The following is a 55,010-nucleotide window of genomic DNA, read 5'->3' as shown; positions in this document are numbered from 1 at the left end:
GCGGAACAGCCGCCGGGCCAGCCGGACGACGATGTTCTGCGCCGAGTGCGACTCCTCGGTCTCGGGTTTGAGCATGTTGCCGGCGGTCAGCAGCAGCGCGAGGCCGAACAGGTAGAAGACCCAGGAGAACGAGTTCAGCAGCGCGGAGCCGAGGAAGATGAAACCGGCCCGGGCGATCAGCGAGACCACGATGCCGACCAGCAGCACCTTCTGCTGGTTCTCCCGCGGCACCCGGAAGCTGGTCATGATGATCAGGAAGACGAACAGGTTGTCGACCGACAGTGCCTTCTCGGTGACATAGCCGGCGAAGTACTCCGAGCCCATCGCGGCGCCGCCGAAGATGAACGTCCCGACGCCGAAGAGCAGCGCGATCCCGACGTACAGGGCCGACCAGACGGCGGCCTCGCGGACGGTCGGCACATGTGCGGACCGGACGTGGAAGAAGTAGTCGAACAGCAGCAACCCGAGGATCCCGAGCAGGGTCAGTATCCAGACCAGCGTCATAGGGCTCAGCCAACCACGGCCGCGGCGCCGAAACCAGCAACTCCGGTTTCAGCGCAGTTTGACCAGCGCGACCAGATAGCGGCAGGGCTCCGCGCCCGGGTTGTGGAAGGTGGTCGGCGTCGGCCGGCTGAGCTGGAGGCAATCGCCGACGTGCAGATCGTGGACGGTCGGCCCCTCGTGGAACCGCAGATGGCCGGCCAGGATCCACAGCTGCTGACTCTTGAACACGTAGGCGTCGGCCGGATATGACACCGAGGCCCTCGCCGGCAGCTCGACCTCGACCAGCTCCAAAGGGGTGTCGGACACTGGAGAGACCGCCCGGCGCGAGTAGCCGGTGGCCGGGTCGACCCAGACCGGCTGATCGGCCTGCCGCCGCAAGAGGTCACCCGTGTTCTCGGCGCGGGCGATCAGCTCGGACAAGGTCATCCCGAGCGCACCCGAGAGCCGGCCGAGCAGCGCCGCGGTCGGCTGCGCCTCGCCGCGCTCGATCTTGGCGATCATCGCCCGGGAGACCTCGGAGCGCTCGGCGAGCGCGTTCACCGACAGATCCTGGGCGATCCGGGCAGCCTGGACGGTCGCGGCGAGGGAGAGATCGTCGAGCATGCTTGCCACTATAGCGGCAGTTATGTCTACTATCATGACATGATCAGAGATGCCGGCCCGGCGGACGCCGCAGCCTGCGCGGCCATCTACGCGCCCTACGTCACCGACACGGCGATCACCTTCGAGATCGACCCGCCGACCGCCGACGAGATGGCGGTCCGGATCAAACAGGCCCTGGAGACCCACGCCTGGGTAGTCATCGAGGACGCCGGCCAGGTCACCGGTTACGCGTACGCCGGCCCGATGAAGCCGCGAGCGGCGTACCGATGGTCGTGTGAGGTGAGCGTCTACCTCGAGCTCGGGCGCCGCCGGACGGGCGCCGGTCGCGCGCTCTACGAAGCCCTGTTCGAGCGGCTGATCGCCCGCGGCTACCGGACGGCGATCGCCGGGATGACGCTGCCCAACGACGCGAGCGTCGGCCTGCACACCGCGCTCGGCTTCGAGCCGATCGGCACCTACCGCGCCATCGGCTGGAAACTCGGCGCCTGGCGCGACGTCGCCTGGGCGCAACGCCCACTCGCCGTCCTCAGCGACCCACCAGCCGAACCCCGTTAGGACGGCGTGGTCATCGGCGGGCACTCGCCGCCCGGTGTGGTGACCAGCTCGAAGTGCCAGATCTCGTTGGAGTAGGTCTGGCACAGGCCGAACCGGTTGCCCTTGCGGATCAGCCAGTCGTCGGCGTCCGTCGGCCCGATGTCGACGGCGTTCCCGGTGACGTGGTGCGACTCGTCCGGATCGGCGACGAACTTCTTCGCCTTCTCCCGGCTGCCGTACTTCTTGATCGCCTTGTCCATCAGCTCGACCTGGTACTTCTTGCTCCGCCACCCGGTCGTCACCTGCATCTTGATGCCGTCCTTCTGCATGGCCCGCTCGGCTTTCTGGACGGCGGCCCGCAGCTTCGGGTCGAGGTTGGCGACCCCGGGCAGGTCGGTGTCGAAGGCGCTGGTCCCGGTCGGCAACTTCCCGTCGGCCGCGCCTGGGTATCGGTGCGCGGTCGGCTTGCCGGACGACGGTGCCCCGGACGCCGAGCCGGCGTCGTCGGGCTCGTCGGCGGAGACCGCGGAGCACGCGGCCATGCCGAAGCTGGTGACCAGGGCGACGATCGCCAGCCCGGCCAGAACGGTGGTTCTGCGAGGAGTGGTTTCGATCATGCCGTTCAGTTCATCCGGAGCGATGTTGCCGGAGCGTCTGCGTTTCGGCATACGTTTTCGATACGTCGATACTGCTTCAATGGATTCATGCGGGTTCTGGTCGTCGAGGACGAGGTCTATCTCGCCGAGGCGATCCGGGCCGGGCTGCGGCTGGAGGCGATCGCGGCCGATCTCGCCTTCGACGGGCACGCCGCACTCGAGGCGGTCGCCGTCAACGACTACGACGTGGTCGTCCTGGATCGGGACATCCCCGGCCCGAACGGTGACGAGGTCTGCCGGCGGATCGTTGCGCAAGGCATCGGCTGCCGGGTGCTGATGCTGACCGCGGCCGGTGATCTGGACGACAAGGTGACCGGGTTCGAGCTCGGGGCCGACGACTACCTGACCAAACCGTTCGAGCTGCGCGAGCTGATCGTCCGGCTGCGCGCGCTGGTTCGGCGTCCGGCCGTCGCGGCGCCGACCGTGATCGAGTACGCCGGCGTCCGGCTGGACCCGTTCCGGCGCGAGGTCTACCGCGGCGGCCGCTACGTGAAGCTGACCCGCAAACAGTTCGCCGTCCTGGAGGTGCTGATGACCGCTCGCGGCGGGGTGATCAGCGCGGAAACGCTGCTGGAGAAGGCCTGGGACGAGAACGCCGACCCGTTCAGCAACGCCGTCCGGATCACCATCTCGGCGGTCCGCAAGCGGCTCGGCGACCCCTGGGTGATCCACACCGTGCCCGGTGTCGGCTACCGGATGGGGGAGTCGTGAGCGAGCCGGGGCTGATCACCTGGCGGCCGCGGCTGACCGTCCGGCTGCGGCTGACGCTGAGCTACGCGGGCCTGCTGGTCGTGGCCGGCGCCGTGATGGCCTGCATCCTGTGGCTGGTCTTCCGGATCGTGCCGAACTATCCGTTCATCGCGGCCAACCCGCGCGACGAGCGGCCCGCCCCGACCCGCGGCGAGATCCTCGACCTGACGGTCAAGCTCTCGGCGTACGCGATCGGGCTGCTGGCGATCATCGGGCTGGTCGGCGGCTGGTTCCTGGCCGGGCGGATGCTGAAACCGCTGCAGGAGATCACCGCGGCGGCGCAGCGGGCGGCGACCGGCGCGCTCGACCACCGGATCGGCCTGACCGGCATCCGGGACGAGTTCACCGACCTGTCCGACACCTTCGACGCGATGCTCGACCGGTTGCAGGCGTCGTTCGACCAGTACCGGCGGTTCGCCGCGAACGCCTCCCACGAGTTACGGACGCCGCACGCGGTGATGAAGACCATGCTCGACGTCGCCCAGGCCGACCCCGACCATCAGGACGTGCCCGAGCTGGTGAAACGGCTGGCCGAGACCAATCAGCGCGGGATCGACATCGTCGAGGCGCTGCTCAGCCTGGCCGCGCTGAACAACCGCGAGGTCGAGCTCGACCCGGTCGACCTCGCGACCACCGTCCGGACGGCTCTCCCCGTGCTGACCGCCGAGGCCGCCGCCGCGGGCATCACCCTGCGAACGGCGCTCACCGAGTCGGTTGTCGAGGGCAATGACGTGCTCCTGCACCAGCTCGTCACGAACCTGGTCCAGAACGCCATCCGGCACAACACCGGCCCCGGCGGCTCGGTCGACGTCGAGCTGACGCCGGGCCGGCTCGTCGTCCGCAACACCGGTCCCGTCCTCGATCTCGACCAGGTCCGCACGTTCGTCGAGCCGTTCGCCAAGGACCGGTACGGCGCCGGCCACGGCCTCGGCCTCGCGCTCGTCACCCGGATCGTCGAGACCCACCAGGGCACGCTCGCCCTGACCCCGAACCCGACCGGCGGCCTGACCGCGATCGTCGTCCTCCCGGTGGCTGACCTCGTCGGCGGGTGAAGATGGGCGCGTGAGCGCGGACCGTGAGGTAGTGATCCGGTGGGGTATCGAGGACGACGACGCGGCGCTGCTGCGGATCGAGCGGACGTCGTGGAGCCCGGAGTCCGGCTTCCCGTCGTACCTCGAAGGTCTGGGTGACCGCTTCTTCGAACGCACCGGCCCCGAGTCGCATCTGATCGCGGAGTGCGCGGGCGTCGTCGTCGGGTACCTGCGGCTGCAGGACAAGTACCAGTTTCGCGAGGGCAACGGCGTCCTGGCCGTCAACGGCTTGGCCGTCGCCCCGGAGGCCCGCGGCCGCGGCGTCGCCGCCGCCCTGCTGGCCGCGGCGGCGTACGAGGGCCGCCGGCGGGACGCGCGCAAGATCAGCCTGAACGTCCACAGCACCAACCTCGTCGCCCGCCGACTCTACGAACGCCACGGCTACGTCGTCGAAGGCACCCTCGCCGACGAGTTCGTCATCGACGGCCGCCCGATCGCCGCCCTGGTCATGGCGAAGACCCTCTGACCGGGTCGGATCAGAGGGTCTTCGAAGGCGCTGCTTACGGGTTCAGCCCGTGGGCGCGGAGCCAGGAGGACGGGTTGATCGGGTTCTCGCCGTCGGGGAGGACCTCGAAGTGGACGTGGGCGCCGGTGGTGTTACCGGTCAGGCCGATCGCGCCGACCTTGGTGCCGGCGGTGACCTGCTCGCCGACGGAGACGTCGAACTCGGCCATGTGGCTGTAGGAGGTGACGGTGCCGTCGGAGTGCCGGACCTTCACCTGGCGGCCGTAGGCGCCTTCGAAGGCGGCCTGGATGACCTCGCCGGCCATCACTGCGCGGATCGGCGTACCGTACGCCCCCGCGAAGTCGAGACCGGTGTGGTTGCGGGACCAGCGACCGCCGGCCTGGCCGAAGCGCGCGGTCAGGTGGTAGCCGGTGGTCGGGAGGACGACGCGGGGAGCGGCCTTCGCCTTGGCGATGGCGATCGCTTTGGCCTTGGCGAGTGCCTTGGCCTTCGCAGCGGCCTGGCGGGCGGCCTGCTGCTTGGCTGCGGCCAGCGCGACGGCGCGGCGCTGGGTGAGCGTGGCGTTCGCGGCCTGCTTGGCCAGGGCGGCCGCGCGCTGGCGCTCGGCCTGGACCTTCTGGACGCCGGCCAGGGACAGGTCGAAACGAGTGGCGTCCCGGGAGCCGAGGTCACGGCGGTCGATCCGGGCTGCGGTGAGGGCGCCGGCCTGTGAGGGGCTCAGTCCGGTGCTGGTGGTGTCTGCCTGGCCGGGGGCGGCGGCGAGACCGACGGCGGTGGTACCTGCGGTGGCGGCCAGAGCGGCGGTCAGGCCGATCAGCCGGGTGCGGCGGGTGCGACTTCGCTGGGTGGAACGGTGCTTGGCCACCCGGTGCGATGCAGCCGGGCGACGCGGTGCCGGCCGTTCTGCTTCCGGCACGTCAGGGTGAGGGGACACGATGGCCTTCCAGGTGGGAGTCATCGCCGTGGGAACCCACGACGGCTCATCGACCATAACGAGCAGATCACGGCCGCCTCAAACGCGGATTGCGACGGGATGACGGAATTCGATGACAGTGAGTGACTGCCGTCTCCCGCCGTGTGCGGCTCCAGGCGTGAATCCAACTACTTGAATCGGCGATCACCGCGTGAGCGAGGTCACCCGGGTTTCGGCGTGCTGCAGGCCGATTTGGCTCGGCCGGACCGTTATAGAGCGTCCACATATTGAGAGGTTTGTCTACCAACTTACTGATCTTTCAAGTTCGTCCCATACTGGGATGAGCCCGAAGATTCAGTGGCAAAAGGAGGGGACGGGAATGACACGCGCACTGCCGTACTACCGCCTCCACATCGACCTGCTCCGGGTTTCCAGCGCCCTCTGTCGGCGCTGAGCACCACTTCTCCGCACTCCTCGCACGACCGGTAGGCGTCCAGCGTCGGACGCCGGCGCCGCCGTGCCCGCGAAGCCTGCCCACCGCCAGGGAGAACGCCCGTGTCAACCACCTCGCTCAGCTCCACCCAGGACGCCGCCGGCCCACCGGCGTCCGTACTCCGTTCCGACTACGATCTGCCGATCGTCGCCCGCCGTCATCCGTGGCGCTGGGTCGGCGTCGGCGTCGTCCTGGTCCTGCTGGCGATGTTCGTCAATGGCCTGGTCACCAACCCTGGCTGGGATTGGCCGACGTTCTTCCAGTTCTTCACCACCAAGACGATCTTCAGCGCGCTCTGGGTGACCGTGCAGCTGACGATCTACGGCACCGTGCTCGGCTTCGCGCTCGGTGCGGTGATCGCAACGATGCGCCTGTCCAGCAGCCCGTTCTTGCAGGTAGTTGCCTGGGGCTACATCTGGGCGTTCCGGTCGATCCCGCTGATCGTGCAGCTGCTGTTCTGGTTCAACATCGCTTACCTGTATCAGGAGTTGAGCCTCGGCATCCCGTTCGGGCCGGAGTTCGTGCACTTCAGCACGAACAACCTGTTCGGCCCGCTGGGCGCTGCTGTCCTCGGGTTGGCGCTGCACCAGGCGGCGTACGCGGCGGAGATCATCCGCGGCGGCATCATCTCGGTGGACGCCGGGCAGACCGAGGCGGCCGCGGCGCTGGGGATCCCGAAGGTGCGGCAGTTCTTCAGGATCGTGCTGCCGCAGGCGATGCGGTCGATCCTGCCGAACGGTGCGAACGAGGTGATCAGTCTCTTCAAGGGGACTTCGATCGTGTCGGTGATGGCGATCCCTGAGCTCTTCTACCAGGTGCAGGTGATCTACGGCCGGAACAGCCGCGTCGTCCCGTTGTTGATGGTGGCAACGGTCTGGTACATCGTCCTGACCACCCTGCTGTCGATCGCGCAACGCTACGTCGAGCGGTACTTCAACCGGGGAACGACCCGATGATCGACATTCGCGGTGTGCACAAGAGCTTCGGCGAGCTCGAGGTCCTCAAAGGGATCGACCTCGTCGTCGAGGCCGGGACGGTCACGGTGATCCTGGGGCCGTCCGGCTCGGGCAAGTCGACACTGCTGCGCTCGATCAATCATCTGGAGAAGGTGGATCGCGGGCTGATCCGGATCGACGGTGAGCTGATCGGGTACCGGCGGCGCGGCGACAAGCTGTACGAACTGCGCGAGCGCGAGATCCTGCACCAGCGGTCGCAGGTCGGGTTCGTGTTCCAGAACTTCAACCTGTTCGGGCATCTGACCGCCCTGCAGAACGTCGTCGAGGCGCCGGTCTCGGCGCAGCGGCGGAAACGTAGTGAGGTCGAGACACTGGCCCGCGAGCTGCTGGAGCGGGTCGGCGTCGGCGACAAGGCCGACGTGTACCCGCGGCAGTTGTCCGGTGGTCAGCAGCAACGAGTCGCGATCGCGCGGGCGCTCGCGCTGCGGCCCAAGGTGCTGCTGTTCGACGAACCGACCAGCGCGCTCGACCCGGAGCTGGTCGGCGAGGTCCTCGATGTGATCAAGGAGCTCGCCCGCGACGGTTCGACGATGGTCGTCGTCACCCACGAGATCGGCTTCGCCCGTGAGGTGGCGGACACCGTCGTGTTCATGGACGACGGCCGGATCGTCGAGTCGGGCCCTCCGCACGAAGTGCTCGACAACCCTGCCCAAGAGCGCACTCGCGCCTTCATCTCCAAAGTCCTCTGAGGAAGTCGTCATGAAACGTAGTCCCCTGCTTGCCGTCACCGCGGCCGCCGGCGCGCTCCTGCTCGTCCTGGCCGGTTGTGGCGCCGAGCCCACGGCCAGCGCCGCGGGCGGCGACACCGGTGTGAACACCTCCGCCGAACAGAACCGGATCACTACCACCAAGAACGACGCAGCGGCGGCGCTGCTGCCCGCGAAGGTCCGCGACCGCGGCACGCTGCTGATCGGCGGCGGGTACGGCAGCGGCACCGTGCCGCTCGGCTTCTACGCCGACGACAACAAGACCCCGATCGGTCTCGAGGTCGACATCGCGCACCTGGTCGCCGGCGCGCTCGGGCTGACCCCGGAGATCGACGTCACGAGCTGGGAGAACCTGTTCGTCGGGCTCGACTCGGCCAAGTACGACGTCGGCTTCTCGAACATCACCGTGACCGAGAAACGTAAGCAGAAGTACGACTTCGCGACGTACCGCAAGGACGACATTGCGTTCGAGGCGAAGAAGGGCGGGAGCTGGCGGGTCACCGGCGGAAAGGACATCGCCGGGAAGACGATCGCGGTCGGCTCCGGGACGAACCAGGAGAAGATCCTGATCGACTGGAACGAGGCGAACATCAAGGCCGGGCTGCCGGCGGCGACGATCAAGTACTTCCAGCAGAACACCGACACCTACCTGGCACTCGCCTCCGGGCGGATCGACGGCTACCTCGGCCCGAACCCGTCGATCGCGTACCACATCAAGACCTCCGGCGAGACCGAGTCGATCGGCAAGTTCTCCGGCGCCGGCCCCACCCTGCAAGGCCTGATCGCCGCCACCACCAAGAAGGACAGCGGTCTCGTGCAGGCCTACCAGGCCGCGCTGAACGCCGTCATCGCCGACGGCTCCTACGCCAAGGTGCTGGAGCGCTGGAACGTCGCCACCGAATCCGTGGCCAAGTCCGAGATCAATCCCCCCGGCCTCCCGATCACGAGCTGAGGCTTCTTATGTTGAGGAGATTTCTCGTAGGCGCGGTCTTGCTCGCGACGGTTGCTGCTTGTGCGGATCCGAAGAGCGCGGCTCCGGCGGGGGACGCTTCGGTGGTTGCGTTCGACACGTCGGCGGAGCAGGTGCGGGTTACGTCGGCGAAGGTGGAGGCTGTTGCGGCCGAGCTGCCGGCTGAGGTGCGCGACAGCGGGAAGCTTGTGGTGGGCAACGGGTCTGCGGGTGGGGGTCTGCCGCCGTTGGGGTTCACGGCGGATGACAACAGGACGCCGATCGGGGTCGAGATCGACATCGCGTATCTGGTCGCGAGTGTGCTCGGGCTGCGGGCCGAGGTGCAGACGACGAGCTGGGAGAACCTGTTCCTCGGGCTCGACTCGGGGAAGTACCAGGTGGGGATCTCGAATATCGGGGTGTCGGAGTTGCGCAAGGAGAAGTACGACTTCGCGACGTACCGGCTCGGGCTGCACGCGTTCGAGGCGAAGGCCGGCTCCGGGCTGAAGGTGGCCGGGCCGGCCGATATCGCGGGGAAGAAGGTCGCGGTCAGCTCGGGCACGCTGCAGGAGGCGATCCTCGTCGACTGGAACCGGCAGAACACCGCCGCCGGCCGCGCACCCGCCGACCTGAAGTACTACCAGCAGCCGGCCGATACCTACCTGGCCTTGCAGTCCGGCCGGATCGAGCTCTACCTCGGCCCGAACCCGAACGGCACGTACCACGTCGCGACGCAGAAGCAGACCGAGATCGTCGGCACGGTCTCGTCCAGCTACCCGGTCCAAGGGCTGGTCGGCATCACGACGAAGAAGGACAACGGCCTGGCCAAGCCGCTGGCCGACGCGCTGAACGCGGCGATCGCCGACGGCAGCTACGCGAAGGTGCTGGCCAAGTGGGGCCTCAGCGACGAGGCCGTCCCGAAGTCGTTGGTCAACCCTCCAGGCCTTCCCAAGGACAAGCAGAAGTAGGAGAACCATGGCGACCATCGCAACGATCTCCAGCAGCCCGTCGGTACCGTCCCGGACCGACGCCGTCCTCGAGTACGTCACCAAGCGTCTGATCAGCCACGGGCACGAGGTCACCCCCATCGTGCTGCGGGACCTGCCGGCCGAGCCGTTGCTGCACGGCCGCGCCGACGACCCCGGGATCGCGGCCGCGATCAAGACCCTCGAAGCGGCCGACGCCGTCGTGGTCACCACACCCGTCTACAAGGCGGCGTACGCCGGGTTGCTCAAGGTGTTCCTCGACCTGCTCCCGCAGTACGCGCTGAAAGGTAAGACCGTGTTGCCGTTGGCAACGGGTGGGACGCCGGCGCATGTGCTGGTGATCGACTACGCGCTGCGGCCGGTGCTCACCAGCCTCGGCGCCGGCGCGATCGGGCAGGGCTGGTTCGTGCTGTCGGCACACATCAATCTGTACGACGGCGGCGGCGTCCTGCTCGATCAGGCGGCGTCCGTCCCGCTCTACCAGGTGACCGAGGCGTTCCTGACCACGGTCGAAGGTGGGCAACCGCTCGACAGTACGCCGGTGCAGGCGGCGGAGATCGAGGTACTCCGGGCCCGTCCGGAAGACCCGGAGGCAGCGCCGCTGCTCGCGGATCTGATCGTCGAGTACAGCACCCGCTACGGCCGAACGACCGAGCACACCCAGCTCACCGAGGTCCCGGCGAGCGACTTCCACACCGACAGCGGGGGCGCGTTCGTCCTGCTCCGGTACGGCGGTCAGACGGTCGCGGGCGGCGCCATCCGCCGATACGACGACCAGACGGCCGAGGTGAAGCGGATGTGGACGTCCCATCTGCACCGCCGCCAAGGGCTCGGACGCCGCGTACTCGCCGAACTGGAGCGGGCCGCGGTCGACCTCGGCTACCGGAAGCTCTACCTGACCACCGGGCCCCGGCAGCCCGAGGCGGCCGCGCTCTACCGAGCCGTCGGCTTCCAGCCGCAGTTCGACGTCGACGCCGACCCGGAGTCGATCGGACCGCTGCCGTTCACCAAGGACCTCACACTCGCCCTGAAGGTGGCCTCATGAGCCGGCTGATCACCGCCATCGAGATCGACGGCGCCGGGGGAGACCCGGGCGCCTGGCGCGGCCCCGAGGTCGACCCGGGCGCGATCCTGACCGGCGAGCTCGCGCTGCGCGCCGTCCAGCGCGCCGAGGCGGCGGGGATCGACATCGCCACCTTCGCCGGCACGCTCGAAGCGCCCGCGGACGCCGCCGGCCGGGTCGGCGTCCAGCTCGATGCCCTCGGCCTGGCTGCCCGGATCGCCCCCGCCACCGAGCGGATCGGACTGCTGCCCACCATCACCGTGACGCACACCGAGCCGTTCCACGTCCAGGCGTCGGTCGCCACCCTCGACTACGTCTCCGCCGGCCGCGGCGGCTGGATCGCCGACGTCTCGACGTCCGCCGAAGCAGCCGCCGTCATCGGCCGCCGCGACCCCGCCCCGGCCGCCGACCTCTGGCGCGAGGCCCGCTACGTCGTCGACGTCTCCCGCCGCCTGTGGGACTCCTGGGACGACGACGCCATCATCCGCGACGCCCCCACCGGCCGCTTCGTCGACCGCGACCGTCTCCACTACGTCAACTTCACCTCTCCCACCTTCTCCATCAAGGGCCCTTCCATCGTCCCCAGACCCCCGCAAGGCCACCCCGTCACCGCCGTCCGGGTCAGTGCGCCGGACGCGTTGCAGGCGGCCGCGGACGCGGAACTGGTGATCCTCCCGGAGACGACCGACCTTGCGGAGCGCGTCGCCGCTCTGCGGACAACCGACGGCGCGACCACCCCCCGCGTCCTGGTCTCGGTCGCCATCAGTTTCGAGCAGGCCGGCGCGGCCGAACAGCTTGCGGGCTCCATCACCGACTGGCAGGCCGCTGGAGTCGACGGCGTGCATCTGCGGCCCGCCTCGCTGGAAGTCGACGTGCCGATCATCGCGGACGAACTCATTCCGTTGCTCAAGGCAAGAAAAGTTGTGGGAGAAGCGCGGGCGGGGACGCTGCGGAATCGGCTCGGGTTGAGCCGGCCGGTGGGCAGGTACGCGGCGGGGAGTGGGCGATGACCAAGCAGATTCATCTGGCGGCCCACTTTCCCGGCGTCAACAACACCACGGTGTGGTCGGATCCGGCATCCGGGTCGCAGATCGACTTCGCATCCTTCAAGCATCTGGCGGCGACCGCGGAGCGGGGGACGTTCGACTTCTTCTTTCTCGCGGAGGGGCTGCGGCTGCGCGAGGTGAAGGGGAAGATCCACGACCTCGACGTGGTCGGGCGGCCGGAGTCGCTGACCGTCCTCAGCGCTCTGGCCGCCGTGACCACGAACCTGGGCCTGGCGGCGACGGTGAACTCGACGTTCAACGAGCCGTACGAGCTGGCCAAGCGGCTCGCGACGCTGGACCACCTGTCCGCGGGCCGGGCGGCGTGGAACGTGGTGACGTCGTGGGACGCGTTCACCGGGGAGAACTTCCGCCGCGGCGGCTACCTCGACAAGGCCGACCGGTACGTCCGCGCCCAGGAGTCGCTCCGCATCGTCCGCAAACTCTGGGACTCGTGGAGCGCCGACGACCTGGTCCTGGATCAGGCAGCGGGCGTCTTCGCCCGGGAAGGCACTGGGGCCTTCGCGGACGACGGCGACCACTTCACGATCCAGGGCCGGTTCGGGCTGCCGCCGTCCCCGCAGGGCCGGCCGGTGATCATCCAGGCCGGGGACAGCGACCAGGGCCGTGAGTTCGCGGCGTCTGGTGCCGACGTGATCTTCAGCCGGCACTCGACGTTCGCGGCCGGGCAGACCTTCTACAAGGACGTGAAGGATCGGCTGGCCAAGTACGGCCGCACCGAGGAGTCGCTGAAGATCATGCCCGCGGTGACGGTCGTCGTCGCCGACACGGACGCCGAAGCGGCCGACAAGGCCCGGCACGTCCGCGAGCAGCAGGTCTCCGGCCAGACCGCGATCGTGCTCGCAGAGCTGATCTGGGGTCGCGACCTCTCGGCGTACGACCCGGACGGCCCGCTCCCGACCGAGGCGCCGGTCGCCGGTTCGAAGGTCACCCAGGGCCGGACCGGGTTCAACGACCAGGAGGCCGTCGTCGCCGAGTGGCGCGCGCAGGCCGCGGCGAACAACTGGTCGCTGCGCGAGACCGTCATCAACCAGCAGAATCGGCAGACGTTCATCGGCTCCCCGGAGACGATTGCCACCGAGCTGAACCGGCATGTCCAGGAGGACGCCGCCGACGGCTTTGTCCTGGTCCCGCATCTGACACCCGGCGGTCTCGACGACTTCGTCGACCGCGTCGTCCCGCTGCTCCGCGAACGCGGCGTCTTCCGGTCGGAGTACGCCGGTACGACGCTCCGCTCGCATCTGGGGCTGACGTCGTGAGAGCCGTCCGCGAGGGGCCGCCGACGGTGGTCTTCGTCGGCGCCGGGCCGCGGACGGTCGGCCTGCTCGAACGGTTCGCGGCCAGCGCGCCCGAGCTGCTCGGCGATCAGCCGGTGGAGATCCACGTCGTCGATCCGTACCCGGCCGGCGGCGGGCGGATCTGGCGGCGCGAGCAGTCCCGCCTGCTCTGGATGAACTCGATGACCTCGGACGTGACGATCTTCACCGACGAGTCGGTCGAGTGCGAGGGCCCGATCATCCCCGGGCCCGACCTGGCCGGCTGGGTCAACGGGCCCGGCGCCACCATTCTGGAGCGGGCGGGGCTCGAGTTGCCCGGCCCGATGGACTTCCCGCCCCGGCTGGTCCAGGCGGAGTACCTGTCCTGGGTCTGGGAGCGCGTCGTCCGCGATCTACCGGCGTCCGTGACCACTCATCTGGAGCGTGCCGTCGAGCTGACCGCGGATCAGCGGGTGATCCTCGCATCCGGTCAGGAGATCCACGCCGACCTCGTGGTCCTTGCCCTCGGCTACCTCGATCGGTTGCCGACGGCATCGGAGCAGGCGTGGGTGACCGAGGCCGCGGCCGCTGGTCTGACCTACATCCCACCGGGGTACACAGCGGACGTCGGTCTCGGCGGCCTGCTGCCCGGGGAGAACGTGATCGTCCGCGGCTTCGGTCAGGCCTTCATCGACCTGATGGTCCTGCTCACCGAGGCCCGCGGCGGCTGGTACGACGAGTGCGACGGCATCCTGACCTATCGCCCGTCCGGAACCGAGCCGATCCTGTACGTCGGATCGCGGCGCGGCGTGCCCTATCACGCGAAACTCGGCTACACCGTGGCCGGGACGAAACCCGTCCCGACCCGCTACCTGACCACGGCCGCGCTCGCCGAGCTGGGCGACGGCGTCCTCGACTTCGACCGGCAGGTCCGCCCGCTGATCGACAAGGAGCTGGCCTTCGCGCACTACCAGCAGCTCTTCAACGCCCACTCCGAACGAACTCGCTGGCCGTGGGAGCGGTTCCTGGCGGTACTGGACGGTTCGTTGCCGGATGCACCTGTATTTGCCGCCGCCGTCCTGGAAGCGGTGCCGGATCCGGTCGATCGGTTCGTTCGCTCCGAAGTCGATCGACCACTGCACGGACGGTTCTTCGCGGATCGGACGTCGTTCGAGAAGTTCCTGGCCGAGTTGATCGAGGATGATCTGCTCCGTCGCGCGTCCCCGGAGTACTCGGCGGATCTGGCCGTCTTCAACGCGTTGCTGAGTATCTACAGCGTGCTGTCGGTCGCGATCACCGAAGGCAGGCTGTCGGACGAGGACCGGGTTCGGCAGGTGGAGACCGAGTGGCACGGGTTCTTCTCGTTCGTCGCCAGCGGCCCGCCGCCGCGCCGGCTGGAGGAGCTGCTCGCGCTGCATCGGGCCGGCATCGTCCGGTTCGCCGGGCCGGACCTGGAGGTTGCTATTGACAACGATCGGTTCGTTGCCCGGTCGTCCGGAGTGGCCGGGGAGATTCGGGCCAAGGCCTTCGTCGAGGCGCGGTTGCCGCGGCCCGACGTCCTGGCGTCGACCGATCCGCTGCTGCGCGGTCTGCTGGCCGACGGCACGCTCGCGGCCGATGAGTTGTTCGCCGCCGACGGGACGAGTCTCGGCGGCGGCCAGCTCAAGGCCGACGCGCAGAGCCGTGCGATCCGCGCCGACGGGACCGTGCATCCGGCGCTGTTCCTGCTCGGTCCGTCGGTCTCCGGCTCGGCCGGCTCGTCGGGGTTCTCCCGGCCGCATTTCAACGGTCCCGGCTTCCGGCAGAACGACGCCGTCGCCCGGAACTTGCTCACCTTGCTCGCACCCGCCGTACGGAAGGAAGAACGTCATGCCAGTTGAGTTCCTGGGCATCGCCGGGACCAACCCGGCCAGTGAGGTCACCACCCGCCCCGGTGGCGCGCTCGACCTGGAGTACACCGCCAAGCTCGCTCGCGCGCACGAGGACAACGGCTGGGACCGGATCCTGTTCGCCTACCACTCCGGGTCACCCGACCCGGCGCAGGTGGCGGCGTACGTCGCGGGCAAGACCGAGCGGATCAACCTGGTTGTGGCGCATCGGCCGAATGTCGCCTACCCGACGCTGACCGCGAAGACCTTCGCGACACTCGACCACCTCAGCGGCGGCCGGTTCGAGGTGCATGTGATCACCGGCGGCTCGACTGCCGACCAGGCGGCCGAAGGCGACTTCCTGAGCAAGGACGACCGGTACGGGCGGACGCGCGAGTTCATCCAGATTCTGAAGCAGGCGTGGACGTCGGAGGAGCGGTTCGACTTCGCCGGGCAGCACTACCAGTTCGAGCAGTTCCTCGCGGATATCAAGCCGCTGCAGCAGCCGCGGCCGCGGATCTCGTTCGGTGGGTCGTCGGCAGCGGCGTACGCCGTCGGCGCGGCCGAGGCGGATATCTTCGCGCTGTGGGGTGAGCCGCTGGCCGGCACGCGGGAGCAGCTCGCCACGATCGAAGCTGAGGCTGTTCGGGCCGGGCGCAGTGATCGGCCGACGATCCAGATCGCCTTCCGGCCGATTCTGGCGCCGACCGAGGAGCTGGCCTGGGAGAAGGCCGAGTCGATCCTCGGGCGGATCAAGGACGTCCAGGGCGGTGCGCAGCCTGCACATGCTCGGCTGCGCTCTCGGAGCAACCCGGAGAACGCCGGCTCGCAGCGGCTGCTGAAGGCGGTCGCGGAAGGCGAGCGCCACGACCGCGCGCTCTGGACCGGCCCGACCGGGCTGACCGGCGGTGGCGGCAACTCGACCGCGCTGGTCGGGACGCCGGACACCGTCGCGGCCGCGCTACTCGACTACTACGACCTCGGCATCCGCATCTTCTCGGCCCGCGGGTACGACATCTACGACGACGCGATCGACTTCGGCCGCTACGTCATCCCGCTGGTCCGGTCCGAAATCGCCCACCGTGAATCCCGGAAGGACCTCGCCTCATGACTGTGGTTTCCGACCTCGAGCAGGACTGGCAGACCTGGCACGCCGCGCGTGAGCAGGATCTGAACACCGACTACGGCTGGCTGACCATCGTCGGCTTCGACTGGTTACCGGCTGCGCCAGCTGCGCTGTCCGGCCTGCCGGGGGAGTGGTGGTTCGCTGACGGCCAAGCACATGTCAGGAGCGCTGGTGAGCTGAAACTGAACGGTGTCCCCATTGAAGGGACAGCGTCCGCGTCCGTCGCCGAGGCGGGTTCGCTGAGCTGGTTGTTCTTTGGTGACCGGCTGATCGAGCTGGTGCTGCGCGGCGGCCGGTACGCCGTCCGTCAGCGCGATCCGGGCGCAGAAACGCGTGCTGACTTCAGTGGGGTGCCTGCGTACCCGTTGGATGCCAGTTGGGCGGTTCGGGGCTACTACACGCCGTACGGCGCTCCGGAGCGAATCGAGGTCAGCACGGCCCGCGACGACCTGCGGCAGCACGTCACCGCGGTCGGGACAGTCCACCTCGCGCTGGGCGGCTCGGCGTACGAGCTGGTGGCGACGGCGGCCGCGGACGGGCGGCTGTCGTTGTCCTTCCATGACGCGACGAACGGATCGGAGACTGCGCCTTGGCGCACGGTGACCACTGGGGTTGTGGAGCGTGATCAGTCGGTGCTGATCGACTTCAATCGGGCAATCAACCTGCCGTTCGCCTTCACCGAGTTCGGGACCTGTCCGGCGCCGGTGACCGGCAACCGGCTCGGACTGCCGGTGACAGCCGGCGAGAAGAAGGTCCGGTGAAGTTCTGTACCTACACGCTGATCGACAACTCCCCGGATCCGATCAGTGGGGTGCAGCTGTCGACGGCCGAGCGGTTCCAGCACGTCGTCCGGCAGGCGCAGTGGGCGGAGGAGCTGGGCTTCGACGCGTACGGCGTGGGGGAGCGGCATGCGCAGCGCTTCATCTCGTCGTCTCCGCCGGTCGTGCTGTCGTACATCGCGGCTGTGACGTCGCGGATCCGCTTGCTGACGACGGTGACCGTGCTGTCGCTACTGGACCCGGTGCGGGTCGCGGAGGACTACGCGACGCTGGACCAGCTGTCCGGTGGGCGGCTGGACATCATCATCGGCAAGGGCAACGACCCGGACCAGAACGCGCTGTTCGGGTACGACCTGGATGGACAGTGGGACCGGAACCGCGAGAAGTACGAGCTGCTTCGCCGGCTGCTCCGGGAGACCGGTGTGACCTGGTCGGGGAGCTACCGGCCCGATCTGGTCGATGCGACCACACAGCCGCGGCCGTTCCGTCCGTCCGGTATTCCGCTCTGGCACGGGTCGGCGTCCTCGACGGAGTCCACCGAGCTGGCCGCGCGGTTCGGTGACCCGCTGTTCTCGGCCAATGGTTTCCATCCGCTGGAGAAGTACGCCGGACTGATCCGGCACTACCGGGAGCGCTGGGAGGCCTACGGGCATGACCCGGCCGACGCCGTCGTTGGTGCAGGCTTCAACGGGCTCTACGTCAAGAAGACGTCGCAGGAGGCCGTTGCGGGCTATCGGCCGATCTTCGACGCGTTCATGGACTCTCCGGGCGCCAAGCACAACCAGCTGCCCTTCACGACGCTGGAGGACTTCCTGGACCGCGGGTCGGTTCTGGTCGGCTCACCGGAGCAGGTGATCGACAAGTTCGGCCGCTACCAGGAGGCCTTCGGGCATGAGCTGTCCGGCGTCTCACTGGAGGTCCCGGGCCTGCCGGAGGCCGAGAGCCGGGCCTCCGTCGAGACCTTCGTCACAGACGTTCTGCCGGTCCTGCGAACCAGTTACCCGTCTCGGGTCTGGAACTAGGAAAATTGGTCAGAAGTACTCCGGAGACCCGGTATGATTTCCGAGTCGGACAGAGGGGGGCGCAGGGTGCGCCTGGCTCGATTTCACATCGAGGCGGCAGACCGTGTAATCTCTCTCCTCGTTCCGCCCCTTTAGCTCAGTCGGCAGAGCGTCTCCATGGTAAGGAGAAGGTCTACGGTTCGATTCCGTAAAGGGGCTCTGAGATCGACAGCTCATCCGGTCCGCCGGGTGAGCTGGAGAACTCTCCAGGCGGGGTAGCTCAGGTGGTTAGAGCACACGGCTCATAATCGTGGTGTCGCGGGTTCGACTCCCGCCCCCGCTACCCACCACCAGTACTTGACGATCAGAAGAGGCAGCAGTGGCTAAGTCAACCGATATTCGCCCGAAGATCACGTTGGCGTGCACGGTTTGCAAGGAGCGCAACTACATCACCAAGAAGAACCGGCGTAACAACCCGGATCGCCTGGAGATGAAGAAGTACTGCGCGCGTTGCAACGACCACACGGACCACCGCGAGACCCGCTGATTTCAGCAGCTTCCGCGAGGCCCGCTCCGATCATCGGGGCGGGCCTTTCGCTGTGCCCACTACACGGTGATGATCGGGCGGCCGGCTTCGTACGCGGCCAGGCGCTCGTCCCGGGGCGTGAGGCAGCAGGAGCCGCAGAGCGTCCCGTTCCCGGCCTCGCTCGTGTAATACAGGCAACACGTCTGCCGTAGGTAGACCAGCTTCCCGCCGGCCTGCGTGACGTCGCCCAGCCGCGCCAGACCAGCCGGTGCTTTGGCGACGAAGGTCTGCCACCGCTCCAGCAGGTACGCCGGCTCGATCGCCTCCTCCTCGCGGGTCGCCGCGCAGAACGCCATCGCACAGCCCGCAGCGACCCCGCCGTGCACCTGACGCAGCCCGGCGCGGGTCCGCCGGTGCAGCTCGGCCGACAGCGGCAGCAGATGCTGACGCAGGACGACGTCGTACAAGGTCTCCAGCCCGCCGGGCAGGTAGTCGGCGGAGCGGATAGCGACCGCGGCCAGCCCGTGCCCGTCGTGTGGTTTCACCCACAGGTTGTGTGGCCGGACGTCCAGGACGTGCCCTTCGAGCGCCCAGAGCAGCAGCGCCGCCGCGGGTGCGCGGCCGGCGTAGAACGACATCAGGCTGAGCGCGTTCGCGTGCGCGGAGACGTGTCCGCTGGCGTCGTCGTCCCGTTTGAGGAGCTCGGTCAGCTCCGGACCGTCCAGCTCCAGGATCCGGTCCACCCGGAGCCACTCGGGGCCCTCCGGCTCGCCGATCTCCAGCCGATACCGAGGCGCGTACCTGGCCAGCGCCGTCACTGCCGTCACGTTCAACCTTCCCCAGTCGGGTCTCACGGTTCCCGGGTGGCGGCTCCGGGGGCAACAGTCTGCCAGTAGGCTCTGGCGATATGACGATCGACGCCACGATGGTCGGCCGGAGCTACGCGGCCGCCGAGTCCTACCAGGTCGGCCGGGAGAAGATCCGCGAGTTCGCCGACGCGATCGGTGACGGCAACCCGGCGTACCGGGGTGCTGACGCGGTGGCGCCGCCGACGTTCGCATTCATGCTCGGCAGCCTGGCGCTGGAGCAGCTGCTGAACGACCCGGAGCTCGGCCTCCGGCTGGACCGGATCGTGCACGGCGCGCAGAAGTTCACCTACTCCCGCCCGATCAAGGCCGGGGACGACATCGCCGCGACCGCCACCATCACCACCGTCCGCAAGGCCGGTGACGTCGAGGTGATCATGTACGAAACCGCCCTCAGCACCGTCGACGGCGAGCCGATCGCCACCTCGACCTCCACGATCTCGCACAACCGGGCGGACTCATGAACAAGATCTCCGCGGGTGACGTCCTCCCGGAGCTGACCGTCACGCTGCGCCGCGAGGACCTGGTCCGGTACGCCGGCGCCAGCGGCGACTTCAACCCGATCCACTGGAGCGACCGGATGGCGGCCGCCCTCGGCCTGCCCGGTGTGATCGCCCACGGCATGCTGACGATGGCCTCCGCCGTCCGCGTCGTCACCGACTGGCTCGACGACCCGGCCGACCTGGTCGAGTACGGCGTCCGCTTCACCAAGCCGGTCGTCGTCCCGGACGACGACGCCGGCGCCGAGGTGGTCTTCTCGGCGACCGCGGCCAAGGTGGCCGACGGGCTGGCCGAGTTCGACATCACGGCGCTGTTCGCCGGTGAGAAGGTCCTCGGCCGGGCCAGGGCGGTCGTGCGCGTCCCGTGAGCATCCAGCTGGCCGATTTCACGACGCTGCGGATCGGCGGACCGGCCGACAACTTCGTCGAGGTGACCACCGAGGACGAGCTGATCACCGCCGTCCGGGACGCCGACGCCGCGGGTGAGCCGGTGCTGCTGCTGTCCGGCGGCAGCAACGTCGTCATCGGCGACGACGGTTTCCGCGGGACGGCGATCCGGATCCGTACTCAGGGCATCCGGGTCGACGCCGACGCCTGCTCCGGCGCGATGATCCACGTCCAGGCCGGCGAGGACTGGGACGCCGTCGTCCAGCGCGCCATCGCCGAGGAGTGGAGCGGCCTGGAGTCGATGTCCGGGATCCCCGGCCTGACCGGCTCGACCCCCGTCCAGAACGTCGGCGCCTACGGCCACGAGGTCGCCGAGACGATCGCCTCCGTCCGCGTCTGGGACCGCGCCGAATCCCGGATCCGCACCCTCTTCGCCGCCGACTGCGGTTTCGCCTACCGCACCTCGCGCTTCAAGACCGCCCCCGAGCGCTTCGTCGTCCTCGAGGTCGCCTTCCAGCTCAAACTCGGCAACCTCTCCGCCCCCATCGGCTACGCCGAACTGGCCCGCACCCTCGACGTCGAACCCGACTCCCGGGCCCCCATGCAGGACGTCCGCGAAGCCGTCCTCGCCCTCCGCCGCTCCAAAGGCATGGTCCTCGACCCCGCCGACCACGACACCTGGTCCGCCGGCTCCTTCTTCACCAACCCCATCCTCGACACCCCCGCCGAAGTCCCCGCCGGCGCCCCCCAATGGCCCCAACCCGACGGCCGCGTCAAAACCAGCGCCGCCTGGCTCATCGAACACTCCGGCATCCCCAAGGGCTTCACCCTCGGCCCCGCCGCCGTCTCCACCAAACACACCCTCGCCCTCACCAACCGAGGCGCCGCCACCGCCAAAGATCTCCTCTCCCTGGCCACCCACGTCCGCTCCCAAGTCCACCAAGCCTTCGCCATAACCCTCACCAACGAACCAGTCCTGGTGAACTGCACCCTCTGACCGGCTGCGGGTAAACAAACTGAGGCGGCGACCCTTCGGGGTCGCCGCTTTGTGTTTTTCGTGCGCCGGGGAAGAACTTTGCAACACTTTAACCTGCGCGATCAGCAAATGGCCGAATTCGAGGCGGCCGGGGACGCCGGATCGTGCTGGTGAGCGGAGTGAATCGTTGCCGATGCACCATTCCGCACCAGGTGCCCCGGTTGTGATCCGTGACCTCGCCGTTGTGCTCGGGGGACAGCCTGGGACAGTTCCGTGAATTACCGTGCAGCTCCCGGCATTGCCTGCACCAAATTGCGCACCATGGCCGGGACAAGCTGCACCACTTGTCCCCAACTTTCGGCTTTACATTGACAGTCGGCGTCCGGATACTTCTCTCCGCCGTGTGATCACCTCGGCGTAGCTATTGACAGGAAGGTCCTCAGATGTCCCGAGTTCTCGGATCGGTCGGCCGTGGCCCGACCAGACCACCGGTGCCGCCGCCGCTGATCGTGCTGGTACTTCGCGCCGTGGTCTTCGTGAGTGCTGTTGCAGCGGTGGTCTGGTCGTGTGGAGCCGGGCTGAGCATGTCTGTCGTCTGCGAGTCCTTGGCGGTTCTGCTGCCGGTGCTGGCGGCTGCCATCGTCGCGCTGACTCGTGGACGCGTAGCTGGAACGGAGTGACGTTGTCTTCTGTGATTTCATCCCCTGACTCCGCCACCTGTGACTACCCGGCCGAGTTCGCGCGGCAACTGGCGCGATTTCGGGAGCGGTCGGGTTTCAGCGTGCGGGAGCTCGCCGAGCGAGCTAACTGTTCGCACAGCCAGATCGTGCGGGCAACGGGACCAAAAGTTCCGACCTGGAAGGTGGCAAAGGCGTTCCTCGCTGCCTGTGGATTCGACAAAGCAGCACTCGACGGTTGGCAGATTGCCTGGCAGGTGGCCAGAGACGCCGAGCGGGAATTGTCCCGTGACGAGTACTCGACAGCGGGTCGCGAGTGGTTCTGGAGCACCGCGAAAAACAGCTGGAGCGAAGGTATGAAAGCCGCCTCGTCAGCCAATCCGGTGCTGGTCCTACTGCGTGACGTGGAAACTCCGGAAGGACTCGGGAACGCGATCCGTACCCTGGCCTCTCGGGCTGGCCACACCACAGTACGGGCTATCGCGGACGCTTCGGGCGTGGCCAAATCGACGATGCAGCGATGGCTCCGCGGCGAACGTCCTCCGACCGAACCCAAGCTCAGAGACGCCGTAGTAATGCTCGGTGCCACCCCGGAGGAACGCGAAGAGTTCCTGGATGCCTTACGCCGGCTCAACGAAACGCCCTGTGCGGAACCTCACCCGGACAGTCAGCTTCCTTGTGTCCAGCACCCGCGTCACCGAGGCTGGCACACCACTTCGAGCGGCCTGCGCTGGCTGGACGACGGCCCGTCGTTCGAGATGCTGATGCGGGACTATCGGGCGAACAAGGGTGACAAGCCGGTTCAGTAACGCCAGGTGAGTTCGTGCGCCTGCATCCAGGCAAGAAGTCGCTTGGCGGCGGCCTCCTCCTCTGGAGTTGCGTCGGCCTGCGACAAGTCGGCGAGTACCTGTGTGGGGGCCGCGACTCGGACTCCGGAGGACGATCCCCGGCGGCGTAGGTAGACGACGTCGGTTGTCGTCTCGATCAGGACGACACGGTCTCGCCGGGACGCCGGCTCGTCGGTTTCCACCGGGGCAAGCGCCCAAGCCGTTGCCGCGGCTTGGGCGTCCGGCGTATAGATCACCGGTTCGAGGTCAGGCGTGCTCGCAGTCGAGAAGCCGGCGGCGTGGACTCCGGACAAGGCATGTTTGGTGGACGTGGCCGCGATGTGGCCGAAGAGCCGTCGGATGGTCCCGGTCGTCTGCCAGTACGAGGTCTTGTTGGTGGCGGCGAGCGGAGCGGTCGTCGCCCACCATGAGAGCAGGAACGGCCAGTCGGGGACGGCGACGATTCCACCGCGGCGGCGGTCGATGAGGGTCTCGGCTTCGAGGGTGTTGAGGATGGCGCGGACGGCGGGGGTCGGGACCTGGCTGAACTCGACGAGGTCGTGAGTGGTCCAGATGGAGCGGTAGTCGAGCAGGGCGCGTACCACTCGCGCGGAGGCTTCTTCGGTGGACATAGCGGCCGGGTCAGACATTGGCGCCGCCGGCGAGATGTCCTAGTCCGATCGTGGCGTGCGAGGACCATTGGTAGCACTGGTGATCCCGATTCAGATCGAGCAAGCTGACCTCGTTGAGGTAGATCTGGGTGGAGCCGGCCGAGAACTGATGGACGCGCTCGCGGAGTGGGGCGGCCGGGGCCGGGCGGTTCCAATAGCCGATGGAGATGTGCGGGTCGAGGTCGGGGAAGGCCGGAATCGAGTCGGCGCCGCAGACTTCGGTGATCGCGTCGCGGAGCGCCATCCAGACCTGCCGGACCTGGTGGCTGGGGCGTACCGGTAGTTGGAGACTCTCGACGTCGACGATCGCGGGCCCGATGGTGACTCCGAACGGCTCGACCGACCGGAGCCGCCGACGTGCCGCCGACACCAGGGAGTCGAGCTCCGCGCGGCTGACCTTGTCCGCGAAGCCGACGCCCTGCAGGGTGAGGTGCAACCACCGAGCGGGTACCGGTGTGAGCTCAGGCATGGAGGCCAGCAGCGGCTCGTACTTGTCGCGGAGTGTGGACAGCGCGGGAGCGTAGGGGAAGACGACGTGCCAGGTGTAGAAGGAACGCCCTTGACGCCAACCCGGCCGCCAGTACCAGTGGTCGCGTACTTCATCGGTCATGCGGCTACTCCTCTTCCGCGGTCTGCCGTGCGCTGCCTGCGACCGATATCCCGTAGAGCGGCGGTCTGCGCCCGGGTAGATCGGGATGATCGAGGAAATTGCGCAGGCGGTCGCGCAGGTCGCGACCCCGGGCTGTGCGAGTGAATGGCTCGGCCAGCGCCGTGACCTCCCCGAGCCGGTGCAGAAGCGGGCGGACGCGGTACTCCAGCGCCGTCCCGAGCACCGGCTGCATTGCGTCGATCGCGCCGTCCAGTTCACCGAGCAGCAGATGAGCTTTCGCCTGCTGCAATCGGATCATGCGCTCGGAGCCCAGGTTGCGGGTGACATGAGGTGCGGCCTCGAACCCTGCCACTGAACGATTCGCGTGCGTGAGAGTCGGTTTGACGCGTCCCAGGGCGAGGTGCGTGTCCGACCAGATGCCTTCGGCGCGCTCCGGCGTACACAAGAGCGGCCCCGGGAACTCGGATTCGTGCGGCTCGGTGGCGACGTCCTGCGCCGTCTTCAGGGCCTGTTGCGCCGCGCTGGACTGGCCGGAACGCGCCAGATCAACAGCGAGTGCTCCGGTCAGGAACCGGCGTGAGGTCCCGGTGGCGTAGCGGAGACCGTCCTGTGCGTACTCGCCGGCACGGGTGAAGTCGTCCTGCCAGAAGGCTGCCGTGTGCTGGGTGGCCCGGATCCAGGCGCGTAGCTCGTGGTGATCTGCCGCTTCGGCGCAGGCCCAAGCCGTCCTGGCGTGGATCTCGGCGACGTCCGGGCGGCCGAGGTCGGTGGACATCCAGGCGAGCAGCGTGATCGCCCAGCCGGCCGCGCTGTACAGGTCACGGGACTGGTTGGGTGACTGGTTGCCCTCCAGCAGAGCGAACGCCCGGTCGCGGACGGCCCGGCTGCGCTCGAAGAGCGGTTGGGTCGGAGCACGTAGATAGAGCTGGGCGACTCGCCTGATGTCGGCGTTCAGTTGTTCGACGGTGAGCTCGCCGGCGTTGGACTCTTCGGCGAACGTCAAGAACGCGATGGACTCGTCGCCGGCCCGGACGACGTCCGCCTCGTGGCCGATGGTCGACGGCAGCACGAGCTCGGATTCGCCGATGGTCGCGCCGGGCGGTGGAACGAAGCCCAGATCATTGTCGGAGGCAACATTGAGGATCTGCCGTAGACCTGACCTGTAGGCGGCGCCTGGCCAGCGAACGGCGCCTCGCTCCATCTTGGCGATGTAGTGGCCGTCCAACTCGTAGCGGACTTCGGTCGTCTCCCAGAGCCAGCCGCAGATGGCATCGGCAAGCTCGGCGCGGGACATGTGTTCGCCTGGCGCGCGCCGGGAAGGAGTGCGCTCTCTTGCTTTGCGCAACAGATCGTTGGCGGCTGGCATGGCGGTAACTGTAGGTGTTCGAACACCGTGTGCGACGGGAAAATCGGCGTTCTGGTGCAGCTGCCCCGGGATGCCCCGAGATGCCCCGATTTTCAACGCTGTAAGAGCTTTTTCGGTCATCTACAGCGTTGAGAGTGCGGATGTTGACGAGCAGTTCGGCTGGTGGAGAGGTTCGCTGAGCGTGAATGGGTGGGGCAGGGCGGGGCAGGGTGGGGCATGGCCCGGGGGATTAGGGTCTTGGTGTGGCTGAGGAGGCGGTGACTACGTTGCGGGCGGGGTTGGGGTTGTTCGGGCGGGCGGAGGAGGGGTTTGCGCTGTTGGAGGTGTTCTTGGAGGTGGGGCGGCCTTGGGTGGGGGCGCTGGTGGTGGAGCCGGAGGAGTTGCGGTTGCCGGAGGTGATGACGGACGACCGGGGGGTGGTGCAGGGGGTGCTCGAGGAGATCGGGCGGGAGGAGCGGGGGCGGTTCCGGGGGACGGAGCGGGCGTTCGATCCGGATGACCCGCGGGCGGCGTGGGACTACGTGCGGGTGGCGCATTGCGCGCGGCATGCGGCGGTGTGGAGTGTGGGGCGGCGGACGACGTACTTCGAGGCGAGTGAGTACGGGTGGGCGGCGACGTACTGGTTGCCGGAGTCGTTGAAGGTGGCGTACTTCGATGCGATTCGGGCCAAGGGGTGGGCGGTGCCGGCCGGGTGGCTGGCGGCGGTGGGCAAGCAGCCCAAGCCCTGGTGGAAGCGCGGCGGGTAGGGCGGGTCAGGCGCGCGGGTGACCCGCCCTGCGGCTCAGTTGATGGCGGGGAGTTTGGTGAGGGCTTGGGCGACGGCGGCCTGGATGTCGGCGTCGGCCCAGTCGCGGTCGGGCATGGCGCCGCTGAGGTAGGCGTCGTACGCGGCGAGGTCGAGGTGGCCGTGGCCGCAGAGGGCGGTGAGGATGACTTTCGCCTCGCCGGACTCCTTGCAGAGGAGCGCCTCTTCGATGGCGGCGGCGAGGGCGTGGGTGGGCTCGGGGGCGGGGACGATGCCTTCGGTCCGGGCGAACTGGAGGCCGGCCGCGAAGCACTCGGACTGGGGTTTGGCGACGGCCTCGATCTCGCCGGTCTCGTAGAGATGGCTGACCAGCGGGCTCATGCCGTGGTAGCGCAGGCCGCCGGCGTGGATCGGGTCGGGGACGAAGTCGTGGCCGAGGGTGTGCATCTTCATCAGCGGGGTCATCCCGATGGTGTCGCCGAAGTCGTAGGCGTAGGTGCCCTGGGTCAGTGACGGGCAGGCGGCCGGCTCGACGGCGCGGACGACCGGGGACATCCGGCCGGCCCACTTCTCCCGCAGGAAGGGGAACGCCAGACCGCCGAAGTTCGACCCGCCGCCGGTGCAGCCGACCAGCAGATCGGGCGTCTCGCCGACCATCGCGAGCTGGATGAGCGCCTCCTCGCCGATGATCGTCTGGTGCAGCAGCACGTGGTTGAGTACCGAGCCGAGCGCGTAGTGGACGTCAGGCGACTGGACGGCGGCCTCGACCGCCTCGCTGATCGCGATCCCGAGCGAGCCGGTGGACGACGCATCCGCGGCCAGGATCTTCCGCCCGGCATCGGTCAGCTCGGACGGGCTCGGGTGCACCGTCGCGCCGAAGACGCCCATCATCGCGCGCCGGTACGGCTTCTGGTCGTACGACGCCCGCACCTGCCAGACCTCGCACTCCAGCCCGAACTGCGCACAGGCGAAGGCCAGCGCCGTCCCCCACTGCCCGGCGCCCGTCTCGGTCGTCAGCTTCCGGACGCCGGACTTCGCGTTGTAGTACGCCTGCGGAACGGCGGTGTTCGGCTTGTGTGACCCAGCTGGCGACACGCCCTCGTATTTGTAGTAGATCCGCGCCGGCGTCCCGAGCGCCTTCTCCAGCCGGTGCGCGCGGTACAACGGACTCGGCCGCCACAGCCGGTACACATCGAGCACCTCACCGGGAATGTCGACGTACTGCTCCTGCGAAACCTCCTGCAGGATCAGATCCATCGGGAACAACGGCGCCAGATCCTCCGGCCCGACCGGTTGCCCCGTCCCCGGATGCAGCACCGCCGGCGGCGGCGTCGGCAGATCGTGCAACACGTTGTACCAACGCGTCGGCATTTCGTCCTCGGGCAACAAGATCTTGGTGACCGTCATGCCAGCAAGTCTGGTCGCCGCCCAAGGCCCTCACAATGCCCTGAACCAGAACTCTCCACGCACTTTTCCGGACCCCGGCGCCCGCGTCAGTAGGTGGTTGCCGGGGTGGTGGTTTCCAGCCAGGTGTCGATGTCGGCCAGGAGGGATTTCTGGACGTCGGGGGGTGCGGTGGAGGCGAGGATGGAGGAGCGGGCGAGGGCGGCTAGTTCGGGGTCGGTGAAGGCGTGGGTGGTGCGGGCGGTTTCGTATTGCTCGGCCAGGCGGGAGCCGAAGAGGAGGGGGTCGTCGGCGCCCAGGGCGATGCGGGCGCCGGCTTCGTAGAGTTGGCGGAGGGGGACGTCTTCGGGGCGGCGGTAGACGCCTAGGGAGACGTTGGAGGCCGGGCAGACCTCCAGGGCTACCTGGGCGTCCACTAGGCGTTTCAGGAGCTCTGGGTCTTCTACGGAGCGGACGCCGTGGCCGATGCGGCCGGCGCCTAGCTCGTCGAGGCAGGTGCGGACGGTGGCGGGGCCGCAGAGCTCGCCGCCGTGCGGGGCGGCGAGGAGACCGGCGTTGCGGGCGATGCGGAAGGCCGGGGCGAACTCGGAGGTGCTGCCGCGGCGTTCGTCGTTCGAGAGGCCGAAGCCGACGACGCCGCGGCCGACGTACTGCGAGGCGAGGCGGGCCAGGGTGCGGGCGTCCAGGGGGTGGCGGGTGCGGTTCGCGGCGATGATGACCTGGACGGCGATGCCGGTCGAGGCGGCTGCGTCGCGGGCGGCGTCCAGAACCAGGTCGGTGAACTCGGTGATGCCGTGGAAGCGGCCCGCGTAACCGGACGGGTCGACCTGGATCTCCAGCCAGCGCGAGCCGTCGGCGCGGTCGTCTTCGGCCGCCTCGCGGACCAGCCGCCGGACGTCGTCCTCCGTGCGAAGCACCGAGCGCGCGATGTCGTAGAGCCGCTGGAACCGGAACCAGCCGCGCTCGTCGGCCGCGGACAGGTCGGGCGGCCACTCCGTCCGCAGTGCATCGGGGAGCCGGACACCGTGCTTGTCCGCCAGCTCGACCAGCGTCAGATGCCGCATTGAGCCGGAGAAGTGAAGATGCAGGTGTGCCTTGGGCAGCACCCGCAGATCACGCTGCGTCATTACCGAAGGTTACAGACCCGGCACGCACCCGGCGAAATCCGGGTGCGTACCGGGCGGTCACTACCGGGCCACCTTGTACGCCCGCTCGATCACCTGCTCGACCGCATTGCCCTTGCTGTCAACGGCCTTCGCCTTCAGCCACACCGACGTCGCACCGGCCGGAGTCGGCACCGCAGCGGTGTACTTGCCGTTGCCGAGCGCCCGGAGCTTCGCCTCCTGCCAGGTGACGCCATTGTCGGTAGACGTCTGGACAGCCAGTGACCGCAGCTTGCCGACAGGAGTGCCGGGCACATGCTCGACGCTGATCGGCAACTGGTGGCTCGGGCCGCTGCGCAACACGTTGTGGACGTCGACTGCCGGACGGAAGCGCACTGCCCACACCGGCAGTCCTGTCGGCCCGCTGGTCGTGTCGGACCGGAACGACCAGGCCGTCCAGGTCCGCGTCGACGCATCCAAGAAGGGCTGCGCTTTGGTCTCCAGCGCGACGCGGTAGTCCCCAGGACCGGTCGGAACCTCGATGTTCTCGAAGCGACCGGTGTAGTCGGGGTACTCGCCCCCAGTAACGAGCTCGCCGTTCCGATGCACCGAGAGCGTGCCAAGGCCGAACTGATCGCCGTAGTGGTCGGTGCTGTCGGCCTGTCGTGGTTGCAGGAGCAGTCCGTCGCCGGTGCGCTGGAACGATGCTGCCCGTCCCACCCGGAGAGCTGGTCCGATCGTTGCCCGGCCCCAGTCGTCGTTGTACGTCCGTCCAGCCACGTAGGTGGTCGGTTCGCGGTGGACGAAGCCCGCATCACCGTTGATGAGGAGAGCATCGGCTCCCCACCGCACGCCCTTCGCAAGTGCATACACCGATCGGCCGGCCGGCAGCTTGTACGAATACCCGTAGCCGATTCCGCCAAGCTCCTCCGAGCCCTCACCGGTGACGCTGAGGACCGCGGTGGTGTCCGGTGCCTGAGCAGCGACCGTCTCCCGGACGACGGCCAGCTCGCTGCGCTGGACGTTCTTGCTCAGCCCGTCGAAGATCCGGCCCGGCAGCGGCCAGGCCAACGCGTACAGGTACGGCGAGTTGGCGAAGAACTCGCCGTCGCCCGGTTTCGCCCACTGGCTGCGGGCGATGCTGGCCAGGCCAGGGATCGACGGTCCGAGCTGCGTGACGTAGATCGGCTCGTCGAGCGTGGCCGCGATGCCGCTGCCCCAGCGCCCGCCAGGGGTCGGGAAGCTGTAGCTGAGCCCGAGCAGCGCCTCTCGAGCTGTCGGCTCGGGCACCGACACTGTCATCGGCTTCGCCTGCCGGGCGTCGACCACGATGGTCCGATCCGTGCTGAGATCGACCAGCGGCTGGACCAGGAGGTTGCCGTCGGTGCGGTTGCGGCCGGTGCCGATGGTCGAGTCGAGGAGGAACTTGCCCTTGGGCAGGCGCAGGTTGGTGATGCCGTCCGCCTCCTGCGCGAAGATCGGCCAACCGGTCAGCTGATGGTCCACCACAGTGTCGGTGTAGTCGGCTGTCGGGGCGCCGGTGCGGTCGAGGTGCTTGATGGTCAGGTTGTAGCTCTCAGCCTCACGGAAGACAGACATCCGTACTGCCAGATCAACGCCTGCAGCTTTGGCAACGACCTGGCCGTTGTAGCGGCCGTCGGTGCCGCTGTGGTTCGTGTTCGAGGTGACGGTCACCTGAGCGGTTCCACGTGCGGGCACAGTGAGGGTAGAAGCGCTCAACGCCAACGCCCCCGCCGGTGCGGCCTGTCCGGCCTCGTCCTGCAACGTAGCGCTCAGCTGCAGCGTCACCGGCTCATCGCTGTCGTTCGTGTAGGTCAGTCGCTTGCTCTCCGCGACGTCGTCCGAATGCGGCCACTGCTGTGCCGCAAACGCCAGTACGCCGGTGTCGGTGGTCACCTTGAGCCCACGCGCCGCAGCGACGTCGATGCGACCGGAGCCCTGCTCCAATGGGCTCAGATCGGCATTCGGGCGCGCTGTGGTCATCAAAGCGGCCTTCAGGCGGTCAGCGCGCCAGTCCGGGTGTTCCTGTGCCAGAAGGGCTGCCGCACCGGCCACATGCGGTGTGGCCATCGACGTGCCGCTCAGCTTGAGGTAGCTGTCGCCCACTGGCTCGCCGATGACGCCGTCCGCCGACTTAGCCGCGACGATGTCCACGCCCGGGGCGGTGACGTCCGGCTTCGGCGCCTGATCCGCTGTCGGGCCGCGGCCGGAGAAGTCGGCCAGTACGTCGTTCCGGTCAACCGCTCCGACAGTCAGTGCGGCCGCCGCGCTGCCAGGGGAGTCGATCGAGCGGGCGTCTGGGCCATAGTTGCCAGCAGCAATGACAAACAGAGTGCCGTGCTCGGCCGTCAGACGATTGACCGCCTCTTCCAGCGGGTCGATCGTAGGCGTGTCACCGCCACCGAGACTCAGATTGACGATCTTGGCGCCCTCGCGGACCGCCCAGTCCATCCCAGCCAGGATTGCGGAGTCCGAACACCCCCTGTCCTCGCAGACCTTGCCGGACAGCAGCTGCGCGTCCGGTGCGACGCCGCGGTACTTGCCGTCGGACGCCGCACCGGAGCCGCCGATGATCGAACCGACATGCGTCCCGTGCCCAACCGCATCAGACAGTCCGGTACCGGTGAAGTCCTCCGTCACCAGCCGGCCTGAGAAGTCCGGATGCGCAGCGTCGACGCCGCTGTCCAGTACGGCGACCTTCACGCCGCGGCCGGTGTAGCCGGCGGCCCAGGCAGCCGGTGCGCCGATCTGCGGGACGCTGTGGTCGAGCAGCAGTTCACGGCGGCCGTCGAGCCAGATGCGCTTGATCCCAGCGGTGCGCAGTCCGGAGAAGACACCGGGCAACTGGTCCTTCGGCGGTGCCGCAGCCATCGCGCCGACCGCGGGTAGTGCACGGGAAGTAGTACCCCGCACGGCTCCAGCAGGCCCGTCAATGATCAACGGCAGCGTCTTGCGGCTGGCGTCGTCGTAGCCGGCCGCTGCAAGCGCGGTGAGGTCGAACAGGCGCGTGTCCAACCGCTTCTGCGCGATCAGCGGCAAAGCGTCGAGCGGTACGACGGAAACGGCGTCACCGACCTGCAGCGTCCGAAAGCGCGTTCCAGCTCGTCCCGGACCCGGAGTGGCCTGGACCGCGCCACCACCGAGCACACGGACCTTGTCGCCGGTCACCAGCGTGAATTCGAGCCCAGGCCGGAGTTTCGAGCTCAGAGGAGGAGCGGTTGGCGCAGGCGGTGCGCCGGTGCTGGGCGTCGTACCGGCCGCCACCAGTACGACGGCGGCCAGCACCACGCCCGCAGGGCGGAGTAGGCGGAGAGATCTCATGACCTCTGGACGCGGTCACTGCCGCGTCTTGTCACATCAGCTGAGCAATTTGGCGATCCGGCCGATGCCCTCGGCCAGATCGTCGTCGCCGAGGGCGTACGACATCCGCAGGTAGCCGGGCGCGCCGAACGCCTCACCCGGCACCACAGCGACCTCAGCCTCGTCCAGGATGATCTCGGCCAGCTCGGCGGACGTCGTCGGCGTCCGGCCGGCGATCTCGCGACCGAGCAGACCCTTCACGGATGGGTAGGCGTAGAAGGCGCCGGTCGGCGTCGGGCACTCGATGCCGGGGATCTCGTTCAGCAGGCGGACCATCGCGCGGCGCCGCCGGTCGAACGCGACCTTCATCTCCTCGACCGCGCTGAGATCGTTGGTCAGCGCCGCGATGGCGGCCCGCTGGGCGATATTCGCGACGTTCGACGTCTGGTGCGACTGCAGGTTGGTGGCGGCCTTGATGACGTCCTTCGGGCCGATCATCCAGCCGACCCGCCAGCCGGTCATCGCGTAGGTCTTGGCGACGCCGTTCAGGACGACGGTGCGATCGGCGAGCTCGGGTACGGCGACCGGCAGCGAGGTGAACGCGACGCCGTCGTACGTCAGGTGCTCGTAGATCTCGTCGGTGATCACCCAGATGTCGTGTTCCAGCGCCCACCGGCCGATCGCCTCGATCGACTGCGGGCTGTCGACCGCGCCGGTCGGGTTGGACGGCGAGCAGAACAGCAGCGCCTTGGTCTTCGGCGTCCGGGCGGCCTCCAGTTGCTCGACCGTGACCAGATAGCCCTGCGACTCATCGGCGAGCACCTCCACCGGGACACCGCCGGCCAGCTGGATCGCCTCCGGGTACGTCGTCCAGTACGGCGCCGGGAGCAGCACCTCGTCACCCGGGTCGAGCAGCGTCGCGAACGCGTTGTAGACCGCGTGCTTACCGCCGTTGGTGACCAGGACCTGCGCGGCCTCGATCTCGTAGCCGGAGTCGCGCTTGGTCTTGTCGACGACGGCCTGCTTGAGCTCGGGCAGACCGCCCGCCGGGCTGTAGCGGTGGTTCTTCGGATCCCGCGCGGCGGCGACGGCGGCCTCGACGATGTAGTCAGGCGTCGGGAAGTCCGGCTCCCCGGCGCCGAAGCCGATCACCGGGCGGCCGGCGGCCTTGAGGGCCTTCGCCTTGCTGTCGACCGCGAGGGTGGCCGATTCGCTGATGGCGCCGATCCGCGCCGAGATCCGGGAGCTCATGACGCCATCCTGGCACCGGGCCGGCCGGGGCCGCGCCGGGATATCGGAAGGCGGACCGATGTGATCCGGGGAACACGCAGGGGGTGCGGTCCGTTAGGTCGACGTGCAGGCTGTATGGTTCTGGTCGCGGTACGGCGTCCGGTGACGGAGGCGGTACGGGCAGGAGCCGGATCGATCGCGGCGCGACAGGCCGAGTTCGACCAGGTGGCTCCGAACCCGTACACTCTTCTAGTCCGGGCGTTGATGGCCCTGACTCGGCATGCCCGAGATCAGGTCCTGTGCGGCGTCCGGATGGATTGCAGAGGGCACTAGCTCAACTGGCAGAGCATCGGTCTCCAAAACCGAAGGTTGGGGGTTCAAGTCCCTCGTGCCCTGCAAATCCTGACCGGCGCAGGGCCGGTCAGGCCGCCGCTAGCGAAAGAGGTAGGTCGTGACGGAGACGCGCACCCCGGCACCGTCCGGCGCCGGCAAGCCTGCGGAAGGCAAGCAGGGCAGAGGCCTGCTGCGTTTCTACCGCCAGGTGGTCGCCGAGCTCCGCAAGGTCGTCTGGCCCACCCGCAAGCAGCTGTCCACCTACTTCGTGGTGGTTCTGACCTTCGTGGTGTTCGTCATCGCGATCGTCTCGCTTCTCGACCTCGCTTTCGGCTGGGCGATCCTCAAGGTCTTCGGCTGAGCCGAGGCCCTCGCCGCCCACGAACGACGGTCCCGGGTCCCGGCCCGGTCAACTGCCAGACCAGAACCCCGATGCACAGATGACGGAGTACGACGTGTCCGAGCGCGACGACGAGATCCTCGACAACGAGGACGAGTTCGACGTATCCGACTCCGACCTCGAGTTCGACGAGAACGACACCGACGACCTGTACGGCGACGACGACGATGACGACGACCCGTTCGCGGATCTCGATGTCGACGACGACGATGACGACGTCGATCTGGACGCCGAGGAGCCGGAGTACGTCGCCGACGACGAGGCCGAGGAGGGCCCGGCCGACGCCGACGACTCCGACGACGAGCCGGTCGTCGTGGTCGCCGCGGCGGACGAGGCCGAGGCCGCCGAGGTCGTGACCCAGGACGACGTCGACGACGCCGCCGAGGAGCCGGTCGCCGAGACCGCCGTGGCCGCGGCCGCGGTCGACGAGGTGGTCTTCTCCAGCGCGGACGAGGACACCGCGGACGACGACGAGGACGACGACGAGGACGAGGACGTGGAGCCGGCCGAGCCGGTGGACCCGCTCGAGGAGCTGCGTGGCCGGCTGCGCTCGCAGTTCGGCGACTGGTACGTCGTGCACACGTACTCAGGGATGGAGAACCGGGTCAAGGGCAACCTGGAGAACCGGATCAACTCCCTGAACATGGAGGACTACATCTTCGAGATCATCGTGCCGACCGAAGAGGTCGCCGAGATCAAGAACGGTCAGCGCAAGATGGTCAAGCGCACCGTCCTCCCCGGCTACGTGCTGGTCCGGATGGACCTCACCGACGAGTCCTGGTCGACCGTGCGGCACACGCCGTCGGTGACCGGTTTCGTCGGGAACAGCCAGAAGCCGGTCCCGCTCAGCCTCGAAGAGGTCGAGAAGATGCTTGCCCCGGCCGTCGTTGCGGCGGCCGAGGCGGCGGCAGCCGAAGCCGGCGCCGCTCCCGCCAAGACGGCGGCGAAGAAAAAGGTCGAGGTGGCCGACTTCGGGGTCGGCGACTCGGTCATGGTGGTGGACGGGCCGTTCGCGACCCTGCACGCCACGATCACGGAGATCAACGCCGACGCACAGCGGATCAAGGCGCTGGTGGAGATCTTCGGCCGGGAGACCCCGGTGGAACTCAGCTTCAACCAGATCCAGAAAGTCTAAGGACCCGAAATGCCTCCCAAGAAGAAGATCGCTGCCCTGGTCAAGGTGCAGCTCCAGGCCGGCGCAGCGACGCCGGCCCCGCCGGTCGGTACCGCGCTCGGTCCGCACGGCGTCAACATCATGGAGTTCTGCAAGGCGTACAACGCCCAGACGGAGTCCATGCGCGGCAACGTCGTGCCGGTCGAGATCACCATCTACGAAGACCGCTCCTTCACGTTCGTCACCAAGACGCCGCCGGCGCCGGAGATGATCAAGAAGGCCGCGGGTCTGCAGAAGGGCTCGGCCGTCCCGCACAAGGACAAGGTCGGCAAGATCACCAAGGACCAGGTCCGCGAGATCGCCACCACCAAGATGCCGGACCTGAACGCCCGGGACATCGACGCCGCGATGAAGATCATCGAGGGCACCGCCCGCTCCATGGGCGTGACCGTCGAGGCCTGAGCGCCCCGGCAGCACCAGCACCACCAGTAGTCGTGGCAGGGCGTAGCGCCGCCCGGAGACCACACCCCAGAGAGGAACCAGTCATGGCACAGCGCAGCAAGTCTTACCGCGCAATCGCGGAAAAGATCGACTTCGATCACCTGTACTCCCCGCTCGAGGCGGTTCGGCTGGCCAAGGAGGCCGCGGCCGGCAAGAAGCTGAACTCGACCGTGGACGTCGCGATGCGCCTCGGGGTCGACCCCCGTAAGGCCGACCAGATGGTGCGCGGCACCGTCAACCTTCCGCACGGCACCGGCAAGACGGCACGGGTCCTCGTCTTTGCCACCGGTGAGAAGGCCGAGGCCGCCAAGGCCGCCGGCGCCGACTACGTCGGTGACGACGACCTGATCAAGAAGGTGACCGACGGCTGGCTGGATTTCGACGCCGTCGTCGCCACCCCTGACCTGATGGGCAAGGTCGGCCGGCTCGGCCGCGTCCTCGGCCCGCGTGGTCTGATGCCGAACCCGAAGACCGGCACCGTCACCCCCGATGTCACCAAGGCGGTCACCGACATCAAGGGCGGCAAGATCGAGTTCCGGGTCGACCGGCACGCGAACCTGCACTTCATCATCGGCAAGGCGTCCTTCGACGAGGCCCAGCTGGTGGAGAACTACAGCGCCGCACTCGAGGAGATCCTCCGGCTGAAGCCGGCCAGCTCCAAGGGCCGCTACATCAAGAAGACGGTCTTCTCGACCACCATGGGCCCCGGCGTCCAGGTGGACCCCAACGCCACCCGCAACCTCCTCGAGGAGAACGCGGACGCCTGATCCAGGTATCGGCTTCGGCAAGGCCCCGGGATTCTTCCCGGGGCCTTTGCTCGTTCTAGGGGCGGACGACGAGGTCGGGCGTCAGGTCAACGGGCCGTGGGACTCCGACCAGTTGAAGGGTGTGTTCGAGCTCTTCGGTGAGATCGGTCAGCATGCGGGTCACCCCCGGCGCGCCCTCGGCGGCCAGGGCCCAGAGCGCGGGTCGGCCGAGGAACACGGCGCGGGCGCCCAGAGCGAGCGCGGCGAGGATGTGTTCACCGCGCCGGATACCGCCGTCGACGTAGAGCTCGGTGCTGGTGCCGGCCAGCGCCTCGGCGATCTCCGGGAGCGCGTGCGCGGTGGACACGGAGCCGTCGAGCTGGCGGCCGCCGTGGTTGGAGACGATGACGCCGGCCGCGCCCGCGTCGGCGATCCGCTTCGCGTCGTCACCGCGCAGGACGCCCTTGACCACGACCGGGAGGCCGGTGCGCTCGTGGAGCCGGCCGATCACGTCGGGAGTGAGGTCGTCGGCCTTGTCCAGGTCGTCGTCGGACCAATCGCCCTTGGGCACGTTGATCCGCAGCTGCCCCGGCTGGACGTACGACCAGACGACCGGCCCCTCGTCCTCCTTGCGGCCGACCACCGGGGTGTCCACGGTGAGCACGATCGCCTTGGCGCCGCCGGCGACCGCGGCGTCCAGCATCTGCTCGGTGATCGAGCGGTTCCGGACGATGTAGATCTGCAGCCACCACGGCACGCCGGTCGCGCCGAGCTCGGCGAACGTCGTCCCCGCGTTGCTCGAGACGCCGAGCAGTGACCCGGCTGCCTTGACCCCGGCGGCCATCGCGAGCTCGCCGTCCGGGTCCGCGAGCCGCTGCAGGGTCGAGGGCGCGACCAGCACCGGTGTGTCCACCGGGGTGCCGAGGACCGTCGTCCGCAGGTCGATCGCCGAGACGTCCTGCAGGACGCGCGGCCGGAACCGGTACGCCGACCAGGCCGACACCGCCTCCGCGACGCTGATCCCCCCGGCCGAGCCCTGGCGGTAGTAACGATGTACGGCCTCCGGCAACTTCTCGGCGGCCGCCCCCTCCAACGTGTCGATCCATCGCATGCGGCCCATCGTCGCACCACGACGACACCGGAGTCAGTACACTTTCCCCATGAGGCAGCACGGGCGGCGATTTCCCCGCCCCGGCCGGCACGACGGTGCCGACGGGGTGAGCTGCTGCTGCGCTCTCTCCTGAGGTGACCGTGGCCGACCGGGGTGTGAAGCCCCCCGTCGAGACCCTCACCTTCTGGAGACACCCATGTCTGCCCTCACTCTCGAGGAACTGCACGCCGCTCTGTCCCTGCGCGACCTGGCGGATCCGGCCCAGGGCCCGCACGCCATCCAGCTGATCGTCGACTCGATCCGGACGACGCTCGGCCGCGCCTGGCCCTACACCGAGATCTGGACCCGCCGCGACCACCCCGTCGTCCTGCTCGCGGACAACTACGACAACCTCGGGTACGCCGCCGGCGCGGTCACCCGGGAGGCCCGCTACACCCGCTATGCCTCCGCGACCGAGGTCCTGCGCAGTCACACGTCGGCAATGGTCCCGCCGGCGCTGCGCGAGCTGGCCACCGCGGAAGCCTCCGACGTGCTGCTGATCTGTGCCGGCATTTGCTACCGCCGGGACTCCGTCGACTGGCAGCACACCGGTACACCGCATCAGCTCGACCTGTGGCGCATCAGCCGTAACGTCACCCTCGGCGAGCCGGAGCTGGTGGAGATGATCGAGCGCCTGGTCGAGACCGTGCTGCCCGGCCAAACCTATCGGACCGTGCCCGCGGTGCACCCCTACACGATCCACGGCCGTCAGATCGACGTTCTCCTCGACGACGAGTGGATCGAGATCGGCGAATGCGGTGTCGCCGCGCCGCACATCCTGCGCAAGGCCGGTCTGGACGAGAGCTGGACCGGTCTCGCCATGGGCCCGGGCCTGGACCGGCTGCTGATGCTGCGGAAAGGCATCCGCGATATCCGGCTGCTCCGGTCGAGCGATCCGCGGGTGGCCGAGCAGATGCTCGACCTGGCGCCGTACCGCCCGGTGTCGACGATGCCGCCGGTCCGCCGGGATCTGTCGGTCGTCGTCGGCGCGACCGCGGACGTGTCACCCGAGGTGCTCGGCGACAAGGTGCGCGACGCGCTCGGCCCGGACGCGGACGCCGCCGAATCGCTCGACGTGCTGGGCGAGACGACGTACGACGAACTCCCACCGGCCGCCCGGCAACGGCTCCAGCTCATCCCCGGACAGCGAAACCTGCTGGTCAGGCTGGTCCTCCGGCCGGTCGATCGGACCCTCACCGACGCGGAAGCGAACCAGCTGCGCGACAAGGTCTACCGCGCTCTCCACGAAGGCCCGGTCCTCGAACTGATCGGCTGACGCAGCTCGCGGACGGCGACGGCCCACGCGCACAGGGCCAGCGGGATCTCCAGGAGGAGAGCCATCGCCAATGCGAGCGTGTGGTCGAAGCCGGCGCCAGCAGTGCTGACGTCGAACCAGGCGTCGGCCAGGAGCAGCGTCCCGGCGGCCATCGAGGTCAGGACGGCGTACTTGTTGCGGGTGTGCAGCAGGTACGCCGTCAGCCCGGCCGCGGCCGCGATCGCGACGTCGAGGCCGATCCAGGTCAGCTTCCAGTGGGTGACCTGGTAGGTGCTCGGTAGGGTCGCGGCCAGGATCAGGCACCAGGGCAACAGCACCGCGGCAACCCCGGCCGAGACCAGCGCCGCGATGCCGCCTGGTGAGCGGCGCGGGCGGATCCGGCCGTCGAGGCGGCCTTCGGCGATGTAATCGTCGAGTGCCTCGGCGACCCGGTCGTCGATCGCGTCCCCGAGCTGCACGGTCAGTGGAGTCGTCATGACAGCGAGCATCACCTGGCGGCACCTGGACGCGCATTGTGGCGACCCCACGAATCCGGGTGGGGTTAACCCCCGGTAGCGGTCGTGGGTTTGCCGGATGCCGCCGGACCGCATCCGCATCGTAGGTTGGCGGGGTGAGCACGAACGAGGCTGTTGTTCCGACACGGCCGTGGCAGTTGTGGCGTTCGCCGTACTTGTGGCTGGCAACGGTCCACCTCGTCGGCGACGCCGTTGTCGTGCTGACCTCCGGTGTGCTCGTGCTTGCCGCGGTCGCTGTCGTAGTGCTCGCCTGGCCGCTGACCTTCTTCGGCATTCCGCTGAGCGCCGCTGCGGCCCGGTGCGTCTACACACTGGCCGGTTGGGAACGCGCTCGGGCCCGGATCACCCGCGGCCAGCAGGTCCGCGCGCTCACGCCACCGACTGACGCCCGCGACGCGGCCCGCGACCCGAACCTGTGGCGGCAGTTCCTGTACTTCGCACTCTTGTTGCCGGTAGCAACCGCGTGGGGAGGGCTGCTGGTGGCCGCCTGGTCGGTCCCGCTGGTCGCGATCGGGTTGCCGCTGTACTTCGCGAAGTTCGCCGCCGGCCGGGCGCAGTTCGGCCCGTTCGTGGTCGACAGCGTCGATCGGGCGCTGTTCGCCGCCGTGCTCGCGGCAGCCTTTCTCCTGCTGGTCACGCCGCTGCTGATGCGGGCGGCGTCGGCAGCCGACGGCTGGCTCGTCGGTCGGCTTCTCGGACGCTCGGAGACCAGTGCGCTGACCGAGCGGGTCAGCAAACTGGTGGCCAGCAGGCAGCAGGTGGTTGATTCGGTCGAGGCCGAGCGGCGACGGATGGAGCGCGATCTGCACGACGGCGCCCAGCAGCGACTCGTGTCGCTGGCGATGACGCTGGGCCGGGCGAAGAATCGGCTCGGCCAGGACGAGCAGGCGGTCCGGGCCTTGATCGAGCAGGCGCACGCCGAAGCCCTGCAGGCGATCGCCGAGATCCGTGACCTGACCCGAGGGCTGCATCCGCCCGTGCTGACCGACCGCGGGCTGGACGCGGCGCTTTCCGCGGTGGCAGCGCGCTCACCGGTCCCGGTATCGGTGACGGTCGACGTCGAGCCGCGGCCGTCGCTGACAGTGGAGTCGATCGCCTACTTCGTTGTGACCGAAGCGCTCACCAACGTCGCGAAGCACGCGCGGGCCGCCCAGGCCCGGGTCTCGGTCACCCGCACCGGCGGCATCCTGCGGATCGAGGTGTCGGACGACGGGCAGGGCGGCGCGCACCTGGGTGGCGGAACCGGCCTGCAGGGCCTGTCCGATCGGGTTGCCGGCGTCGACGGCCGGCTCGGTCTCAGTAGTCCGGTGGGCGGTCCGACCGTCCTGATCGCGGAGGTGCCGTGCACATGACCAGCTTGCGAGTTGTGATCGCCGAGGACTCGGTGCTGTTGCGCGAGGGCATCGTGCGGTTGCTGGAAGAGCAGGAGTGCGAAGTCGTCGCCGCAGTAGGCGACGGTGACGAGCTGCTGAAGGCCGTCGCCGAGCACCGGCCGGACGTGTGCGTGGTCGACGTCCGGATGCCGCCGACGTTCACCGACGAAGGACTGCGGGCGGCGCTCGTGCTCCGCGAGCAGTTCCCCGGGACCGGCGTCCTCGTGTTGTCGCAGTACGTCGAGGAGCGCTACGCGAGCGAGTTGATCGGCGGGAACCCTGGTGGCGTTGGCTACCTGCTCAAGGACCGGGTGGCGGATGTCGACCAGTTCCTCGACGGACTGCGCCGGGTCGCGAGCGGTGGCGCCGCACTGGATCCGGAGGTGATCGCGCAGCTGCTGGTGCGGTCGCGGACGAGCGATCCGCTCGCTGCGTTGAGTCCGCGGGAGCAGGATGTCCTGCGGGCGATGGCCGAAGGCAAGTCGAACACCGGGATCGCGAAGGCACTGGTCGTCGGTGAGAGCGCAGTGGAGAAACACATCAGCAGCATCTTCGCCAAGCTGCGGCTGGCACCGGCCGAGGGCGAGCACCGGCGTGTGCTGGCCGTGCTGCGCTTCCTGGAGGGCTGATGGCAGTCACGACGGCGCAGCGCCGCATGCTGCTGATCGGCCTGGTGCCGCTCCTGCTACTCGTGGTCGGCGGCGGTGCGGTCACCGTGTCGGCGATCAGCGGGAAGCTGCCGTTCGAGTACCGGACTGCGGCTTCGGTCGGCCCAAACGGCGTGCGGGTCGTTTCGGGGATTCCGACCCAAGTGATTGGCGGAGACGACGATCAGGTCCGGGTTCACATCGATGGGACGTACGGCGCGCAGCGGCCGCGGATCGACGTCCGCACCGCCGGAGGTGTGCTGGAGATCGAGGCGAGCTGTCCGGACCGGAACTGCGCAGTGGAGCTGACGGTCGAAGTTCCGGCAACGAAGCTACAGGTCCAGGCAGAGGCATCGGTGACGATGCGCCGGCTACGCACTCCGGACGTCTCCGTTGACGGACGGCGCGGCTCACTGACCATGCAGTTCGACGAGCCGCCCCGACAGCTGTCTGCGAGAGCCGGCGAAGGGGCGATCAGCCTGCGGGTGCCCAGTGGGACGTCGTACGCCATCGATGCGGTCGCGGCCGAAGGCACAACGGATATCCAAGCGGCCAACGATCCAGCCGCGCCGCATCGCCTCTACCTGCGTACCAGGTACGGCAGCATCGAGGTCAGCTGATCGCAGTGATGAAGGCTTTGGCCTTCTGAGTGATGGTGGTCCACTCGGCGGCCGCGACGTCGGCGGGGGAGACGACGTCGGTGCCGGCGCTGACGGCCAGGGCACCGGCGTCCAGGTAGTCGCGGGCGTTGCCGGCGTTGATGCCACCGGAGGGAACGAGCGGTACGCCGGGGAACGGGCCGTTCAGGTCCTTGAAGTATTTCGGGCCGAGTTGGTGCGCCGGGAAGATCTTGACCGCGTCCGAGCCGAGGGCGAGCGCGGTCATCACCTCGGACGGCGTGAATGCGCCGAGGACGACCGGTACGCCGGCCGTTCGCGCGGCCTCGGCGATCGCGGCCGCCTCCAGACCCTGGCCCGGTGTCACGAGGAACTGGGCGCCGGCGTCGATCGCCTGCTGGGCCTGAGCGCCGGTCTGGACGGTGCCGGCGCCGACCACCGCGCCGGTCTCGGCGGCCGTCGAGGCGGCGCGTTCGAGGTGCCGCGGCAGGTCCGGCGTCGTGTAGGTCAGCTCGACGACGTGGATGCCGCCGGCCACCAGCGCGGCGCACAGATCCCGCGCGTCCGAGATCTCCGGAGCTCTGACCACGGTCAGAACACGGTCGGCGCGCAGCAGGTCCAGGGTGCTCATAAGGTTCCTCTCAACCGTCGGTACGACGGATGGCTCGGCCGGGCAGGTCGTCGGTGCGGTGGCCGTCGTCGATGACGGGCGTGCCGTTGACCAGGACGTACGGGATGCCAACGGCCTGTTGGCGGGGGTTCTCGAAAGTGGCGGTGTCGTGGATGGTCGCGGGATCGAACAGCACGAGGTCGGCGTGGTAGCCGGCCCGGACCAGCCCGCGATCGGTGAGGCCGAGGCGGCGAGCGGCGCGGCCGGTCAGGTGGTGCACGCAGTCGGCCAGTTCGAGGACGCCGAGCTCGCGCACGTAGCGGCCCAGATACCGCGGGAAGGTGCCCCAGGAGCGCGGGTGCGGTTTGCCGCCGACCAGGATCGCGTCGGAGCCGCCGGTGTGGCTCGGGTGCCGCATGATCGTGCGGACGTTCTCCTCATGGCCGACGTGTTGCAGGATCGAGGTGCCGAGATCGTCCGCGATCAGCAGGTCGAAGAAGACGTCGGACGCCGGTTTGCCGGTCTCTCCGGCGATCGCGGCGACCGTCCGCCCGACGACGCCGGCCAGGGCCGGGTTGCGGACGCCGCCGATCTCGATCGTCTCCCACTCGATCACGCAGCCGTGGCAGCCGTCCGAGCCGACCTGTTCCATCTCGTGGGCGATCCGGGCCCGCGTGGCCGGGTCCTGGAGCCGGGCGAGTTGCGCATCCGGGCCGCCCTCGGCGGTCCAGCTCGGCAGCGTCGCCGCCAAAGTAGTTGCTCCTGGCAAATAAGGATAGGTGTCGGTGGAGACGTCGAGGCCGTCGGCCAGGGCCTTGTCGATCATGGCGATCAGGTCGGCGCCGCGGCCCACGTTCGGCGCGAAGTTCATCACCGCATGGGTCAGGTGCAGTGCACAGCCGGCTTGCCGAGCCACCTCGACCATCTCGCCGTAGGCGTCCAGCGCGCCCCGGCCGTACGAGCGCTGGTGCGGCGCGTAATAGCCGCCGTACTGCGCGACGACGCGGCACAGCTCGACGAGCTCCGCTGTGTCGGCGAACATGCCCGGCGTGTAGGTGAGGCCGCTGCTCATCCCGACCGCGCCCTCGCGCAGGGCGTCCGCCAGCAACACCTTCATCTGTGCCAGCTCGGCCGGCGTCGCCGGGCGGTTCTCGGTGCCGACGACCATCATCCGCAGCGTGCCCTGCGGGACGAGGTAGGCCGCGTTACAGGCGATGCCCTGGTCGAGGCGGTCCAGGTAGCCGGCGACGGTCGACCAGGAGAAGTCGAAGTCAGCGGGTTCGCCGTTCCAGCCGGCGATCTGACGGCGGATCGCGGCGCGGGTCGGGTCGTCGATCGGTGCGAACGACAGCCCGTCCTGGCCGAGGACTTCGAGGGTGACGCCCTGGCTGACCTTGGCCGTGTGGTCAGGGGTGGCCAGGATCTGCAGGTCGGAGTGCGCGTGCATGTCGATGAAGCCGGGGGAGAGCGCGAGCCCGGCGGCGTCGATCGTCCGCCGGGCGGCCGGTCGTTCGGCGCCGATCGCCGCGATCCGGCCGGCGTCCACGACGACGTCCGCGGTGTAGCCGGGCGCACCGGTCCCGTCGAGGACGGTCGCGCCGGTGATCAACAGGTCGGCGGGCATCTCAGAAGTACGTCCGGATCAGGTCGACGACGACGGGGTCGGCGGCATCCGGGTCGTCGATCAGCGGGATCAGGCCCCACTTGTCGAACGCCGTACAGGGGTGCGACAGCCCGAGCCGGAGCTCGTCGCCGATCAGCACCTCGGCATCCCCGAACTGCAGATAGCCGTGCTGGTCGTTCAGCTTGGTCACCGTCATGCCGGTCGCCGGAAGGACCTGCGCGTCGGCCGATCGCGGGCGGATCAGCTGCGGCTCCGGCATGTCCTGGTCGACCGGGAAGTCGCGCCGGCCGGCGTCGAAGATCGCGAGCCCGGGCTCGGGTTGCGAGGTGATCCGCATCCAGCCGTGCATCGCGGCGACGAGCTGCTCGCCGTCCGTCCGGGGTGACTCGCCCAGCGGTGACACCCGGCGGTACAGGCCGTCGTCGTGCGAGATGTAGGCGCCCGAGCGGACGACGACGCGCGCGTCCGGCGCCAGCGGCCCGAGCACCTCGGCGACCAATTCGAAGTACTCGCTGCCGCCGGCGGTGACGATCGGTACGACGCCTGGGTCGTACAGCTTGCGCAGCCGCTCGTGCAGCGCGGCCATCTCGCGCAGGAAGGCGCGCACCTCCGCCAGCCCGGTCTCCTCGACGCCATGACCGACGGCGCCCTCGTAGCCGGCCAGGCCGACCAGACGCAGCGTCGACGACTCGCTGATCGCGCGCGCAATCGCCTCCGCGGTCTCCAGATCACGAGCGCCGGTCCGGCCGCCGAGCCCGCCGAGCTCGACCATGACGTCGAGCGGTCGCGCGTCCGCGTCGACGTACGCCGAGCGCGCGGCCTCCATGATCTCGACGGTCCGGACCGAGTCGGCCCAGACCATCACCTCGAACTCCGGGTCGCGGGCGAGCTCGTCGGCGACCCAGCGCAGCTGGAGCGGGGAGACCACCGCGTTCGCGATCAGGACCCGGCGGACGCCGAACTGGCGCGCGATCCCGAGGTGGAAGACGTTGGCGAGCGTGATCGCCCAGGCGCCGGCATCGAGCTGCTGGGCCCAGAGCGCGGGCGCCATCGTGGTTTTACCGTGCGGCGCGTGCTCGACGCCGTGCTGCGCGCACCAGCGAGCCAGGGTCTCGATGTTGTGCCGGACGCCGGGCGCGGACAGCGTCATCAGCGGAGTCGGCAGCTGGGAGAGCCGGGGCCGGTCGGCCAGCACCTCGGCGATGGTCCGGCCCCAGAACGCGGGCGGCAGCACCCGGTCCTGCCGGGTCACCTGCTCCTCGGCAAGCGCGGCGACGGCGTCGGCATCGTAAGCAGGCATCGGTTCCCCTGAAAGGTTCGAGTTGCAGAATACGCAACGCTGATTGCGTAGTCTGACCTGACGGTTGTAGCATCACGCCCAAACATGCGTCAACGACACGTGTTTCGCACCTATCCCATCACTCCGGAGCCCAGGAGCGCAGATGCCCGCTGAGACGGAGCCGGCCGCGGTGGTCTGTCTCGGCGAGGCGATGATCATGCTCGCGGGTGCCGCTGGGCCGCTGGAGGACGTGGAGACGTTCCATCGTTCGGTCGGTGGCGCGGAATGCAACGTGGCCGGCGGGCTGGCCGGTCTCGGCGTCCGGACCAGCTGGCTCTCCCGGCTGGGCGACGACGGTTTCGGCAAGCAGGTACTACGCGATCTGCAGAGCCGTGACGTCGAGGTCGGCGGGGTTGAGATCGACCCGGAGCGCCCGACCGCGCTGTATGTGAAGGAGACCCGCGACGGGCGCTCCCGGATGCACTACTACCGCACTGGGTCGGCGGCGTCCGCAATGAGCCCGGCGTTCCTGGAGCGTCCGGCGGTGGCCGAGCGGCTTGCCGGCGCGCGCATCGTGCACACCACCGGTATTACCGCTGCCCTGTCTGATGACACAGCCGCGATGGTCAGCGCGCTCAGCGGTGACTTCACGCTGAGCGTCGATCTGAACTGGCGGCCGGTGCTGTGGCGCAACAAAGACCCGGAGCCGCTGTGGCGGCTGCTCAAAGCGGCCGACATCGTTCTGATCGGCGCTGACGAGGCGCTGGTGTTTGCCGGTACCAGCGACCCCACTGAGCTGCACGACAAGCTCGGTGGTCGCTGTGTGCTGGTTGTGAAGAACGACGCGCACACGGCCACCGCGCTGACACCAGAGGGTCGGACGGATGTCCCTGCGCTCACCGTACAGGTAGTAGAGCCGGTTGGGGCCGGAGACGCCTTCGCGGCGGGCTTCCTGGCCGGCACGCTCGAAGGGCTCCCGATGCAGCAGCGGCTACGCCTCGGGCATCTGAATGCCGCAGCGGTGCTCGCGGTGCCACAGGACCACGCAGCACCGCTGGATCCGGCTCTCAAGGCCAGGCTGCTGAACTGCTCGGACGAAGAGTGGGCGGCGACCAAGCTATGAGTCAGAGCCTCTCAAGAGCCCTGCAGATTCTGGCCAGCCTCGGTGAGGGCGACCGGTCACTCGACCAGCTGGCAACCGAGCTCGGTGTGCACAAGACCACCGTGCTGCGTCTCCTGCGCACGATGGAGGCCGACCGCTTTGTGCGCCGAGACGATCAGCACCGCTACCGCCTCGGCTCCCGCCTGTTCGCCTTGGCGGACGCCGCGCGCGAGCAACACGTCGTCCGCGAGGTTGCCGCGCCGCATCTACGCCAGCTGAACCAGAAGACTGGCCAGACCGTCCATCTGGCCGCCTGGGAGAACGGCGAGGCGCTGTACGTCGACAAGCTCGACAGCGTCCGCACCGTGCGGATGTACTCGCAGGTCGGCGTACCGGCCGCGCTGCACTGCACTGCGGTTGGCAAGGTCCTGCTGGCCGCGCAGCCGAAGCGCCAGCGGGAGGCGGTGCTGGCGTCGCTGGAGTACCACGCCTACACGCCGCAGACGCTCACCGGACCGGATGCGCTGCGCGACGAGCTGGACGGCGTCCGCGCCAACGGCTGGGCTCAGGACAAAGGTGAGCACGAGTCCTTCATGAACTGCATCGGTGCGCCGATCGTCGACCACGCGGGGCGTGTGGTCGGGGCTGTGTCGGTATCGGTGCCGGATGTGCTGTTGAACTACGAGCAGGTGCTGGAGCTCCTGCCTGAGCTGCTCGCCACTACCAAGGCGATCAGCGCCGACTACAACTGAGAGGTGTCCGACCAGATGTCCGACAAGACCGCAGTCACCACCACCGACGCGCCCGCTCCGCTACCCGTGTTCTCGCAGGGTGTCCGCAAGGGCAACGTGCTGCAGGTGTCCGGCCAGGGCTCGGTCGACCCGGCCACCAGCGAGTTCGTCTTCGTCGGCGACGTGAAGGCGCAGACCACCCGCGTCCTGCAGAACATCGAGGCGATCCTGATCGCCGGCGGCGCCACCTTCGACGACGTCCTGATGCTGCGCGTCTACCTGACCAAGCGCGAGGACTTCGGCGCGATGAACGAGGCGTACGCCGAGTTCCTGGACGGCCGCACCCCGAGCGGCGTCCTCCCCTCACGCACCACCGTCTTCACCGGCCTGCCGCTGCCCGACATGCTCGTCGAGATCGACGCCCTCGCCGTCCTGAGCTGACCGTTCTGCCACGTAGTGGCACTATGTAGCACTACGTGGCACTACGGGGTATCCTGCAGGTATGAGTGGACAAGCCGAGATCACGCAGCGCGATCTGCGGATGCGGTCGAAGGAGATCATGGACGCCGTCCAAGGCGGTCAGTCCTTCACGGTCACTCGCGATGGTCATCGCATCGGCGAGCTGATCCCCTTGCGGCGCAGGCGCAGGTTCGTCCCACGCGAGGAGTTCGCGGCGATGTCGCGGACCGCGCCGACGATCTCGCTGGAAGCGTTCCGGGCAGATCAGGACACCTTCGCCGATCACGAGCTCGACGATTCCTATGGCCGGTGAGTACGCGCAGGGCCTCCTCGACACGAATGTGGTGATCCTGCGGGCGGGGATCGATCCCAGCGCGCTGCCCGACGAGATGGCGATCACCGCTGTCACGCTGGCCGAGTTGTCCGCGGGGCCGCACCAGGTACGCCGGAACGATGAGCAGAACGCGTACGACGAGCACCTCGAACGTGCGTCCCGAATGGACATCCTGCAGCGTGCGGAGAACGAGTTCGATCCGATTCCGTTCGATACCGAAGCGGCGCGGATCTACGGCCGGGTCTGCGCGGCCGTCCTGTCCGCCGGCCGGTCGCCGCGCGGTCGGATCGCCGACCTGATGATCGCGAGTATTGCGGTGGCCGAAAGCCTGCCGTTGTTCACGGTCAATCCTGATGACTTCAAAGGCCTGGAGGCGTTGCTGACGGTAGTACCCGTGCGGCATCCCGGCGGTTGAACCGCGGCCGGAGAGCTCCGGGTGGTGCGTTAGGGTTTTTGTATGCAGGAAACCGGTGATTGGTGCAACTGGAGACCTGCTGATGACTAGTCCGGCGACCCTGCTGAAGATCGCACCGTCGGTCTACTTCCCCGCACTGCTCTACGGAATCGGCCAAGGCGCCATCGCGCCGGTCGTCGCCGTTTCGGCCACTCACCTCGGTGCGTCGCCGGCTGTTGCTGGTGTGGTCGTGGCGGCGGCCGGGCTGGGGAAGGTCATCGGTGACATCCCCGCAGGCGCTCTGACGAACAAGATCGGCGAACGCCGCGCCATGCTGGGCGCCACCGTCCTCGTCGCCCTCGCCTTGGTCTGCTGCCTCCTGGCGCCAACTGTCTGGATGCTGGCCGTGGCCATCGGTCTGACCGGTCTGGCCGACTCCGTGTGGGGCCTGGCCAGACAGGCATACCTGAGCGAGGCGGTGCCGATCGAGCTTCGTGCCCGTGCACTGTCCACGCTGGGCGGCGTCCAACGCATCGGCTCCTTCATCGGCCCGTTCCTCGGCGCGCTGGCGATGCGCTTCCTCGGCATGGACGGCGCCTACTGGGTCCATTTCGTGGGCGCGACGCTGGCCTGTGTCGTGCTGCTCAGCCTGCCGGAGATCGAGCATGTCCGCAGCCGCAGACAGGTCTCGGCGCAGTCGACGGTCGGCGTCATCCGCGAACACCTACCGGTACTGCGCACCCTCGGCGTCGGCGCCCTCCTCGTCGGAGCGGTCCGGGCGTCACGCCAGGTCGTGATCCCGTTGTGGGCCTTGCACATCGGCCTGGATGCCCAGACGACCAGCATCATCTTCGGCCTGTCCGGTGCGGTCGACATGCTGCTCTTCTATCCAGCCGGCTCGATCATGGATCGGAAAGGCCGCAAGTGGGTCGCCGTCCCGTCCATGTTCGTCCTCGGCCTCGCCCACCTCCTCCTCCCACTCACCCACTCCACCGTCACCCTGACCGCCGTCGCACTCCTGATGGGCGTCGGCAACGGCCTCGGCGCCGGCGTCATCATGACGCTGGGCGCCGACGCGTCCCCCGCAGTCGGCAGAGCCCAGTTCCTAGGCGCCTTCCGGCTCTTCGCCGACACCGGCAACGGCTCAGGCCCACTCCTGATAGCCGCCGCGACAGCCCTGCTCGGCCTGGGCCCGGCCATCGTCATCATGGCTGGGACGGGATGGGCTGCTGCCGCGGCGATGCAGCGGTGGATCCCGCCTCGCCCGCACGCTGTGCGTGCAAGTTGACTCTGTCGATTTGGTCATCGTGACTATGCCAATTACTATCAATCTTGCCGAAGACCGCTGGTTGCTGCCCTAGGTAGCTGAAAGTCCCACTCAGGTGGGCGGCCCGCGCAGGTGATGAGAAGTGTGAGTGTATGTTCACGCCCTTGCCGCCTGTGCAGGGGCGTTTTCTTGTTCCAGGGGTCTCCGGTGTGAAAGCCAATCGAAGGAGATCCCATGGCGAGGCCGGACAAGGCAGCCGCTGTCGCGGAGCTGACGGACGAGTTCCGTAGCTCGAACGGCGCCGTGCTGACCGAGTACCGCGGACTTACCGTGGCGCAGCTGAAGAACTTGCGGACTGCGCTCGGTGACGACGTGAACTACGCCGTGGTGAAGAACACGCTGACCAAGATCGCCGCCAAGGACGCGGGTGTCGAGTCGTTCGACTCGCTGCTCGAGGGTCCGTCGGCCATTGCCTTCATCAAGGGCGATGCGGTGGTTGCGGCCAAGGGTCTGCGTGACTTCGCCAAGGCGAACCCCCTTCTCGTCATCAAGGGCGGCGTGCTCGACGGCAAGCCGCTCAGCTCTGACGAGATCAGCAAGCTCGCTGACCTGGAGTCGCGTGAGGTCCTCCTCGCGAAGCTCGCAGGTGCGATGAAGGCGGCCCCGCAGCAAGCGGTGTCGCTGTTCGCTGCTCCGCTGTCGCAGGCCGCGCGCCTGTTCGCGGCGCTGCAGGACAAGCTGCCGGCGGACGGGGCTGCGGCTCCCGAGGCCGCGGCCGAGGAGACCGTGCAGGACACGGTCGACGCACCTGCCGAGGCGAGCACCGAGGAGACCGCCGCAGCTGACAGCTGAGGCAGATCTCACCAGCATCACCCCATTTCAGTGATCCACCGTTAGGAAGGACCGCCATCATGGCGAAGCTCAGCACCGAAGAGCTCCTCGGCCAGTTCAAGGAACTGACCCTGCTGGAGCTGTCGGAGTTCGTTAAGGCATTCGAAGAGGAGTTCGGCGTCACCGCCGCCGCTCCGGTCGCCGTTGCCGCTGCCCCGGTCGCCGGTGGCGCCGGTGGTGGCGAGGAGGCCGCCGAGCAGGACGAGTTCGACGTCGTCCTGGAGTCGGCCGGCGACAAGAAGATCCAGGTCATCAAGGAGGTGCGCGGTCTCACCAGCCTTGGGCTGAAGGAGGCCAAGGACCTGGTTGAGTCCGCCCCGAAGGCGATCCTGGAGAAGGTCGACAAGGCTGCCGCGGAGAAGGCCAAGGAGGCCCTCGAGGGCGCCGGCGCCACCGTCACCCTGAAGTGACCTCGCTTACGCTCCGTCAAGGAGCGTAACGAATGTGTAGAGAAGGGCGGTCCCCGTAACGGGGGCCGCCCTTCTCGCTTTCGCGATGGATACGATCGCAATCGCTTGCGTCTTCGACGCAATCGAGGGGTTACGCAAAACCGTACTCGTGCGTAACCTAGGCCACTGCTCCCTCGTTGGAATCGAAGTACTCCTCGGTTCGGGGCAAGCACAAAGATCCCGTGAGGCAGAGCCGATTGGAGGGCCAGGTGGGCGTAGAAGTCCGCGTCGAAGGTCTCACCAAATCGTTCGGTAGCCAGTTGATCTGGGGCGATGTGTCCCTGACCCTGCCGGCCGGTGAGATCTGCGTGATGCTGGGCCCCTCCGGAACCGGTAAGTCCGTATTCCTGAAGACGCTGATCGGTCTGCTGAAACCCGACAAGGGCCATGTGCACATCGAGGGCACCGATATCGCGACCTGTAGCGAGCGCGACCTCTACGAGATCCGCAAGCTGTTCGGCGTGTTGTTCCAGGACGGCGCGATGTTCGGCTCGATGAACCTGTACGACAACGTCGCGTTCCCGCTCCGTGAGCACACCAAGAAATCCGAGTCCGAGGTCCGCTCCATCGTGATGGAGAAGATGGAGATGGTCGGTCTGGTCGGCGCGGAGCGCAAGCTCCCCGGCGAGATCTCCGGCGGGATGCGGAAACGGGCCGGGCTGGCCCGGGCGCTGGTGCTGGAGCCCGAGATCCTGCTCTTCGACGAGCCGGACTCCGGTCTCGACCCGGTCCGGACGGCGTTCCTGAACCAGCTGATCATCGACCTGAACGAGATGACCCAGGCGACCTGCCTGATCGTCACCCACGACATCAACACCGCGCGCACCGTGCCGGACAACATCGGCCTGCTCTACCACCGGCATCTGGCGATGTTCGGGCCGCGGGAGATGCTGTTGTCCAGTGAGGAGCCGGTGGTCCGCCAGTTCCTGAACGCGCAACGCGTCGGCCCGATCGGCATGTCCGAGGAGAAGGACGCCGACGAGCTGGCCCGCGAGGCCGACCAGGAGCTCCCGCCGCTGCCGCCGATCCCGATCCAGCAGTTGCCGAGCTCCGGCGTCCTGCGGCCGACCCAGCGCCCGCCCGGCGAATGGTGCCGGGAGCACGGGGTGACTCCGCCGCCCGGCTCGTTCGCCTCCGATGTGGTGGGCGCTACGTGACTTTGTCAGCCACCGCCCCGCTGAAGCACGCCGGCTCGCTGTTCGCCTTCACGCTCGACACGATGCGGGCGTCGGTCCGGCGTCCGTTCCAGCTGAAGGAGTTCCTCCAGCAGGCCTGGTTCGTGGCGAGTGTGACGATCATCCCGACCGCGCTGGTCGCGATCCCGTTCGGGGCCGTGATCGCGCTGCAGGTCGGCGGCCTGATCAAGCAGTTCGGCGCGCAGGCCTTCACCGGATCGGCCGCCGTGCTGGCCGTCGTCCGGGAGGCGTCGCCGATCGCGACCGCGCTGCTGATCGCGGGCGCCGGCGGCTCGGCGATCTGCGCCGATCTCGGCGCGCGCAAGATCCGCGAAGAGCTGGACGCGATGATGGTGCTCGGGATCGACCCGATCCACCGGCTGGTGGTCCCGCGGGTGCTGGCCACGATGCTGGTCGCGTTCTTCCTGAACGGTTTCGTCAGCGTCGTCGGCGTGATGGGCGGCTACGTCTTCAACGTCGTCCTCCAGGACGGCACCCCAGGTAGTTATATCGCCAGTTTCACCGCGCTCGCCCACTTGCCCGACCTGTGGCAGGGGCAGGCGAAAGCGCTGGTCTTCGGGTTCATCGCGGCCGTGGTCGCGTCGTACAAGGGGATGAACGCGGGCGGCGGCCCGAAGGGCGTCGGCGACGCGGTGAACCAGTCGGTCGTGATCACGTTCATGCTGCTGTTCGTCGCGAACTTCTCGATGACCGCGATCTACTTCCAGCTCGTCCCGCCGAAGGGGGCCTGACATGTCGGCCCTGATGGACACGCTGGTCAAGAAGCCGCTCAACTCGCTGGACCGGCTCGGCGAGCAGCTCGCCTTCTACGTCAAAGCGCTGGCCTGGTCGGGCAAATCGATCACCCGCTACCGCAAGGAGATCCTGCGGCTGCTGGCCGAGGTGACGCTGGGCACCGGCGCCCTCGCGGTGATCGGCGGCACGGTCGGCGTGATCACGTTCCTGGCCTTCTTCACCGGCACCGAGGTCGGCCTGCAGGGTTACTCCGCGCTGAACCAGATCGGCACGTCGGCCTTCGCCGGCTTCGTCAGCGCGTACATCAACACCCGCGAGATCGGCCCGCTGATCGCCGGGATCGCGCTGGCCGCGACCGTCGGCTGCGGTTTCACCGCGCAGCTCGGCGCGATGCGGATCAGCGAGGAGATCGACGCCCTCGAGGTGATGGCGATCCCGTCGCTGCCGTTCCTGGTCACCACCCGGATCATCGCCGGCCTGATCGCGGTGATCCCGTTGTACGTCGTCGGCCTGCTCTCGTCGTACTTCGCCACCCGGCTGACCGTGACCAAGTTCTACGGGCAGAGTACGGGCACGTACGACCATTACTTCCATCTGTTCTTACCACCGGGCGACGTGTTGTGGTCGTTCGGCAAGGTGCTGGTCTTCGCCGTCCTGGTCATCCTCGTGCACTGCTACCACGGCTACCACGCGAGCGGCGGCCCCGCGGGCGTCGGCGTCGCGGTCGGTCGCGCCGTCCGGACGTCGATCGTCGTGATCAACGTCGTCGACCTGCTGCTCTCGATGGCCATCTGGGGCACGACGACCACAGTGAGGCTGGCCGGATGATCAACAAGCTTCCGCACAAGGCTTATGGCGTCGTCTTCATCGGCATGCTGTGCTTCCTGCTCTGGCTGACCTACGCGTTCTACGCGAAGGTCTTCACCGACACCGTCGACATCGAGCTGAAGACCAGCCACATCGGCCTCCAGCTCAACGAGCACGCCGATGTGAAACTGCGCGGCATCATCGTCGGCGAGGTCACCGGCGTCTCCACCGACGGCGAAGAGGCGACGGTCGAGCTCGCGCTGAAACCGGACCAGGTGAAGGAGATCTCCAGCGCGGTCAGCGCGCGGATCCTGCCCAAGACGCTGTTCGGCGAGAAGTACGTCGCTCTCGTTCCGCCCACCGGCGCCGAGGGCCGGCCCATCCGGGCCGGTGACGTGATCGCCCGCGACAAGACCGCCGTCGGCATCGAGATCGAGAAGGTGCTGAACGACGCGCTCCCGTTGCTGCAGGCCGTCGACCCCGCCGATCTGAACGCCACGCTGAACACGCTCGCCACCGCGCTCGAAGGCCGCGGCGCCGAGATCGCGGGCACGCTCACCCAGCTCGACTCGTACCTGAAGAAGCTGAACCCGAACGTCCCCAAGCTGATGGCCGCGCTGACCAAACTGACCCAGGTCTCCCAGCTGTACGGCGACGCGACCCCCGATCTGGTCCGCGCCCTGCGCAACCTGACCATCACCGGTAACACGGTGGTCGAGAAGGAACAGCAGCTCCAGCAGTTCTTCACCGACGTCCAGGGCGTGTCCTCGACCGGTAACAACTTCCTCAAGCAGAACGAGGACCGGGTGATCCGGCTCGGCGAGGTGAGCCGCCCGGTGCTCGACCTGCTGGAGCGGTACTCACCCGAGGTGCCCTGTTTCCTCAAGGTGATGACGGACACCACCCCGATCCTGAACGACACGTTCCGCGACGGCCGGCTGAACATCAACCTCGAGCTGATCACCAACCAGCCGACGCCGTACGAGCCCGACGAGCTGCCCGAGTACTCCGACCGCCGCGGCCCGACCTGCGTCGGCAAGAACTACAGCCACCCGGGCGAGAAACCGGGCCCGTACACCCAGGAGAACCCGGCGCCCTACATCACCGGTGAGGACGGCGTGAAGGGCTCCCACAACAAGGACCAGCGCTTCCCGGTGAACCTGACGCTGAACCGGGCGATGCCCGGCTTCGCACTGGACACCCAGGGCGTCGGGACGCCGGCCGAGCAGAAGGTGATCGACTCGGTGGTGGCCCCGGCGATGGGCGTCCCGGCGCGCGACGTCCCGGATCTGACCACCCTGCTGGTCGGTCCGCTCCTCCGCGGAGGCCAGGTGAACCTCAAGTGACCAAGCTGCTGGACAAGAAGACCACGCTGGACATCGTCCGGCTGTCGATCTTCGTCGTGGTGACGACGATCGCGACCGCG

Annotated in this window: 60 protein-coding genes and 3 tRNA genes (2 of these 63 cut by a window edge); 46 read left to right on the top strand and 17 right to left on the bottom strand. The window is 68.4% G+C overall.

Going from position 1 to position 55,010, the window contains the following annotated elements:
- Both HPO96_RS19515 and HPO96_RS19510 read right to left on the bottom strand, forming a co-directional pair.
- On the bottom strand, positions 1 to 504 hold the beginning of the coding sequence (locus HPO96_RS19515; protein WP_171674922.1) for a TerC family protein. The gene continues 699 nt to the left of window position 1, outside the view; 504 of the gene's 1,203 nt are visible here — the first part of the coding sequence; its start codon is at positions 502 to 504; its stop codon lies beyond the left edge, outside the window.
- A gap of 48 nt (positions 505 to 552) precedes the next feature.
- The gene (locus HPO96_RS19510) at positions 553 to 1,107 is read right to left on the bottom strand and encodes a helix-turn-helix domain-containing protein (RefSeq protein ID WP_171674921.1); all 555 of its coding nucleotides are present in this window, start codon (positions 1,105 to 1,107) and stop codon (positions 553 to 555) included.
- A gap of 39 nt (positions 1,108 to 1,146) precedes the next feature.
- On the opposite strand from HPO96_RS19510, the gene HPO96_RS19505 reads away from it, so the two are divergent.
- Positions 1,147 to 1,662 carry a GNAT family N-acetyltransferase gene (locus HPO96_RS19505; RefSeq protein WP_171674920.1) on the top strand — a complete coding sequence of 172 codons (516 nt, stop codon included), beginning with the start codon at positions 1,147 to 1,149 and terminating at the stop codon, positions 1,660 to 1,662.
- Here the strand turns inward: HPO96_RS19505 and HPO96_RS19500 are convergent.
- Positions 1,659 to 2,309: a M15 family metallopeptidase gene (locus HPO96_RS19500; RefSeq protein ID WP_171674919.1), complete on the bottom strand. Its 651-nt coding sequence runs from the start codon at positions 2,307 to 2,309 to the stop codon at positions 1,659 to 1,661. The two genes, HPO96_RS19505 and HPO96_RS19500, sit on opposite strands and share 4 nt — an antisense overlap.
- A gap of 36 nt (positions 2,310 to 2,345) precedes the next feature.
- On the opposite strand from HPO96_RS19500, the gene HPO96_RS19495 reads away from it, so the two are divergent.
- The 3 genes from HPO96_RS19495 to HPO96_RS19485 are packed head-to-tail and all read left to right on the top strand — an operon-like array spanning position 2,346 to position 4,604.
- The gene (locus tag HPO96_RS19495; protein ID WP_171674918.1) at positions 2,346 to 3,008 is read left to right on the top strand and encodes a response regulator transcription factor; all 663 of its coding nucleotides are present in this window, start codon (positions 2,346 to 2,348) and stop codon (positions 3,006 to 3,008) included.
- Positions 3,005 to 4,099: an ATP-binding protein gene (locus tag HPO96_RS19490; protein ID WP_202886166.1), complete on the top strand. Its 1,095-nt coding sequence runs from the start codon at positions 3,005 to 3,007 to the stop codon at positions 4,097 to 4,099. Before HPO96_RS19495 ends, HPO96_RS19490 begins: the two co-directional genes overlap by 4 nt.
- A gap of 10 nt (positions 4,100 to 4,109) precedes the next feature.
- Positions 4,110 to 4,604, top strand: coding sequence for a GNAT family N-acetyltransferase (locus tag HPO96_RS19485; protein ID WP_337796718.1), 495 nt, complete (start codon positions 4,110 to 4,112; stop codon positions 4,602 to 4,604).
- Between the two features lie 34 nt (positions 4,605 to 4,638).
- Here the strand turns inward: HPO96_RS19485 and HPO96_RS19480 are convergent, their stop codons facing one another.
- Positions 4,639 to 5,469, bottom strand: coding sequence for a peptidoglycan DD-metalloendopeptidase family protein (locus tag HPO96_RS19480; RefSeq protein ID WP_171674917.1), 831 nt, complete (start codon positions 5,467 to 5,469; stop codon positions 4,639 to 4,641).
- A 603-nt stretch (positions 5,470 to 6,072) separates the two neighbouring features.
- On the opposite strand from HPO96_RS19480, the gene HPO96_RS19475 reads away from it, so the two are divergent.
- The 14 genes from HPO96_RS19475 to rpmG all read left to right on the top strand — a co-directional run bounded on the left by HPO96_RS19475 (position 6,073) and on the right by rpmG (position 18,372).
- Positions 6,073 to 6,966 carry an ABC transporter permease subunit gene (locus HPO96_RS19475; protein WP_171674916.1) on the top strand — a complete coding sequence of 298 codons (894 nt, stop codon included), beginning with the start codon at positions 6,073 to 6,075 and terminating at the stop codon, positions 6,964 to 6,966.
- On the top strand, positions 6,963 to 7,715 hold the full coding sequence (locus HPO96_RS19470; protein WP_171674915.1) for an amino acid ABC transporter ATP-binding protein: 753 nt from the start codon (positions 6,963 to 6,965) through the stop codon (positions 7,713 to 7,715). Before HPO96_RS19475 ends, HPO96_RS19470 begins: the two co-directional genes overlap by 4 nt.
- Positions 7,716 to 7,725: 10 nt before the next feature.
- A complete protein-coding gene (locus tag HPO96_RS19465) occupies positions 7,726 to 8,685 on the top strand; it encodes an ABC transporter substrate-binding protein (protein ID WP_171674914.1) in 960 nt (319 codons plus the stop codon).
- 11 nt (positions 8,686 to 8,696) lie between these two features.
- A complete protein-coding gene (locus HPO96_RS19460) occupies positions 8,697 to 9,650 on the top strand; it encodes an ABC transporter substrate-binding protein (RefSeq protein WP_238355302.1) in 954 nt (317 codons plus the stop codon).
- Between the two features lie 7 nt (positions 9,651 to 9,657).
- Positions 9,658 to 10,713: an NADPH-dependent FMN reductase gene (gene ssuE, locus HPO96_RS19455; RefSeq protein WP_171674912.1), complete on the top strand. Its 1,056-nt coding sequence runs from the start codon at positions 9,658 to 9,660 to the stop codon at positions 10,711 to 10,713.
- Complete coding sequence (locus HPO96_RS19450) at positions 10,710 to 11,741, top strand: LLM class flavin-dependent oxidoreductase (protein ID WP_171674911.1); 1,032 nt, start codon at positions 10,710 to 10,712, stop codon at positions 11,739 to 11,741. The genes ssuE and HPO96_RS19450 overlap by 4 nt, the downstream gene beginning before the upstream one ends.
- Positions 11,738 to 13,054, top strand: a complete 1,317-nt coding sequence (locus tag HPO96_RS19445) for an NtaA/DmoA family FMN-dependent monooxygenase (RefSeq protein WP_171674910.1) — start codon at positions 11,738 to 11,740, stop codon at positions 13,052 to 13,054. Before HPO96_RS19450 ends, HPO96_RS19445 begins: the two co-directional genes overlap by 4 nt.
- Entirely contained in the window at positions 13,051 to 14,931 is a 1,881-nt protein-coding gene (locus tag HPO96_RS19440) for an FAD/NAD(P)-binding protein (protein WP_171674909.1), read from the top strand. Before HPO96_RS19445 ends, HPO96_RS19440 begins: the two co-directional genes overlap by 4 nt.
- Positions 14,921 to 16,030 carry an LLM class flavin-dependent oxidoreductase gene (locus HPO96_RS19435; RefSeq protein WP_171674908.1) on the top strand — a complete coding sequence of 370 codons (1,110 nt, stop codon included), beginning with the start codon at positions 14,921 to 14,923 and terminating at the stop codon, positions 16,028 to 16,030. The genes HPO96_RS19440 and HPO96_RS19435 overlap by 11 nt, the downstream gene beginning before the upstream one ends.
- Positions 16,027 to 16,806 (top strand): DUF1684 domain-containing protein, encoded by a 780-nt coding sequence (locus tag HPO96_RS19430; RefSeq protein WP_171674907.1) that lies wholly within the window; start codon positions 16,027 to 16,029, stop codon positions 16,804 to 16,806. The genes HPO96_RS19435 and HPO96_RS19430 overlap by 4 nt, the downstream gene beginning before the upstream one ends.
- Positions 16,803 to 17,846, top strand: coding sequence for an LLM class flavin-dependent oxidoreductase (locus HPO96_RS19425; protein WP_171674906.1), 1,044 nt, complete (start codon positions 16,803 to 16,805; stop codon positions 17,844 to 17,846). The genes HPO96_RS19430 and HPO96_RS19425 overlap by 4 nt, the downstream gene beginning before the upstream one ends.
- 125 nt (positions 17,847 to 17,971) lie before the next feature.
- Positions 17,972 to 18,044, top strand: a tRNA-Thr gene (locus HPO96_RS19420).
- Positions 18,045 to 18,094: 50 nt separating this feature from the next.
- Positions 18,095 to 18,168, top strand: a tRNA-Met gene (locus HPO96_RS19415).
- A 36-nt stretch (positions 18,169 to 18,204) separates the two neighbouring features.
- Complete coding sequence (gene rpmG, locus HPO96_RS19410; RefSeq protein ID WP_131361122.1) at positions 18,205 to 18,372, top strand: 50S ribosomal protein L33; 168 nt, start codon at positions 18,205 to 18,207, stop codon at positions 18,370 to 18,372.
- Between the two features lie 59 nt (positions 18,373 to 18,431).
- Here the strand turns inward: rpmG and HPO96_RS19405 are convergent, their stop codons facing one another.
- Positions 18,432 to 19,178 carry a (2Fe-2S)-binding protein gene (locus tag HPO96_RS19405; RefSeq protein WP_337796717.1) on the bottom strand — a complete coding sequence of 249 codons (747 nt, stop codon included), beginning with the start codon at positions 19,176 to 19,178 and terminating at the stop codon, positions 18,432 to 18,434.
- Between the two features lie 80 nt (positions 19,179 to 19,258).
- On the opposite strand from HPO96_RS19405, the gene HPO96_RS19400 reads away from it, so the two are divergent.
- The 5 genes from HPO96_RS19400 (at position 19,259) to HPO96_RS19380 (ending at position 22,566) form a co-directional block, all read left to right on the top strand.
- A complete protein-coding gene (locus tag HPO96_RS19400; protein WP_171674905.1) occupies positions 19,259 to 19,681 on the top strand; it encodes an FAS1-like dehydratase domain-containing protein in 423 nt (140 codons plus the stop codon).
- Positions 19,678 to 20,085, top strand: a complete 408-nt coding sequence (locus HPO96_RS19395; RefSeq protein WP_171674904.1) for a MaoC/PaaZ C-terminal domain-containing protein — start codon at positions 19,678 to 19,680, stop codon at positions 20,083 to 20,085. The genes HPO96_RS19400 and HPO96_RS19395 overlap by 4 nt, the downstream gene beginning before the upstream one ends.
- 2 nt (positions 20,086 to 20,087) lie before the next feature.
- A complete protein-coding gene (locus tag HPO96_RS19390; RefSeq protein ID WP_171675155.1) occupies positions 20,088 to 21,101 on the top strand; it encodes a UDP-N-acetylmuramate dehydrogenase in 1,014 nt (337 codons plus the stop codon).
- 422 nt (positions 21,102 to 21,523) lie between these two features.
- Entirely contained in the window at positions 21,524 to 21,760 is a 237-nt protein-coding gene (locus HPO96_RS19385; protein ID WP_171674903.1) for a hypothetical protein, read from the top strand.
- An 11-nt stretch (positions 21,761 to 21,771) separates the two neighbouring features.
- Positions 21,772 to 22,566: a helix-turn-helix domain-containing protein gene (locus HPO96_RS19380; RefSeq protein ID WP_337796737.1), complete on the top strand. Its 795-nt coding sequence runs from the start codon at positions 21,772 to 21,774 to the stop codon at positions 22,564 to 22,566.
- On the opposite strand, the gene HPO96_RS19375 is transcribed toward HPO96_RS19380, so the two are convergent.
- Genes HPO96_RS19375 through HPO96_RS19365 form a run of 3 tightly spaced genes read right to left on the bottom strand, consistent with a single transcriptional unit; the run spans position 22,560 to position 25,231 of the window.
- Complete coding sequence (locus HPO96_RS19375) at positions 22,560 to 23,216, bottom strand: hypothetical protein (RefSeq protein ID WP_171674901.1); 657 nt, start codon at positions 23,214 to 23,216, stop codon at positions 22,560 to 22,562. The two genes, HPO96_RS19380 and HPO96_RS19375, sit on opposite strands and share 7 nt — an antisense overlap.
- Positions 23,217 to 23,226: 10 nt before the next feature.
- A complete protein-coding gene (locus HPO96_RS19370) occupies positions 23,227 to 23,865 on the bottom strand; it encodes a 2'-5' RNA ligase family protein (RefSeq protein ID WP_171674900.1) in 639 nt (212 codons plus the stop codon).
- A gap of 4 nt (positions 23,866 to 23,869) precedes the next feature.
- Entirely contained in the window at positions 23,870 to 25,231 is a 1,362-nt protein-coding gene (locus HPO96_RS19365; protein ID WP_171674899.1) for an NsdA family TPR-like regulatory protein, read from the bottom strand.
- A gap of 242 nt (positions 25,232 to 25,473) precedes the next feature.
- Between HPO96_RS19365 and HPO96_RS19360 the strand changes: the two genes are divergently transcribed.
- Positions 25,474 to 25,977 (top strand): hypothetical protein, encoded by a 504-nt coding sequence (locus tag HPO96_RS19360; protein WP_171674898.1) that lies wholly within the window; start codon positions 25,474 to 25,476, stop codon positions 25,975 to 25,977.
- Positions 25,978 to 26,012: 35 nt separating this feature from the next.
- On the opposite strand, the gene HPO96_RS19355 is transcribed toward HPO96_RS19360, so the two are convergent.
- From HPO96_RS19355 to HPO96_RS19340, 4 genes are all read right to left on the bottom strand, one after another.
- Complete coding sequence (locus HPO96_RS19355; RefSeq protein WP_171674897.1) at positions 26,013 to 27,383, bottom strand: TrpB-like pyridoxal phosphate-dependent enzyme; 1,371 nt, start codon at positions 27,381 to 27,383, stop codon at positions 26,013 to 26,015.
- An 86-nt stretch (positions 27,384 to 27,469) separates the two neighbouring features.
- Complete coding sequence (locus tag HPO96_RS19350; protein ID WP_171674896.1) at positions 27,470 to 28,507, bottom strand: adenosine deaminase; 1,038 nt, start codon at positions 28,505 to 28,507, stop codon at positions 27,470 to 27,472.
- A 60-nt stretch (positions 28,508 to 28,567) separates the two neighbouring features.
- A complete protein-coding gene (locus HPO96_RS19345) occupies positions 28,568 to 31,825 on the bottom strand; it encodes a S8 family peptidase (RefSeq protein WP_171674895.1) in 3,258 nt (1,085 codons plus the stop codon).
- Positions 31,826 to 31,861: 36 nt separating this feature from the next.
- Positions 31,862 to 33,055 (bottom strand): pyridoxal phosphate-dependent aminotransferase, encoded by a 1,194-nt coding sequence (locus HPO96_RS19340; RefSeq protein WP_171674894.1) that lies wholly within the window; start codon positions 33,053 to 33,055, stop codon positions 31,862 to 31,864.
- Positions 33,056 to 33,357: 302 nt separating this feature from the next.
- Between HPO96_RS19340 and HPO96_RS19335 the strand changes: the two genes are divergently transcribed.
- From HPO96_RS19335 to rplA, 5 genes are all read left to right on the top strand, one after another.
- Positions 33,358 to 33,430, top strand: a tRNA-Trp gene (locus HPO96_RS19335).
- Between the two features lie 55 nt (positions 33,431 to 33,485).
- On the top strand, positions 33,486 to 33,728 hold the full coding sequence (secE, locus tag HPO96_RS19330; protein WP_171674893.1) for a preprotein translocase subunit SecE: 243 nt from the start codon (positions 33,486 to 33,488) through the stop codon (positions 33,726 to 33,728).
- A gap of 79 nt (positions 33,729 to 33,807) precedes the next feature.
- The gene (nusG, locus tag HPO96_RS19325) at positions 33,808 to 34,902 is read left to right on the top strand and encodes a transcription termination/antitermination protein NusG (protein ID WP_171674892.1); all 1,095 of its coding nucleotides are present in this window, start codon (positions 33,808 to 33,810) and stop codon (positions 34,900 to 34,902) included.
- A gap of 9 nt (positions 34,903 to 34,911) precedes the next feature.
- Positions 34,912 to 35,343 carry a 50S ribosomal protein L11 gene (rplK, locus tag HPO96_RS19320; protein ID WP_132411459.1) on the top strand — a complete coding sequence of 144 codons (432 nt, stop codon included), beginning with the start codon at positions 34,912 to 34,914 and terminating at the stop codon, positions 35,341 to 35,343.
- 83 nt (positions 35,344 to 35,426) lie between these two features.
- Positions 35,427 to 36,149, top strand: a complete 723-nt coding sequence (rplA, locus tag HPO96_RS19315) for a 50S ribosomal protein L1 (RefSeq protein WP_171674891.1) — start codon at positions 35,427 to 35,429, stop codon at positions 36,147 to 36,149.
- A gap of 55 nt (positions 36,150 to 36,204) precedes the next feature.
- Here rplA and HPO96_RS19310 read toward each other — a convergent pair whose 3' ends face one another.
- Positions 36,205 to 37,239 carry an alpha-hydroxy acid oxidase gene (locus tag HPO96_RS19310; RefSeq protein WP_171674890.1) on the bottom strand — a complete coding sequence of 345 codons (1,035 nt, stop codon included), beginning with the start codon at positions 37,237 to 37,239 and terminating at the stop codon, positions 36,205 to 36,207.
- 196 nt (positions 37,240 to 37,435) lie between these two features.
- On the opposite strand from HPO96_RS19310, the gene srmL reads away from it, so the two are divergent.
- Positions 37,436 to 38,554, top strand: coding sequence for a PheS-related mystery ligase SrmL (srmL, locus tag HPO96_RS19305; protein ID WP_171674889.1), 1,119 nt, complete (start codon positions 37,436 to 37,438; stop codon positions 38,552 to 38,554).
- Here the strand turns inward: srmL and HPO96_RS19300 are convergent.
- Entirely contained in the window at positions 38,509 to 39,030 is a 522-nt protein-coding gene (locus tag HPO96_RS19300) for a hypothetical protein (protein ID WP_202886163.1), read from the bottom strand. The genes srmL and HPO96_RS19300 overlap by 46 nt on opposite strands.
- Positions 39,031 to 39,164: 134 nt before the next feature.
- On the opposite strand from HPO96_RS19300, the gene HPO96_RS19295 reads away from it, so the two are divergent.
- From HPO96_RS19295 to HPO96_RS19285, 3 genes are read left to right on the top strand one after another with little or no spacing between them, the layout of a single operon-like run.
- On the top strand, positions 39,165 to 40,421 hold the full coding sequence (locus HPO96_RS19295) for a histidine kinase (protein WP_171674888.1): 1,257 nt from the start codon (positions 39,165 to 39,167) through the stop codon (positions 40,419 to 40,421).
- Between the two features lie 5 nt (positions 40,422 to 40,426).
- Positions 40,427 to 41,071 carry a response regulator transcription factor gene (locus HPO96_RS19290; RefSeq protein ID WP_202886209.1) on the top strand — a complete coding sequence of 215 codons (645 nt, stop codon included), beginning with the start codon at positions 40,427 to 40,429 and terminating at the stop codon, positions 41,069 to 41,071.
- Positions 41,071 to 41,709, top strand: coding sequence for a hypothetical protein (locus HPO96_RS19285; RefSeq protein ID WP_171674886.1), 639 nt, complete (start codon positions 41,071 to 41,073; stop codon positions 41,707 to 41,709). The genes HPO96_RS19290 and HPO96_RS19285 overlap by 1 nt, the downstream gene beginning before the upstream one ends.
- On the opposite strand, the gene HPO96_RS19280 is transcribed toward HPO96_RS19285, so the two are convergent.
- Genes HPO96_RS19280 through HPO96_RS19270 form a run of 3 tightly spaced genes read right to left on the bottom strand, consistent with a single transcriptional unit; the run spans position 41,702 to position 45,240 of the window.
- Entirely contained in the window at positions 41,702 to 42,337 is a 636-nt protein-coding gene (locus HPO96_RS19280) for a bifunctional 4-hydroxy-2-oxoglutarate aldolase/2-dehydro-3-deoxy-phosphogluconate aldolase (protein WP_171674885.1), read from the bottom strand. The two genes, HPO96_RS19285 and HPO96_RS19280, sit on opposite strands and share 8 nt — an antisense overlap.
- Positions 42,338 to 42,347: 10 nt before the next feature.
- On the bottom strand, positions 42,348 to 43,940 hold the full coding sequence (locus tag HPO96_RS19275) for an N-acyl-D-amino-acid deacylase family protein (protein ID WP_171674884.1): 1,593 nt from the start codon (positions 43,938 to 43,940) through the stop codon (positions 42,348 to 42,350).
- Between the two features lies 1 nt (position 43,941).
- Entirely contained in the window at positions 43,942 to 45,240 is a 1,299-nt protein-coding gene (locus HPO96_RS19270) for a type III PLP-dependent enzyme domain-containing protein (RefSeq protein ID WP_171674883.1), read from the bottom strand.
- Between the two features lie 142 nt (positions 45,241 to 45,382).
- Between HPO96_RS19270 and HPO96_RS19265 the strand changes: the two genes are divergently transcribed.
- From HPO96_RS19265 to HPO96_RS19205, 13 genes are all read left to right on the top strand, one after another.
- Positions 45,383 to 46,342, top strand: a complete 960-nt coding sequence (locus HPO96_RS19265; protein ID WP_171674882.1) for a sugar kinase — start codon at positions 45,383 to 45,385, stop codon at positions 46,340 to 46,342.
- Complete coding sequence (locus HPO96_RS19260; protein ID WP_171674881.1) at positions 46,339 to 47,073, top strand: IclR family transcriptional regulator; 735 nt, start codon at positions 46,339 to 46,341, stop codon at positions 47,071 to 47,073. The genes HPO96_RS19265 and HPO96_RS19260 overlap by 4 nt, the downstream gene beginning before the upstream one ends.
- Before the next feature lie 3 nt (positions 47,074 to 47,076).
- Positions 47,077 to 47,493, top strand: coding sequence for a RidA family protein (locus tag HPO96_RS19255; protein ID WP_337796716.1), 417 nt, complete (start codon positions 47,077 to 47,079; stop codon positions 47,491 to 47,493).
- A gap of 61 nt (positions 47,494 to 47,554) precedes the next feature.
- On the top strand, positions 47,555 to 47,824 hold the full coding sequence (locus HPO96_RS19250; protein ID WP_171674880.1) for a type II toxin-antitoxin system Phd/YefM family antitoxin: 270 nt from the start codon (positions 47,555 to 47,557) through the stop codon (positions 47,822 to 47,824).
- Entirely contained in the window at positions 47,814 to 48,260 is a 447-nt protein-coding gene (locus HPO96_RS19245) for a type II toxin-antitoxin system VapC family toxin (protein ID WP_171674879.1), read from the top strand. Before HPO96_RS19250 ends, HPO96_RS19245 begins: the two co-directional genes overlap by 11 nt.
- A gap of 82 nt (positions 48,261 to 48,342) precedes the next feature.
- Complete coding sequence (locus HPO96_RS19240; RefSeq protein ID WP_171674878.1) at positions 48,343 to 49,527, top strand: MFS transporter; 1,185 nt, start codon at positions 48,343 to 48,345, stop codon at positions 49,525 to 49,527.
- Positions 49,528 to 49,740: 213 nt separating this feature from the next.
- On the top strand, positions 49,741 to 50,358 hold the full coding sequence (gene rplJ / locus HPO96_RS19235; protein WP_171674877.1) for a 50S ribosomal protein L10: 618 nt from the start codon (positions 49,741 to 49,743) through the stop codon (positions 50,356 to 50,358).
- A 59-nt stretch (positions 50,359 to 50,417) separates the two neighbouring features.
- Positions 50,418 to 50,807, top strand: coding sequence for a 50S ribosomal protein L7/L12 (gene rplL / locus HPO96_RS19230; RefSeq protein ID WP_171674876.1), 390 nt, complete (start codon positions 50,418 to 50,420; stop codon positions 50,805 to 50,807).
- 248 nt (positions 50,808 to 51,055) lie between these two features.
- On the top strand, positions 51,056 to 52,003 hold the full coding sequence (locus tag HPO96_RS19225; RefSeq protein ID WP_171674875.1) for an ATP-binding cassette domain-containing protein: 948 nt from the start codon (positions 51,056 to 51,058) through the stop codon (positions 52,001 to 52,003).
- A complete protein-coding gene (locus HPO96_RS19220; protein WP_171674874.1) occupies positions 52,000 to 52,773 on the top strand; it encodes an MlaE family ABC transporter permease in 774 nt (257 codons plus the stop codon). The genes HPO96_RS19225 and HPO96_RS19220 overlap by 4 nt, the downstream gene beginning before the upstream one ends.
- 1 nt (position 52,774) lies before the next feature.
- Complete coding sequence (locus HPO96_RS19215; RefSeq protein WP_171674873.1) at positions 52,775 to 53,605, top strand: MlaE family ABC transporter permease; 831 nt, start codon at positions 52,775 to 52,777, stop codon at positions 53,603 to 53,605.
- A complete protein-coding gene (locus tag HPO96_RS19210; protein ID WP_171674872.1) occupies positions 53,602 to 54,930 on the top strand; it encodes an MCE family protein in 1,329 nt (442 codons plus the stop codon). Before HPO96_RS19215 ends, HPO96_RS19210 begins: the two co-directional genes overlap by 4 nt.
- Positions 54,927 to 55,010, top strand: partial view of an MCE family protein gene (locus HPO96_RS19205; protein ID WP_337796715.1) — the 5' end (the start) only. The gene runs 951 nt beyond the window's last position; only the first 84 of its 1,035 coding nucleotides appear in the window; it begins with the start codon at positions 54,927 to 54,929; its stop codon lies off the right edge, out of view. The genes HPO96_RS19210 and HPO96_RS19205 overlap by 4 nt, the downstream gene beginning before the upstream one ends.

This window comes from Kribbella sandramycini (assembly GCF_013131805.1).
Classification (GTDB): Bacteria; Actinomycetota; Actinomycetes; order Propionibacteriales; family Kribbellaceae; genus Kribbella; species Kribbella sandramycini.
This window is presented reverse-complemented; position numbering and strand designations above follow the sequence as displayed.

Coding starts and splice junctions, on each gene's coding strand:
- HPO96_RS19355 (WP_171674897.1), bottom strand. CDS start 27,383: ATGACGGTCACCAAGATCTTGTTGCCCGAGGACGAAATGCCGACGCGT.
- rplA (WP_171674891.1), top strand. CDS start 35,427: ATGGCACAGCGCAGCAAGTCTTACCGCGCAATCGCGGAAAAGATCGAC.
- ssuE (WP_171674912.1), top strand. CDS start 9,658: ATGGCGACCATCGCAACGATCTCCAGCAGCCCGTCGGTACCGTCCCGG.
- HPO96_RS19375 (WP_171674901.1), bottom strand. CDS start 23,216: ATGTCCACCGAAGAAGCCTCCGCGCGAGTGGTACGCGCCCTGCTCGAC.
- HPO96_RS19345 (WP_171674895.1), bottom strand. CDS start 31,825: ATGAGATCTCTCCGCCTACTCCGCCCTGCGGGCGTGGTGCTGGCCGCC.
- HPO96_RS19275 (WP_171674884.1), bottom strand. CDS start 43,940: ATGCCCGCCGACCTGTTGATCACCGGCGCGACCGTCCTCGACGGGACC.
- rplJ (WP_171674877.1), top strand. CDS start 49,741: ATGGCGAGGCCGGACAAGGCAGCCGCTGTCGCGGAGCTGACGGACGAG.
- HPO96_RS19210 (WP_171674872.1), top strand. CDS start 53,602: ATGATCAACAAGCTTCCGCACAAGGCTTATGGCGTCGTCTTCATCGGC.
- rplK (WP_132411459.1), top strand. CDS start 34,912: ATGCCTCCCAAGAAGAAGATCGCTGCCCTGGTCAAGGTGCAGCTCCAG.
- HPO96_RS19215 (WP_171674873.1), top strand. CDS start 52,775: ATGTCGGCCCTGATGGACACGCTGGTCAAGAAGCCGCTCAACTCGCTG.
- srmL (WP_171674889.1), top strand. CDS start 37,436: ATGTCTGCCCTCACTCTCGAGGAACTGCACGCCGCTCTGTCCCTGCGC.
- HPO96_RS19365 (WP_171674899.1), bottom strand. CDS start 25,231: ATGCCAGCCGCCAACGATCTGTTGCGCAAAGCAAGAGAGCGCACTCCT.
- HPO96_RS19445 (WP_171674910.1), top strand. CDS start 11,738: ATGACCAAGCAGATTCATCTGGCGGCCCACTTTCCCGGCGTCAACAAC.
- HPO96_RS19310 (WP_171674890.1), bottom strand. CDS start 37,239: ATGCGATGGATCGACACGTTGGAGGGGGCGGCCGCCGAGAAGTTGCCG.
- nusG (WP_171674892.1), top strand. CDS start 33,808: ATGACGGAGTACGACGTGTCCGAGCGCGACGACGAGATCCTCGACAAC.
- HPO96_RS19395 (WP_171674904.1), top strand. CDS start 19,678: ATGAACAAGATCTCCGCGGGTGACGTCCTCCCGGAGCTGACCGTCACG.
- HPO96_RS19505 (WP_171674920.1), top strand. CDS start 1,147: ATGATCAGAGATGCCGGCCCGGCGGACGCCGCAGCCTGCGCGGCCATC.
- HPO96_RS19260 (WP_171674881.1), top strand. CDS start 46,339: ATGAGTCAGAGCCTCTCAAGAGCCCTGCAGATTCTGGCCAGCCTCGGT.
- HPO96_RS19430 (WP_171674907.1), top strand. CDS start 16,027: ATGACTGTGGTTTCCGACCTCGAGCAGGACTGGCAGACCTGGCACGCC.
- HPO96_RS19250 (WP_171674880.1), top strand. CDS start 47,555: ATGAGTGGACAAGCCGAGATCACGCAGCGCGATCTGCGGATGCGGTCG.
- HPO96_RS19350 (WP_171674896.1), bottom strand. CDS start 28,507: ATGACGCAGCGTGATCTGCGGGTGCTGCCCAAGGCACACCTGCATCTT.
- rplL (WP_171674876.1), top strand. CDS start 50,418: ATGGCGAAGCTCAGCACCGAAGAGCTCCTCGGCCAGTTCAAGGAACTG.
- HPO96_RS19465 (WP_171674914.1), top strand. CDS start 7,726: ATGAAACGTAGTCCCCTGCTTGCCGTCACCGCGGCCGCCGGCGCGCTC.
- HPO96_RS19270 (WP_171674883.1), bottom strand. CDS start 45,240: ATGCCTGCTTACGATGCCGACGCCGTCGCCGCGCTTGCCGAGGAGCAG.
- HPO96_RS19385 (WP_171674903.1), top strand. CDS start 21,524: ATGTCCCGAGTTCTCGGATCGGTCGGCCGTGGCCCGACCAGACCACCG.
- HPO96_RS19510 (WP_171674921.1), bottom strand. CDS start 1,107: ATGCTCGACGATCTCTCCCTCGCCGCGACCGTCCAGGCTGCCCGGATC.
- HPO96_RS19340 (WP_171674894.1), bottom strand. CDS start 33,055: ATGAGCTCCCGGATCTCGGCGCGGATCGGCGCCATCAGCGAATCGGCC.
- HPO96_RS19265 (WP_171674882.1), top strand. CDS start 45,383: ATGCCCGCTGAGACGGAGCCGGCCGCGGTGGTCTGTCTCGGCGAGGCG.
- HPO96_RS19280 (WP_171674885.1), bottom strand. CDS start 42,337: ATGAGCACCCTGGACCTGCTGCGCGCCGACCGTGTTCTGACCGTGGTC.
- HPO96_RS19400 (WP_171674905.1), top strand. CDS start 19,259: ATGACGATCGACGCCACGATGGTCGGCCGGAGCTACGCGGCCGCCGAG.
- HPO96_RS19435 (WP_171674908.1), top strand. CDS start 14,921: ATGCCAGTTGAGTTCCTGGGCATCGCCGGGACCAACCCGGCCAGTGAG.
- HPO96_RS19240 (WP_171674878.1), top strand. CDS start 48,343: ATGACTAGTCCGGCGACCCTGCTGAAGATCGCACCGTCGGTCTACTTC.
- HPO96_RS19300 (WP_202886163.1), bottom strand. CDS start 39,030: ATGACGACTCCACTGACCGTGCAGCTCGGGGACGCGATCGACGACCGG.
- HPO96_RS19285 (WP_171674886.1), top strand. CDS start 41,071: ATGGCAGTCACGACGGCGCAGCGCCGCATGCTGCTGATCGGCCTGGTG.
- HPO96_RS19245 (WP_171674879.1), top strand. CDS start 47,814: ATGGCCGGTGAGTACGCGCAGGGCCTCCTCGACACGAATGTGGTGATC.
- HPO96_RS19450 (WP_171674911.1), top strand. CDS start 10,710: ATGAGCCGGCTGATCACCGCCATCGAGATCGACGGCGCCGGGGGAGAC.
- HPO96_RS19470 (WP_171674915.1), top strand. CDS start 6,963: ATGATCGACATTCGCGGTGTGCACAAGAGCTTCGGCGAGCTCGAGGTC.
- HPO96_RS19495 (WP_171674918.1), top strand. CDS start 2,346: ATGCGGGTTCTGGTCGTCGAGGACGAGGTCTATCTCGCCGAGGCGATC.
- HPO96_RS19500 (WP_171674919.1), bottom strand. CDS start 2,309: ATGCCGAAACGCAGACGCTCCGGCAACATCGCTCCGGATGAACTGAAC.
- HPO96_RS19370 (WP_171674900.1), bottom strand. CDS start 23,865: ATGACCGATGAAGTACGCGACCACTGGTACTGGCGGCCGGGTTGGCGT.